Raw genomic sequence first — 56336 nt, forward strand, 5'->3', positions numbered from 1 at the left:
CTGGAATTATTGCGTGTAGAGCATTCCAAACAAACCTCACGTGTAGAAGAGCTAGAGTCTGCAAACAGTGGGCTGCGTGAGCAGGTAGATGAACTTGAAGAACATGTTCGACAAAAAGATAGAGAAATTGAACTAGAAAGACAGGCAAAAGAAGAGCAGGCACGTCTCGCTGAGGAAACACTCCTTAGAATTCGAGAACTGGATAACACGTTAAGGGCAGTTGCTCAACAGAAAGGGTTACTTTTCCTCGAAGCTCTTATTAAAGATGATCGTACCAGTGTAGCTACATTAACTGCTATTTCTAGTGTTGATAATTCAGCTGCTTTAGATTTGGAGGCTATTGGTTGGGATGATGCTGACCATAGAGAACATGCAACTTCTGTTCGTGCTATTACGGACAATGTGGCTTGGCAAGCACGCATTCAAACAGCTGCCGATGAACGTCTGACAGCGCTAAGTCAACAAGCAAGTAATGCATTAAAAGCCACAATCCGGGATAGCAGAGAGTTGGCTGTTTTGCGTGAGATTGCTGATGCTGAAGAGAATGATGATTTGCGGGTAGGTGGTGGATTTGATGTGCATGTAGGATTCTTGCGAGATGTTGCTGCTTATGCAGGAATTAGAGACGAGGCAAGAGCTCGTTTAGGCACTTTGGAACTGGAAGCAAAGGCAGCCCTGATAGCCGAAGTTAATGGTAGTCACGATGTCGAGTTATTAACTCGAGTAGCTGGTGTTGTGGCAAATGATGGATTGGTTGATTTAAATGTTGGGTATGTGGCTGCTTTGACTAGTGCAGATGCTTTTCGGGACATTAAAGCCAGAGCTCAAGATCGCTTGGATGCTAACCAAGCCGCTATCGTTGCCCTAACCGATTTCATCAATGGATGCGACGATGCGCGATTTTTGGAAGCTGTTAGTGGAGAAGCTAGAACAAATGAGTTTTTAGAAGTAACTTTTAGAATGTTTCGTAAAGGGAATGCAGATCATTTACGAGCTCTGATTAAAGAGGATGCTCATACTCAATTTTCTGAGTTGGCAAGGGCACGTTTGCTTGTTTTAGATGCAGCAAGGCATCGTCGTCCAGACGAGCCTGATCCAAGGATCATAGCGCAGGAAAAAGCTATTCATGCTTTGCAACGAGAAATTGCTGCCAGTAAGGATAAGGAGCTGCTAACTGCGATTTCCACCGCTAATAGCAATGCATCATTAAATCATAACTGGCATCAAGTTGATGAGCTAAATCTACGGAATATCCAGGCTTTAGTGCAAGATGATGCCTACCTGCGGGTTCGTGAGGCGGCAAGCAGGCGGATCGTTGCTCTTCGTGATGAACGTAATGACAAGAGGGATGCTTATTCAGATCCTGGCCAATACGCCGCAGCGTTAGCGGCTGATAGAACTACCTTAATTGGCATCAATAGGCGTGTAGGTGCGATTGGTACTGTTGATGACAAGGTACGTAGTGAATTACGTCAATTAGGGGCTATGAATCCCATGCATTGGTTTAGTCCCGCTTTCCGGGGCGCCGCCAAGAAAAATGCAATAGCCATGGAAGCACATTTCACTGAATTGGCAACTACTTGTAAAGTGATTGTGGATTATCTGGTACCACTTCGTAATGAATTAGTTGAGCAAATAAACAGCATTCCGGTTAATATGGATGGATTCACTGGACCGCAGAAGAAGGAGCTTCAAGAGCGTAAGGCTCTCTTAACTACCTATTTGAGAAAAGTAGAAACAGAATTGGAGCTCTATAAACCGGTATATACGCAATTGTACGGTGATCCGAGAGCGGTCAATCCGGTGTTGAAGGACGGCATATTAGAAACCATTCGACGGGCAAAAACAGATGAGGGCGCTCTTGAGGTATTTCCTTTCAAGAGTGCTGCTACCGATCATCCCATGGATGAAAGGGCTGCGCATTTTAGAGCAGGCTATACATCGAGTGCCACAACAGTCAGTGCCAGATCGACGACCTTAGGCTTGGGTGCTCGCCAAGCTCGGTATACGGCTGGTGATGCCTTTAAAGCAGGGCATTTTAGAGAACATACTATTAATCCCGATGCGGCACGCACCGGTCGGTATTCTGGATCTTATATTGAAGAGAGAGCATCGAGTTATCGTACCAGTCTTGCCAATGCAAGCGAGTATCTATCTGATCTTAAGTTGACCATAACCAAATTTCCTGAGGCTCCTCATGGAGTACCGGAAGATGATCCTCAACTGGTTGAAGATAGAATACATTTTGCTTTCGCCTGTGCAGTGACACTATTAAGTGCCTTCAGTGAGCCGCCTACAGCGAGTAACCAAGTTATATTGCGGGGCTTTGAAGAAAAAGAAATGGGTTATATATGGACAGCCTTGATGACACTGGGTAGTGAGATCCCTTCCATGCAATTTAATCATAAAGCAATTAATGTGATAAGCCCAACGTTCAAGCCAGCCAATGAACTAGGTACATTCTATGGTTATAGCAGTAGCTCCTATCAGGAGACTCTTTTCAAGCCTCATAAGGCCTATGTGGATAATTTGCTTAAAGGCATTAAAGAAGCTTGTGCAGAAAGAGTCATTCATCAAAAAACCTTGGAAAAGGCAGACAAACTCGCGACGTCTATTAGTTCTGCTTATAAGAGTAACTTTAAGCAAACAATGGATGAGTTAAGAGAGAATCAAGACAAAGGCCCGGAAATATTTGGTAGATAGGAAAGGGGTGAGAAGGATTCTCACCGTTTTTCTATTTTTATCTTTTTCATCCTTTTAGCTCTAAAAGAAATTGACAAGCTTCAGCCCGTCGCTAAAAATGAAGAAAATCATTTACTAACCAGGGTTATGGAATATAAAGACTATTACGAGATAATGGGACTTGAACGTAGTGCCAGCCAAGAAGATATTAAACGCGTTTATCGAAAGCTTGCGCGCAAATATCATCCTGATGTCAGCAAAGAGGCTGATGCTGAAGCCAAGTTTAAAGAATTGGGTGAGGCTTATAGTGTTTTGAGCGATCCGGATAAACGCGCTAAATACGATCAGTATGGCCAATACTGGAAGGAGCAACAACAGGGACAAGCCTATAGGCCACAATCAGATCAGGGTGGGTATTATCACTTTAATGAAGGCAATACCGCTGACTTTGAGGATTTTATCAACAGCATTTTTCGTGAACGTCAGCAGCAGCAACAGGCTTCCTATTATGATCAGGGGCGTGATGTGCATGCCAAATTAACAATTAGTCTTGAAGATAGTTTTAATGGCGCTGAAAAAACGCTGCAATTACAAATGCCAGTGATGAATAATCAAGGATTCATGGATTATCAACTACGAGCGATTAAAGTAAAAATCCCTCCAGGTATTGGTAATAAACAGCAGATACGATTAAAAGGTCAAGGTGGCAAAGGAGCTGGCCAGCAAGCGGGTGATTTATACATTGAAATTCATATTGCCCCTCATCCCTGGTTTCACTTACAGAAAAAAGATATTCATTTACAAGTCCCTGTTACTCCCTGGGAAGCAGCACTCGGCGCTTCAATCAAAGTTCCGACACTGGCTGGGCCGGTCAATTTAAAAATTCCTAAATTAGCGCAAGCCGGAAAACAAATGCGTCTTAAGGGAAGAGGCTTGCCGGGTAATCCTCCAGGGGATCAATATGTCATTCTACAAATAGTTATTCCTGACGAAGAGAATGAACAGTTGACCAGCCTATATCAGCAAATGGCAGGGACTACAAAATTTAATCCACGAGAAAAATTGGGAGTTAGTAATGACTGAGTCTAGAAAAGCACCCACTGAAACTTGTGAAGAATGGTTTTATTTGTCTTTGCATGAGATTACTTCTTCTTTGGGGGTACCCAGAGAAATAATTATGGAAATTATCGATGAAGGCATTATTAGTATCCATAAAAATGAGAACGATGAATGGCAATTTGATAATGAAGCCTTACGTTGCATTCGCACTGTATTACAATTAAACAGAGATTTAGGTATTAATGTCGCTGGTGCTGGGCTTGCACTTGAATTACTCAAGGAAATTGATCATTTACGCACGCTTCTTGCTAATAAAGAAGGGCTATTTGGAAAAAATTAAAACAACTCATGTGATCTTGGAGCATGAATAAAAATAAAAAAGGGGAAATGATGAGAAAATATTATCAAGGTATGTTAATTGCTCTGGGTTTTTCACTCTTAACCGGTTGTCAAATGTTCAGTGGAGGAAATTTTTTCCAGCCACGTTTTTCTGATGAATCATTGACTGCATCGGTCAATACAGCCTTCATCAACACGCCTGAACTTGCTCCAGTTCGTATTCATGTGGAAGCACATAATGGTATTGTATTACTAAGTGGTTATGTGAAGACGATTCGCCAAAGTGATACAGCAGGAGATGTAGCGGGTAAAGTCAATGGCGTTAAAGGTGTGGAAAATAATTTGATTGTGCGGAAATAAAGGTTAATGAGTTGGTGGCTGCTCTCAGTGGAAAGGCAAACTGTCTTTCCACTGAAGAAGGCGGCTGTCCAGCAAAACGAGTTAGGAACCTTAACTGCCAAAGGTAAAAGTATAGATAGCAAGCCCGGGTTCAGTCGCTGTTATTTGTAAAAGACCGTCGGCAAAATGAGGTAAAACGACCAGCTCATAAATAGAATGTTTGTTGACGTTAATGCTGCTGTTTATAACATCTTTACCTTTCTCTGTCGTGATCATTCGACCATCTAGAAGCAGTTTCACCTGAATGGGTTTTGAGGACGTATTCCCCATTACTACAAAAACTTTACGGGCATTAAATTGAATTTTTATAGCTGCATTGGCTTGCATGGAGATAATTTTATCAGGCATCACCTGCCACAGTCCTTGTAAGCCCCAGCTATTGGAGGGGAATTGTTCTGGGAAGCTATACTGCGCGGGTTTATCATGAATTAATGGGTAGGGGCTGGCATTCCTGTCTGCGCGTGCATAACCCAAATACGTTTCTGGTGTCTCAGCGAGTGATGGATGATCGGTGCTGGCCTCAGTAGGCATGGCAAGCCCGCCGATCCCCAATAGAAATCGGATGTTGTTTTCAGTGATCTCATAGTCCCCTTCACCCAAATGGTTATAGACAACATCCCCTTCTTTATTAATTAAATAATGAGCAGGCCAATAATGATTATTAAAATTGCGCCAGGTTACAAATTGATTGTCGAGGGCGACCGGGTATTGAATGCCGTTACGTTTCACTGCATTTTTAACATTGTCCAGATTTTTTTCAAAATCAAATTCGGGACTATGTACACCGATAATAACCAAGCCTTTATCGTGATAGTTGTCATACCAGTTTTTAAGATAAGGGAGGGTACGGACACAATTAATACAAGAGTATGTCCAAAAATCAACGAGAATGACTTTGCCTTTTAGATTGGTCAATTGCAAAGGAGCTGAGTTTATCCAGGCTTCTATACTGCTTATTTCAGGTGCTTTATAAGGAAGCCATAAACCATTTTGCAATGTTGTAGCGGTTTGAATACCTGTCTTGGCTGTTGTTGTGGAAGTGACCTCTCCTCGTTCTTGATAAATCATATAGGCAACACTTGCGATAATGATTAGTCCTAGAATCTTGCGAAAAAGAGATGTTCTTGTTTTGAAAAAAGTGAATTTATCCATGATGGTTATGCCATACAGCGCAATGATTAGCATCGGTATGGCGGCCCCCAGGCTAAAAGCCAGGAGACTCAGAAAGCTGATGATAGTTGTTTGCTGGATCACTGTTTGGACGATAATTGCTGCAAGGATAGGGCCTGCACAGGGTGTCCAGATAATTGCGACCAAAGCGCCAAAGAAAAAACCACTTATCAGTCCGCCTTGTGGATTGGCTGCGGCAGAGAAGGCTGAGCTTACTCCAACCAAGCGCTGCGTCAGATGGCTAAATTTTTCTGTGAGATAAGTTGAGAGCATAATAATGCCTAATAACAGTAGTATGCCGTAAGAAAAATGACGGATGATATTGAGATCGATGCCAGAGTATTCAACCAATTGACGTGAAAAAAATGCGAAGAGGGTAAACGTTATAACAAAACCTATAATAATACCCATCGGACGTTTCTTGCTGCCCGCGAAAGAACCGGCAAGAATAATAGGCAAAATAGGCAGAATACAAGGTGAAATAATTAAGGCGAAGCCTTCAAAAAAGGCTAGGATAATGTCCAGAAAATCAAGTTGCATAGAAAAGCCTTAGCGCGGCATGATGCGGGCTCAAATTGTTTATTACGGGGTACTCTCTTAATTGAGTTTTATTTCTGCCAATAAACCTGATTGTATCCAACCTTTTAATAATGAGGCAGCTCGCATGCCTACCTCTTGTTCCTCTACCCATTCACAGAGCCCTGCACATAATTCACCGAAACTCAGTCCTTGGATTAGGGCATCAAGAGCCCAGGCTTCGTCCTCGGCTAAGGAATAAAACCGAATGGTATACTCATTACGCCAAACAACCCAGGGCAATGGGTTACTATTCATTACCAGCTCTTTCTCAGTGAAGGGCTGTTCATTGGCCAGAGCTTGCCAGAGCGAGACAACATTCCAGAAAAAATTGAGTCGGTGTAACGATGGATGAGTAAGAAACTGCATAGTAGGCCAAGATTCTGGCGGTAGGGTAGCTATGTCTTCAATACGGATTAGCCTGGTATCCGCGGCATCAAAGGCTAGTGCCATATGCCATTCAAATTGGGCAAGTTCGGCTAGATAAGGATAATTAGTATTGTTGTCACCTGCTAAATACTCAGCAAATTTGTCACCAAACCAACGAATTGAACGATAACAGGAGGGGTGACTATGGATATAGTTCTCGCCTATTTTCTGGAAGGCATCGTCACCCAGGTGGTGTTTGAGAATAGGGTAATTAGTAGCCAATGCTTCAAGAAGGCGGAGACGATAAGCCTCTCCATAAATAGCCAGACGCTTGGCTGCAGGTACTTTATTGCTGGTTACAATGGCTGCTTGAATATCGCTTGGGTTCTTGAGTAAGTAGTTTTGTAAGCTATCTTGTAAGTGATGTAAATCAGTCATATTGCTAACTCTTTGATGGAAAGGTTGTTTGCAATGTTTCTAGCTTGATTTAATTCAACTAATAAATCCGACAGGGGAGGAATATTGTCATCCCGCTCTATCATCGTTGAAACCGGTCCCAAACGTTCAATAGTCTTGGCATATAAATCCCACACAGCTTTGACTATTGGGGCATCATGAGTATCAATGATGTAATCACCATGGTCGGAATGGCCGGCAAGATGAATCTGGGCTACGCGTTGGCGTGGTATGCCATTAATGTATTCAAGGGCATTAAAATGGTGATTGACTGAACTGACATAGATGTTATTGACATCACATAAAATATAGCAATCGGCGCGATTGGAAATTTCTGTAATGAATTCCCATTCCGTGAGCTCTGACTGGAGAAAGGTGAGGTAGCTGGAAACATTCTCAATAAGAATTTGCCGACCTAAATAATCTTGTATTTCAATAATGCGAGAAGCAAGGTGATTAATGGCTTCCTCAGTATAGGGCAGGGGTAATAAATCGTGCATGTTTAGCCCATGAATGCCTGTCCAGCATAAATGATCGGAAATCCAAACCGGTTCAATACGTTCAGCCAGTAATTTTACTTCTTTGAGATAAGTTTTATCGAGCGGATCGGTGCTGCCGAGAGATAATGACACGCCATGCATCACAAGAGGGTAATCCTGGCGAATTTTATCCAAATAATAGAGTGGCTTACCGCCGGGTATTAAATAATTCTCAGTAATGATCTCAAGCCAATCCAGAGACGGTTTTTGTTGTAGTATTTCTTCATAATGCTCAGGACGTAACCCTAAACCAAACCCGAGGTAGGGCATTTTTTGCGGCTCTTTGAGAATAGAATTCATAACGACTTATTGATAAAAACCAGGCATGCGAAAGCATGCCTGGTAATAATTAATTATTGCTGAGTTGTAGAGTTGCCAGCATCTGTTGTGCCGCCAGCTTTTTGGCACGCATCTTGGGTCATCATAGTAACACCTTGACCTTTACAGGCGTTTTGACCTTTACAAGAATTGTTAGCAGTTTTGCAAGCGCTTTGGCCTTTACAAGCATTAACGCCTTTGCACTGAACCATAGGAGCATCAGAAGCAGATGATGCAAAGACAGGCGCTACAGAGAATATAGCTGCTGCGCCGAATGCTAATGCGGTACCAGTTACTTTTTTCATAAAAATTCCTTTTTAATCAATGGATAATATATTATTATAAGCGATTAAGCTGTGCCTTAATAATCCCACTTTCAGCACTCAATAGTGTAGATAGTAAAAATTAATACTGTCAAGTAAATCGGGCGATTTTAAATAGATAATTGTTGATGTACAGCCAATAAAATTTAGCTTTTAACCTTGGCTAAGTCGGACCAACGGGTTGTGTAGGCTGGTGATCTTAATTCCGATTTCATAGCCCAGGTTTTCGAGTAACCTTCCGCAGCCAGTTTAATAGAATGGCGACCGTATTTGTGATTAATCGCCTCAAGTACTGTCATAATTTGCTCTGTTTTTTCAAATTTCTTTTGCGGCTGGTGAAAAATATCCAGTTGCAGATGCTCTTTACTGATGAGTTCCTCTAAGCAAATGCCCACTTTTTTATATTGGAAACCCGCTTTGTATATTTGACGCAACCCTTCTTTACCATAATGGGTAATTAAGCGTAAATCATCCGTTGGCATCTCCAGTTTTATAGTTATAGATTGATGGTATTGGGCTAAATCAGCACGAAAACGGTTTGTTTTTACAAAGATGGATAGCGATTGCACCAGCAAATGCTGTCGGCGTAATTTCTCACAGGCAATGGCGCAATGGCTACTAATTGCTTGAGCAAGAGGCTCGAAGTCAGTCTGCATGCTGCCAAAGGAACGTGAAGAAAGAATAGAGTGCCTGGGTTCAGCTTCTTCCAGGCTTAAACAAGAAATTCCCTGCAATTCCATTGCTGTTCGCATAAGGATGACATTATATTGTTTTCTGAGCAAATGGACATTTGTACTCGCCAGGTCATAGGCAGTATGAATCCCTCGTTGTATTAGCTTTTTCTGCCATTGCCGCCCAATGCCCCAAACCTCCCCAACATTAATTTTCTTAAGCCAATCTTGTTGTCTGCTGACATTAAAAACTGCAATTTTGAGTTCTGTCTTACAAATATGATTGGCTATTTTTGCTAGCGTTTTTGTACTCCCGATACCTATAGAAGTAGGAATTCCGGTGTATTGCAAAATGCGTTTTTGAAGGGTGGTGCAGAAGTTATCATGCAGAGAAGATGGCATGGTGCTTAAATCTAAAAAGGCTTCATCAATAGAGTAAATTTCCATATCTTGCCAAAACTCTTCAATGACAGACATGACTCGTTGTGACAGATCTCTATAGAGCGTGTAATTTGAGGAAAAAACATGAACTTTATGCTGTTTACAAAATCCTTTGACTTTAAAGTAAGGTTCTCCCATTTTGATTCCTAACGCTTTGGCTTCGTTCGAACGTGAGATAATTGCCCCATCGTTATTGGAGAGAATAACGATAGGTTTGTTATGCAAGTCGGGCCTGAAGAGACGCTCGCAGGAGGCATAAAAATTATTACAGTCAATCAGAGCATACATATTAACCTGCTTGGTGTATAACGTGAGTCACTACACCCCAGATGACAAGCTCTTGCTCGTTAGTGATATCAATCGCTGGATAGCCCTCATTTTCAGGTAGCAACTGGACTCGATTAGTCAGACATGAAAGCCGTTTAACGGTTAACTCCCCGTCAATAGCGGCAATCACAATTTTTCCATGAGTTGCTTCCAAACTTTTATCAACGATCAACAAATCACCGGATTGAATACCAGCATTTTGCATCGAATCTCCTGACGCAATGACAAAAAAAGTTGCCGCTGGATGTTTAATCAAATGACTGTTTAAATCGAGAAAAGAGTCAATGTGGTCATCTGCCGGAGAGGGGAAGCCTGCTCGCACAGTGCTTGAATAAAGAGGCAGGGCGCAGCTTGCATTACCCGCTTCAAGAAATTGTCTAACGCCATTGATCCGTGAAAGAGGAATACGTACCGCTTTTGTGGGTTCACCCCAAATATTGGAACCTTTGGGTCGCCCGGCTCCCGCCCGCTTACCGCCCTGTGCCATCGTCATTTTTCTCATATTGATTAGTGTACATTAATCAAATGATAGATTTAAAACCGCGTTCTGTAAATGAGCAAAGAGGCAATTGTCTGGCAATCTCCCTAAAATTTTTTCCTATTTAATCTGCACCCCGTTTAAACTGACCCTGGTTTCTCCCCACCTCGCTCACGATAACCATTATTTTTCAATTTTTGAAAGATGAACAGCGCCGTATTAGGCTAATACGGCGCTGTGTTTAGTCTTTATAGGCTGCTAGCGCTGCCTTGACCTGTGGGCGTTGTGCAATCATTTGATACCATTGCATTAAATGAGGGAATTGTTTGGCATCAATGGTTGCTTGATAGAAGGTCTCATAGCAATAAAGCCAGGGCCAGATAGCCATATCAGCGATAGTATATTCAGTACCACTAATATAAGCATGTTGTACTAATTCCTTATCCATGACGGCCATTAAACGTAAAACCTCATCAGCATAACGCTTTTTAGCATAGGGCACCTGTTCTGGTGCATAACGGTGAAAATGGCCATATTGACCAAACATAGGCCCTATATGTCCTACCTGGAAATAACACCATTTGAGTACATTAAATCGATGTTTAAGATCTTTAGGCAAAAATTGTTGATGTTTATCTGCCAGATATTCAAGAATGGCGACGCTCTCAAATAAATAAAAATCGTTTTCTTGATCGTAGATAACCGGGATTTTATTATTCGGGGAGATTTTCAAAAATTCAGGTTTGAACTGTTCACCTTCGCTGATATTGATTCGCTTGATGTCATAGGGGACCTTTAACTCTTCAAGCATAATGGTTGGTTTTATTCCATTAGGGGTGCCCGCTGAGTACAGTATGTACATAGTTCCATCCTTAGTTAGTTAAATTATTGAGTGTAAATTTTTTGTCTCTCTTAAGTATAAATCCAGGCTAAATAATTAGCTTATCCTGGATAGACTTTGTCATTAGGCTTTTTCTAAACTCGCTGAGGAGAGTGAATTGCGAGAAGACGCGAAGCAGAGAACCGGAGTGTACAACGCCAGTACATGAGGATAAAGCACCGCATCGACAAAGCAAGTCACTTTCCCAGTAGCGTTTGGTTAAATGGCATGAGGTTGAATCCAACCCATACTAAACGCCAGAAAGAGAAATAAGAATAACAGTAATGATAAAGCAATACGCCAGGTTAACGCTTTGACAGTTCGTTTTGTTTTACCCTCATCACGCACTAAAAAAACGAGCCCACTGCCTAAAGCGACTAAAATAATCAGCATGACAATAAGGATGATAGCTTTGGTGAACATTTGTTATACTCCGCAATGGCTTGGTCTTTATTAAGGGCTGTTTACATTTCTACTATCTTGACGCTTATGGCTTGGTTTTCTGCGCTTCGCTTACATACTACTGTGTATGCTCCGCTGCGATGCTCGAAAATCAAGCCAGAAACACTCAAGCGAGCGACATGTATGCAACTCCCCAAACCTTCCAAATTTTAATTGAGTTCTTAAGAAGAAATAAACGATGGTCAGTTTAACCTGTTTTAATCGCCGTTTCACGCCTGATTGGCGAATGACGGTTTTAGCTTTGCTAGCAATATTGCTTTTTGCCCGTCTTGGCTTTTGGCAATTGGCGCGGGCAGAAGAGAAAAAGCAAATGCTCGCTGCAGAGGCAGCGCTTGCCAGCCAAAGTCCCACGCTCTGGCAACCAGGCATGATAGAGCCGCGGCAATATCAACCAGTAAGCATAAAAGGTCATTATCTACCGGATATCTTATTGCTGGATAATCAGCATTATCAGCACCACTTCGGTTATAATGTGCTTACTCTGTTTAAACTTGATTCTGGTAACCTTATTTTAATCGATCGGGGCTGGATTCAAGGGGATGTAACGCGACGAACCTTGCCGCAGGTCAAGACTCCTACAAGTCCTGCGCATTTGACAGGCCGTGTCTATTATCCTGTAGGGAAAAATTGGGTATTAGGGCCTTCTGTAGAAAAAAAAGGCAAAATAGCCATTATTGAACAATTGAACACAAAATTAATAGGTCGATTTTTGCATAAATCAGTCTATCCGTTTATCATTCGCCTCGATAAATCAGAAGCTGATGGCTATGTGCGAGAATGGGCGGTGGTAGCAATGCCTCCTGAACGACATTATGCCTATGCTCTGCAATGGTTTGTCATTGCCTTTGTTGTTTTAATTTTATTTGTTGCCTTAAATTTGAAGAAAACCTATGAAGATGAATAAGCGTAATTATATGGTTTTGGTACTGCTGGCGTTGATATTTATGACGCCAGGGATAACGGCTTATTTATATTATAGGCATCCACAATGGCTAGGGGCCACAACGACAAATAAGGGTGAGTTATTGCAACCAGCGGTTCTTGTACCCGCAATGAGTAGTAATAACAAATGGCGTCTCTTATTGTGGAGTCCTGGTGATTGTGGGGTAACTTGTCTTAATCAACTCGATAAACTCGCACGTATTCGTCTGGCTTTGGGGCGGCGTTTATACGGAGTAGAACAGTGGTTGATTCTTGCAGACAATACCAAAGCATTACCAGAGTCTTTAAGGAATTCTTTTAAGGAACAAGACATTCACTTCTTACGTCTGTCTCAAGAGCAACGACAATCCTTGGCAATTTTGAAACCTGAGGCACGTGTGTTTATAGCAAATCCTGATAATTATTTGGTGTTATCCTATGCATTGACTGCTAGTTCTCAGGATATATTCCATGATCTTAAACAGTTATTAAGTACAGCAGAAAAGAGTGGTTAAACGCATGCAATTGACAGCAGTACGTTATGCAACAACAATCGCAGTGATTCTAGCTTTGTTCGTTGTTATGTTGGGGGCTTATACACGCTTGACCGATGCCGGTTTAGGTTGCCCGGATTGGCCAGGTTGTTATGGTCATATGGTGCTTCCCAAGGCACAAAAAGCATTAGAGTCAGCGCAGAATCAATATCCTTACAGTCCTATTGAAACACGTAAAGCCTGGACCGAAATGGCCCATCGTTATGCCGCAGGTACTTTAGGGTTACTTATTCTCTTTATTGCGGTGAATGTTCTTTGGCGCCGTCTGCAGGGTGGACGCTTACCTTGGCAGCTACCCGTAACCTTAGTATTTTTAGTTTTATTTCAGGCAGCCTTAGGCATGTGGACGGTTACATTAAAATTGCTCCCGGTTGTTGTGATGGGACATTTATTAGGCGGGATACTCATTTTTTCCTGTTTAAGCCGGTTTCGTTTGCAATTGAGTTCAGTGACTCCTGCCAGTTTACCGCAATGGAGATTCTGGGTAGGCTTGGCGGTGATAATCGTATTTTGTCAAATTGCTTTGGGTGGTTGGGTGAGTTCTAATTATGCCGGGATTTCTTGTATTGGTTTTCCTCAGTGTAATGGACAGTGGTGGCCTGTATTACATTTTTCGCAGGGATTTAATTTGTTTGCCCCTGTAGGAGCAAATTATCAAGGTGGTGTTTTAGACAGTGAGATTAGAACAACTATCCAATATATTCATCGTTTGGGCGCTGTCCTGACCGCGGTGTATGTTTTGAGCCTGTCGTTATTATTGTTATTTAAAACCAATAGCAGATCTCTACGTCGTATTACTCTACTGGCTATTTTGCTGGTGATTACGCAGTTTGCTCTTGGTGTAATGAATGTTATCTACTTACTTCCATTGTGGGTTGCTGTTGCCCATAATGGAGTGGCAGCAATGTTGATGGCGACGGTATTGATGATGCTTTATCTTATTAGACCTCTTCCCACCACCGTAGAGTTTGGAAAGAAATCTATTCAAAGGAGACTTGGTGATGAGCATTAAAACAGAACCTCGTCTCAATGTTGATTGGCGAGATTATTTAGAGCTATGCAAACCCAAGGTGGTTGCACTCATGTTACTTACTGTCGTTGTTGGAATGTATTTAGCGACTCCCGGTTGGGTAGCATTATCAATTTTATTGGCTTCCCTGGTTGGTATAGGGTTGTGTGCAGGGAGTGCGGCAGCGATTAATCATCTTGTGGATAAACGCATCGATGCCATCATGGTCCGTACTCGAAAAAGGCCAGTTGCGCAAGGTAAGGTTTCGGTGAAGCAAGCCTTGTATTTTGCGGTGATACTAGGTGTTCTTGGCTTGGGAATCCTCATTGTTTTTGTTAATACCTTGACTGCTGTCCTCACCTTTGTAACTTTAATAGGTTATGCGGGGATATACACTGGCTATTTGAAGCGCGCGACGCCACAAAATATTGTGATTGGCGGGTTAGCTGGTGCTGCACCTCCTTTGTTGGGCTGGACTGCTGTCACAAACCATTTAGATCCACAAGCCCTGCTTTTGGTACTCATTATTTTTACATGGACTCCCCCCCATTTTTGGGCTTTGGCCATTTATCGTTTTGAAGAGTATAAGCATGCGGAAATTCCTATGTTACCAGTGACGCATGGTATTCCATTTACCAAATTGCATGTACTTTTGTATACTATTCTCCTGTTGGTGGTCAGTGTTTTGCCTTTTGTCATAGGTATGAGCGGTTACTTATATCTTATCGGTGCTATTTTGTTAGGCCTGCGTTTTTTATATTGGGCAATTACGCTGTATCGTGATGGACAACCAGTTGTTGCTATGCGTACCTTTCGGTTTTCTATTGTTTATCTAATGATGTTATTTGTATTTTTATTGATTGATCATTATGTCTGAGGAGATGAAATGCCTGCCAAAAATCATATTGCTTTGACAGTGGCTGTTTTGTTTGCCTTCGTCGCACTAATTACTGGGTTATTTGTTTCACAACATATTCATGCGAGAAAGAAAATTGATGTTGAACAATTTAATGGCACTTTACTGCAGAAACCGCGGGAAATTAACCAATTTGACTTAACAGGGATTGATAACAAATCGTTTAATAATGCTAGTTTGCAGGGACAGTGGACTATGATTTTTTTTGGTTTTACTAACTGTGGGTATGTATGCCCTACTACCATGGCAGAATTAGCTAAAATGTATCGTTTGCTTGAAGAACAAAAAGTAGAGCCTTTACCCAAGATTGTAATGGTTTCTGTTGATCCTGACAGAGATGATCTGGATAAACTTAGACATTATGTCAAAGCGTTTCATCCCCATTTTTATGGCGCTAGAGGCGATAATGAGATGGTGAAAAAGATGACTCGCGAAATGGGTATCGCTTATGCGAAAGTCGTAAATCCCAATGCTAAGAATGCTCATGATTATGATATAGAACATAGTGGAGCTGTGATGGTGTTTAATCCACAAGGTGGTTTAAGTGCTTTTTTCACAACACCGCACAAGGCTGATTTTTTGGTTCAAGATTATCAATTATTAGTTTCTTAGAACACTTGCGAAGGCGCGCTAATAGTCTGTAGTTGCATTCATATATTCCTGCCAGGGTTAGTCTGGATAGTTTTATCCAGGCTATGCTCCTGCTACTGGCTTTGTTATTAAAATTGATTTCCTACGAGGACTGTCCGTCGTCTCAAAAATAAAAATAGAAACGGCTCTTGTCATGCTTTGTAGTGAGAGTAGAGCAAGGAGAAACGGAGCGTAGCACCCTATCGACCAAGCAAAAACTCCACTGCTGTAGAGTTGCGGAAGAAGTTTAATGCAAGGCTTCAATTATGAGCTAGGCTTTGCTTATACCAATATAAAATTAAAAATAACCAAGGAAATATTTATTCATGAAAATCGCGATATTGGCCACAAACCCCCAGTTATATTCACACCAGCGTTTAAAAGAGGCTGGGGAGGAAGCCAATCATGAGATTAGTATCATTAACCCACTTAATTGCTATATGAACGTAGCTGCTTCCAATCCAAACGTTCATTACCGCGGTGGTGTCCCTTTACCAAAATTTGATGCAGTCATCCCCCGTATTGGGGCTTCAATTACTTTTTATGGAACAGCCTTGTTAAGGCACATGGAAACCATGGGGATGTACACGCTTAATGAATCAATAGCCATTTCACGTTCGCGCGATAAATTTCGTTCCTTGCAACTTTTGGCACGTAAAGGGATTCCTATGCCCTTGACCAGTTTTGCACAATCACCTGATGACACAGAGGACTTGATTCGTATGGTTGGTGGGGCGCCATTAGTTATTAAGTTATTAGAGGGAACTCAAGGAAAAGGGGTAATTCTGGCAGAAAGCCATCAATCAGCAGTGAGCATTATCAATGCCTTTAAGGAAATGTCAGCCAATATTTTGGTGCAAGAGTTTATTGAAGAATCACGCGGTACGGATATTCGTTGTTTCGTCATAGGAGATAAAGTAGTGGCTGCTATCAAACGTCAGGCCAAAGACGGTGATTTTCGCGCCAATGTGCACCAGGGTGGCAAAGCAGTGAAAGTCAAATTAGACCCACAAGAACGGGCTATCGCGATTGCTGCTGCAAAAGCAATGGGCTTAAAAGTGGCAGGGGTTGATTTAATTCGCTCTAAGCATGGTCCTTTGGTATTGGAAATTAATTCATCGCCCGGGCTTGAAGGAATAGAAAAAGCGACACATGTGAATATTGCTGCTAAAATTATTCAATATGTTGAAAAAAATGCCAAGCCAAAAGGCATTAACCGACGGTTCCAGGGATGACTACGAGACAGCCAATTGTCATTGCAAATGAATCTATCAAAGCGGGGCAATCCCGTTGTGTCAAACTCTCTTTGTCCATGTTATATAGTTCGACACCCATTGAGGTTCCGGTTTATGTTTTTCATGGTAAGAAAGAGGGCCCTGTTCTTTTTGTGACAGCAGCAATTCATGGTGATGAGATTAATGGGGTTGAAATCATTCGCAGGCTTCACCACTCCCCACTACTGAAGCGCATCCGAGGTACCCTGCTAACAATTCCTGTGGTTAATGTTTATGGTTTTATCCTTCACTCGCGTTATTTGCCGGATCGGCGGGATTTGAATCGTCAATTTCCTGGGCGCGAGCAAGGCTCAATGGCTTCCAAACTTGCCAATTTGCTTATGACAGAAATCGTCGAGCACTCAACACATGGTATTGATTTGCATACTGGTGCAATTCATCGCAGTAATTATCCCCAAACAAGATATAGCCATCAGTGCGCGCAATCTGCTGCTTTAGCCAACGCGTTCGCTGCACCAGTGATGGTACCTTCCAACATGCGCGATGGTTCCCTACGCCATGCTACAGATAATTTAGATATTCCGATGATTATTTATGAAGCGGGTGAAGCATTACGTTTTGATGAGTTGTCTATCAAGCTAGGAGTGCGGGGGATCTTAAAAGTGATGACCTACCTGGAGATGTTGTCCCCTTCTCAAAGAAGGCCACTTGCCAGAACACCACCTGAAGTAGCTGTTGCAAAATCAACGTTTTGGGTTAGAGCAGCGGAAAGTGGCATGGTTATAGAAAGCAAATTACTTGGTACAAAAATCCATAAAGATGAATTACTTTGTTTGATTGTAGATCCTTTGGGCAACAATAAAGTAAAAATTTGTTCTCCCTGTGATGGTTTGGTGATTGGTAAAACCAATATTCCTTTAGTGAATGAAGGGGATGCCTTGTTTCATTTGGCCTTATTTGAAGATTGGGATAGTTTACAGCTTTTTGCTGACAATCAAGAAAACTGGGATGAGTTGTAATCTTGAACAATGTGAAGAGGCGCTATAAAGAGCAAAGAAGATCTTAGGCTCGTGTTTTTTTCTGACGCTGCTCGCTCTTTCCTATCAACCACTCAGGATTAACTTCCAATTCTTGGGCAATGAGGTTAAGCAGGGTGGGATCGGGAATGGTAATACCATTCAAAAAGGCTTCTGCCTTAAATTTTGGTATTTTAATAAGTTTGGCAAAAACCTCAATTCGCTCATCAGTCCGAGGTGGTACTCCAATACCGTCGAGTTCTTTGTTAAGACGCTCGGCAAAATGTCTATGCATGCTCACCTCAGTTAGAAATTCTTCGTCTCTATGTTCTATAGCATAAAAAAAATGTTTTGCAATTTTGTGGGAGTATTCTTGTTTAACCACTCATTTTAGCTGTTATTCTTTAGCCCTGTTTCCAAACGCTACCGGGGTGGGAAATTGCCTCGTCGATACGGTGCTCGAATCCTCATGCACTGACGTGTACTCCAATTCTACGCGCCGTGTCTCCTTGCCCAGCGATCTTTTGTTAAATAAGGGCGTTTTAGTTTTAGTTATTGCTATTTTCAGGGCTGGTAACCAGATTAACAAGCGCGTTAATCCATAGTTCACTATCGTTTACACAGGGAATAAGCGTTAATTTTGTACCACCAAGTTGTTGCCATTGCTCTTGTGCGCGTATGCCGATTTCCTCCAGCGTTTCAAGACAGTCAGCGACAAAAGAAGGGCAAGAGACTGCGAGACGTTTAATTCCTTGCGTAGCCAGTTTAGGTAATACTTCATCAAGATAGGGTTTTATCCAAGGTGTTTTGCCTAATCTGGATTGAAAGGCGATACCATATTTGTCCGCCGATAAACTCAACGCCTTCACCAGGGAACGAGTTGTTGCATAGCATTGTGCTTTGTAACAAGCTTGATTATTTTCATCAATGGGTGGGCAACTTTGCTCACAAATTTTGTTACAACCCGTATTGAGTAGATGGCGTTCTGGTACCCCATGATAACTGAATAAGACATAATCGTGATCGGCAACATACGGTTTTATCAGCGTTGCCTGCGCGTTAATGAAGCCTGGATGGACATGAAAATCACGAATAATGGTGAGTGTTGGGAAAACAGGTTGAGAGGCTAATAAATGCAATACTTTCTCAATGGATGAGCCAGTAGCAGCAGAGGAATACTGTGGGTATAAGGGCAGTATGGTCAAACGCGCACAATGGCGTACTTCTTCTAAAGCGCTTATTAAAGAGGGGTTGCCATAACGCATCCCAAGGCTCACTTGCCAACGACTTCCAAGTGCCGTTTGTAACTTGGTTTGTAAATGCCGACTGTGAATTAGCAGGGGCGAGCCTTCCTCGCTCCAAATCGCTTGATAAGCGTGTGCTGATTGTTTGGGGCGAAAAGGTAAAATGATGCAATAAAGCAAGAGATACCTTAACGGTGCAGGTAAGTCGATAACCCGCTTATCAGCTAAGAATTCTCGCAGATATTTTCGGACGGCAATAATATCAGGTGCCTCTGGCGTGCCCAGATTGATCAACAATAAACCATTTTTCATTTTAAATAACGCACTGAGAAAACTCACATAATACAGCAACGGCACCGTCGCAGCAGCAAAAAGCTGCCGCGCATCTAATAGACACTTAAGCCGATACGTTTTCGCTGTTCAGTGCTATTACGTTAGAAGCATGCAAGCCGCGCTCGCCTTTCTCAAGGTCATAGCTTACCTGTTGCCCGGGAACCAGTGTTTTATAGCCGGTACCATGAATAGCAGAGAAGTGAACAAAAATGTCTTCACCGCCGCCTTCTGGCATAATAAAACCCCATCCTTTGGCATTATTAAACCATTTTACTTCACCTGTAGCCATAACTCCTCCTTTTGTTAAAGCCGGTCAATTGCTTCAAAAAAACAATTGAGCAATTGTATTTTGCTATAAATGGTAATAACTTTAAATAACCCATTTTTGTGCTGGGCATTTCAACATAACGTAAAATGGGGAGTAGTGACAATAGGTTTACTAAAAAATTGTGTAATTAACGCCATATACGGTTAACTAATTATCAATTATCTGTTTTGTTTGCTTTAGAATTGAGCAGTGCCAGGTATGCACATAGCGCTATTCAAAGAATTGAATCTCCCTTAGGTGGGTAATGAAATTTTGGGCGTCATCGCTGAGTTTATGCCCTTTGCGATAAATGATGAAATAATCAATATGTAAGGTTGGATGCTCATAGATAGTGATTAGGTTCCTATCAATGACATTTTTGGGTATAAAACACCAACCTAAACTTAATTTGGCAAGTTTTAACAGTGCAAAAATAGGTTCCGCTTCATGCTGTGCAAGTAATATAAGATTTTTTCTATATAAAAAATTCTCTAGAGTCTGGCGTGGAGGGGCATATTTAGGCATGACAATCCCTGGGTACTCCAGAATAGTGGCTAGAGCCGGATTTTTTTTCTTAGCCAAAGGGTGGTTACTAGCCACCTTGATAACATACGGAAGCGTAAAAAGAGGAATTAATTCAAATTCATGGGCGATTTTATCGCTAATGCAATTTAAACAAAGCTCGATTTCACGATTACGCAAGGCGCGAAAACTCATTAGTGGTGATAAATAGCTGACTGAAAACTCTATATCCTGATGTCCATGACTAAAAGAAGCCAGAAAATCGGGTAACATCCAGCTACCAATCAAAAAATCGACTCCAACTCGCAATGGTTTTTTTTGTTTATCTATAAAATGATTAATGGACGATATACCTGATTGGATAGTCTGCAATGTCTCGATAGCGTAAGGTAAGAAAATCTTTCCTGTCTCAGTTAGAATTAGGCGGTTATGTTCTCTGATGAATAAAGAGGTCTTAATTTCTGATTCAAGCGCCGCAATACGCTTACTCATTGCCGATTGGGTGATATACAGGTAATCGGCTGCTAAAGTGAAAGAACGGAAATCAGCAGCAGCAATAAATGCACGAATTTGATTTAGATCCATATTGTGTTGCATATATATAGTGCTTAGTAATTTAAGTATAATCGATTGAAAATAAAGTGCTTCATGTTTTCTTTGATACCGCAGGAATTATAAATGGCAGCAAAATATTAAAAATTTATTGATTGCCAGTTAATAACTAGTTAGTTCATTGGATCTTCAGGGAGGGATACCTCAATGCGAGTAAAAGCCGCTGTAGCGTTTCAGGCAGGCAAGCCATTAACAGTTGAGATGGTCGATTTAGAAGGGCCTAAACAAGGTGAAGTTCTTGTTGAAATAAAAGCGACTGGTGTATGCCACACGGATGCATTTACCCTGTCGGGGCAGGATCCGGAAGGAATTTTTCCAGTGATTCTTGGTCATGAAGGTGCTGGTATTGTGGTTGATGTGGGAGCCGGTGTCAGTTCAGTCAAACCCGGGGATCATGTCATCCCTCTTTATACCCCTGAATGTCGGCAATGTGCTTATTGTCTTTCTCAAAAAACAAATCTTTGTCAAGCCATTCGTACTACGCAGGGACAGGGTTTAATGCCCGATGGCAGTTCTCGTTTCAGGCTTGATGGTAAGCCGCTCTTCCATTATATGGGCACCTCAACTTTTGCCAATTATACGGTGTTGCCCGAAATTGCGGTGGCAAAAATTCGTAACGATGCCCCTTTTGAAAAAGTATGTTATATCGGTTGTGGTGTAACCACGGGTATTGGTGCAGTGATTTATACAGCAAAAGTCCAACCTGGCTCCACCGTGGTTGTATTTGGTTTAGGTGGAATAGGGCTCAATGTAATTCAGGCAGCCCGCATGGTGGGCGCTAACCAAATTATTGGTGTAGATATTAATCCCCAGCGCCAGAGTTTAGCAAAAAAAATGGGTATGACTGATTTTGTTAATCCTAACGAGATCGCTGGGGATCTTGTTGCTCATCTGGTTGAATTAACGAATGGTGGGGCGGATTACAGTTTTGAATGCGTTGGTAATGTAACTTTGATGCGTCAAGCTTTGGAGTGTTGTCATAAAGGCTGGGGGATTTCCACGATTATTGGTGTCGCAGGTGCAGGTCAGGAAATTTCCACGCGACCTTTTCAATTGGTAACAGGTCGAGTATGGCAAGGGTCTGCTTTTGGTGGTGCACGCGGGAGGACGGATGTCCCTAAAATTGTTGATTGGTATATGGAAGGCAAAATCAACATTGATGATTTGATTACCCATGTTCTACCTCTCGAGCAAGTTAATGATGCTTTTGAATTGATGCATGCAGGTGAATCAATACGTTCGGTTCTAACATTCTAAGAGCTTGTTATACTTCTGTGTACACTGCGCTGCAATGATCGTCAATAACAGCCATTGTTCTATTTTTAGGGAATTAATTAACGAGCTCCAGGACTTATATCAAGAAGGATCATGACAATGGCAATTGCAATGATTGAAGAACACCAATGCTTTAATGGGGTACAAGGTGTTTATAGCCATCAATCCTCATTAACAAATTGCTTAATGCGTTTTGCTGTATTTTTGCCTGCAATGACTATAACGAAAAAACTTCCTGCTCTTTACTGGCTTTCAGGGTTAACCTGCAATGAACAAAATTTTATAACCAAAGCAGGAGCTCAGCGGCTAGCTGCTGAATTGGGATTAATATTAATCGTACCGGATACTAGCCCTCGTGGTATTGAGATACCCGGTGATCGGGAAAGTTATGATTTTGGCATCGGCGCGGGTTTTTATGTCGATGCGACTGAATATCCCTGGGCTAAACATTATCAAATGTCCTGTTATATCAGTGATGAATTACCTAAACTAATTAATCAACATTTCCCTGTGAATCCTGAACGTACCGGTATTTTTGGCCATTCCATGGGTGGGCATGGTGCTTTAGTGTTGGCACTTAAAAACCCTCAGCAATATCGGAGTGTCTCTGCTTTTGCTCCAATTTGTGCTCCCATGCAGTGCCCATGGGGTAGAAAAGCGTTTGCGGGATATCTGGGACAGAATGAAGAAGCATGGAAAAATTATGATGCTACTGAGTTGGTGGAAAAAATGGGGTGGCCGCACTCTTCCATTTTGATTGATCAAGGGTTGCAAGATCCTTTTCTACAGGAGCAATTAAAGCCAGAGCTTTTGCAGGCTGCTTGTTTGCGAGCTGGTGTGCCGTTAAATTTGCGTATGCAAAAAGGTTATGATCACAGTTATTATTTTATTGCCAGTTTTATAGACGATCATTTACGCTTTCACGCATCGTTGTTATATAGCTAGGGGAGACTGCTTACCTTTCTACTATCTTGGCGCTTATGGCTTGATTTTTGAGCACCACAGGCCGGTGCAGGTTTAGGCGCTTCGCCAACAGCATATTGGTCAGCGGGCGCATATCGAGCCACGGGCTGACCTACGTGGCTCAAGATAGCGAAATGTACGCAGCCCCTCATTTACTAAGGTGACCAATCAATGGGTTTTGTAACGGATGAACGTATTCAAGCAAGTAGTATTTGGTTAGACGATTTATCTTTATCAACAGTCTACTTAAAAAATGAGGCTGATTTTCCATGGTTTATTCTGGTTCCTAGAGAAGAGAATATTCAAGAGATTTACCAATTATCGCCTACAAATCGCCAGCTATTAATTGAGGAAATCGCTAAGATATCCAATCTGGTGAATATTCATTTTAAGCCCGACAAATTGAATGTTGGGGCTTTAGGTAATATTGTTTCCCAGCTCCATATCCATGTTGTTGCCCGCTTTAATGGTGATAAAGCGTGGCCTCATGGTATCTGGCAATCTGGAATGACTGCCACACCTTATCCTAAAGAAGTTTTGCAGGAATTGGTTCCCTCTTTAAGAGCAAGAATAGCCAGGGGCTGCTGATATTTCCATTATCAAGAGCCAAGCATCGATCTTCGCGAAATGTGCAGCCTTCTGGTTAACTTTATAAATATTCGGGCAATGGTTTTTTATTGGGGAAAATTTCAGCCAGTGAAATAGAAAAACCATCTTCTCTGACAATACGTGCGTGTTGGCGTTGTAATTGCCTTGGCTCATCTACACCGCAGGAATGGCAGATGATAGCAACTTCATGCGCCATATTGTTTGCATAATGATAAACTCGCTCTGCCTTATCGGTGACCACTAATCCACGTTGTAGCCTGAGGTCATGGGTAGCTACCCCAGTTGGACAGGTGTTTTTATGACATTGCATGGACTGGATACAACCTAGAGCAAACATGAAGCCGCGCGCAGAGTTCACAAAATCTGCTCCGGCACAAAGTGCCCAGGCGACACCTGAGGGGGTAATCAGTTTACCGCTGGCAATTACTTTGATGCGTTCACGTAAATTGTACATCACCAGAATGTCGACTAAATTAGGCAGCGCCTCTTGGATAGGGATACCCATATAATCCATTAAACCTTGTGGCGAAGCTCCAGTACCTCCATCAGAACTGTCCAAAGTAATAAAATCCGGGGCAAATTGACTGCCGCGCTTATGAATAGCCAGGCATAAGTCATGTAGCCATTCGTAACCGCCTAATACAAATTTGCAACCAACTGGTTTACCTGTTATTTGGCGGATATGCTCAATCGAGTCCAAAAGCTCTTCGACATTACTGATATCAACATGTCGATTAGGACTGATAGAATCAACATGAGGTAAAATACCTCTTATTTTAGCTACTTCGTCAGTCACCTTCACAGCGGGCAGGATTCCCCCTTTGCCTGGTTTGGCGCCTTGACTGAGTTTTATTTCAAACATTTTGATGCTTTTTTCTGCAGCCAGCTCGCGCAAACGTTTATCGGATAGATGGCCCTCAGCATCACGAACGCCGTATTTTGCTGTTCCTATCTGCATGACAATATCGCAGCCATACTCAAGATGATACGGTGACAGTCCTCCTTCCCCGGTATTTAACCAGCAGCCTGCCTTTTTAGCTCCTTTTGCTAAAGCTTGAATGGCCGGTTTGGAAATGGCACCGTAACTCATGGCAGAAATATTAAAAATATGATTTGAAGTATAGGGCTGTGCGCAATAAGGCCCTATAGTGACTGGTCTGATAGTTGCCTGGTTAGTGGCGAGGGGAGGGAAAGGCGCACTAACAAAATAGACCGTTCCTGTATTATGCAGAGGACGGGTTGAGCCGAATCCTATAGTCGTATCAACATTTTTAGCTGCTCGATATACCCAAGAGCGTTCAGCACGGTTAAAGGGTAATTCCTCTCGATCGCTAGCAAAAAAATATTGCCGAAAAAAATCTCCTAAATATTCAAAAAAATAGCGAAAATGGCCTACGATGGGAAAATTACGTAAAACAGCATGTTGTTTTTGATGTCTATCCCAGAGATAAACTGAAATAAGCAAGGTAATTAAACTAACAACAAGAACAATAATAATTAACTCATCTAATTCCAAGGCACGTAGAAAAAATATATCTTTTTTCTTAATCTCAATTGATTCCACGATAAAATCCTTATTTCTCTAGAATGTCATTTGCGACTCACCTACTGGATCAGCAGGCTTCATTGCAATAAATCGATAGCTTTACTATAGCAGGTTAACCGTACAATTGATCATAAAAACCCCTTTGGCGTATTGCAAGAGTAGCCGCATTTGCTGAATGACTTATTTTTATGCTGCTTTGACTGAAAACGCATTTAGAAAATGAAACTAATCAACCGTTATGCTTAAGGAATAAACTGTATTCCAATTGGCAACAGAATTTTTTACTTTTTAAAGCACATAAAAAGGGTCAATAAAGGAAGTGACTCTAAATACCTTAAAGTTGTCCTATACTTTATTAATAAGGAATTAAAACGATGTGGTAGTTCCATGAAAATCCGAGAAATCATGAGGGATAATTCGGTTTATTGCCTTCCTGATAATACTATTTTTGATGTTGCAAAACTCATGGAAAAATTGCGTATAGCGGTTATGCCTATTGTTGTTAATGAGGGATTATTGGGAGTTATTACGCTGCGAGACATTGTAGAAAATCTGCAAAAGAATGCTGTCAATGGGAACATGGCGGCAAGTAAACTGATGAAGAGAAACGTTTATTGTTGTTACGAGGAAGACGATTTAGGGTTCGTTGCAGAAAAGATAGGGAATTTGCAGATCGCTAATTTAATCGTATTAAATAATGAGCAAAACAAAGCACCTACCGGCGTGATTTCTTTAGCCAACCTGGCGAGGCATACCTTGTTTTTAGAAAAAATTTATAGTGAACGGCAACCTAAGACCTTTACCCAAACCAATATAAAAAAATTTATCGATCATCATGTAAGCAATAAAAATTATTGAGATAGTCATTTTCTATCCCTAAGTTGAAAAGGAAGTCTGGTCATATGGATAGTTTAAATCAGTTGATTATGGTTATTATTACCGGATTAATATTTTGGGCTGTCAATCAATCTATCTTCCTGGATCCTTTTATTAATTTAGTGATTAATTTTTTTCTACTAATAGCGTTAGTTATCTATCTTATGCAGTTTTTAGGGTTAGTAAAAGAAGTGCTACCGACCGTTAAAATTTTTAAATAATCTGCCTTCAGGAAAAAAACCAATAGGATTATTGCGAAAACAGTGATAAAAGGAAACCGATTGTAGGCTTTTTTCCAGGAAAGGATAATTAGACGGTGTATTGAAACGCTACAAAAGTTAATCAGCCAGTCCGGTTAGTATAAACTTGGTGGGTCCTAGAAGTTACCGCCATCACTGATAGCGACAGTAATATCCTCTGCTTGCAATAAATAATGCATCCTAAAGTGGGTTCCCATTAGTTCAACTAAGGTTATTCTCAGTAACGCTCTGCAAGGCAGTGGGCGAGGGAATCCTCATTCAAAAAATAATTTTCTTAAGGATGGCTTAAGGTCAGTATGTTAATATTATGCGCATTATGTTGCGGGGATCCCATAAAATGCCATTATTAGTTGAGACTCTACGTGTATTTGATGCTTACATTCGGGCAGATAAAAAAAGCCCTGATGCTCTTAAAGAACACATGAAATCTTATGATAAAGAATTAGAGCAATTAAGGGTAAATTTTTATTCCACGACGATTAATCAAGATAACCTGAAGGTTTATAAAAAAATCCAAGATATCTTGGAAAGCCTTAATATCCCGCAAATGCACTGGTCGCAATATTTAAACTCAAATCTCACTGTTTACGATTTTTTTATTAAATTAAAAACAGACGGTAGCCACTATCAAGTCGATTATATACTCAGTTTGATAGAGGAAAAGACTTCCCTGGCAACGGCAAAATTTGTTCTTGGGTGCTTAGTCTCTGGCCTTTTTTCAGCGGGGTCCGCTTATCTGCCTGCAATGGCTGGTATTTTAGGCATGATTAGCACCAGTGGATTTGCTATTTCGGGTCTGTATGAAAGTAGCAATGATCCAAAAAAAGCACATCACATTCGCCTTCGTGACAATACTTTCCTCCTGGTGAATACCTTTTATAATTTATCTGCCTATGCTATTTGGGCTGCAAGAGAAATGTCCCCCACGGTCGGCTCTCTCTTTGTTGCTGCTTCAATAGTGAATGTGCTCAAAGATGTATTTTGCATGGCGCAGTATTGGATAGAACATGAAACACTACCACCAATCTACGATAGTAATAATTTAAATATTCATCAAACGTATGCACGGCGTGAATACCAATATTTACAAAATAAAAATGCGGCATTCATTGATGTTTCTGTTTCTCTTGCTTTAGCGGGTGTTATGGCAGCCTGGTGTTTTTTGCCTGGTGGACTTTTTCTTACGGTTACTGCGGTAGTAACCAACATTGCTCTTGCTGCAATTAAATATTATTTGCATAAGAATAATGAAGCGACTATCAGAGTTCAATTGCAGGAAGAACTCGATCATATAAAAACGCTTTACCCCAGCCTCAATGTGAAAGCGCCGTCAAGTAGTGAGGGTGCGGCAACTGAAAGAGCAAATCCAGAAGAAAATGGGGGGAAGATGCTGCTTAGGGATGAAAAAGGAGCGGAAAAACCGAAAACTTATAACCACTACAGATTTTATCCGACTGTGGAGACAATGGGGACTTCAGACATCCCTGCCTTTCAATCAGAAATTCCTGTCTTTTAATGTCGGGCTTCTGGCTCGACAGGTTTCTCCTCCCGGCAATAACGCATAGTCAAATCCCCTAACAGGATTCTCTAATTCTGATAATAACCCTTTTCTTTAATTCAAGATGTTGTGATAAGGATCGCTTGAACGGTAAGATAAGAAGCAGGGTCAGCTAAAGGGACGGTGAGTATGGCAAAAACAGCGTTATTGGTCATTGATTTGGTTAATGATATTGTGCATCCCCAAGGAAAAATTGCTGCAAGTGCTGCTTTCATACGAGAACATGAAGTCCTTGAGCAGGTCAATCAAGTGATAAAAGTGGCGCGGCAAGCTCGATTTCCTATAGTCCATATTAAAATAGGCTTTAGTGCATCTTATATTGAATGTCCCATACAATCGCCGCTTTTTTCTAAGGTGAAACACGCTGGGGCTCTGCAATTGGGAACCTGGGGTACGGAATTTCATGAAAAAGTAGATGTACAGCCAGATGATTTTATCTTAATTAAAAAGCGAGTTTCTGCTTTTTATGCAACGCCTCTTGAAGCGGTTTTACATGCTCAGAAAATTGACTCCCTGATTCTTACTGGTGTTTCAACCGATATGGCTATCCAGAACACTGCGCGTGAAGCGCATGATCGTGATTATCAAGTGACTATCGTGGAGGATGCCTGTGGTGCTGCGCAGCAAAAGGTACATGAAAACGCCATTAACCAGTTAGCCAGAATTTCTACTACGACAACGGCAGCTTTGTTGGATAAAAACCTTAAGTGATGAGGGATTGATTGAGTTTACCTCATAGGGACTGTCTATATTTCTCTTATCTTGATGCTTCGATTTGATTTCTGATTTAATAAAGCACTAACTGGACTCCATATAGCATTCTTTTTACAGTAAAATAGAAGTTTTCCAGCTGAGAAGCAACTAGTTATGAGAGACCTCCAGTGAAGACGTACGAGTGGATTTTATTTGATGCGGATGAAACCTTATTTAATTTCGATTCTTTTGATGGGTTACAACGCCTGCTTTCCCGGTTTGAAGTCAATTTTACTCAACAAGATTACCAGGCTTATCAAGTCTTCAATAAATCGTTGTGGGTAGATTATCAGAACGGAACAATTACTGCGCAAGAATTACAACATCAGCGTTTTGCAATTTGGGCTGACCAACTCCAAGTTTCTACTCAGGTTTTGCATAGTACTTTTATGGCTATTATGGCGGATATTTGCACACCAATCGAAGGCGCACAAAGTTTATTAACTTCTTTGAAAGGGCGAGTTAAGCTAGGGATTATTACCAACGGATTTACGGAATTACAACAAATTCGTCTCGAGCGAACTGGATTTCAAACTTACTTCGACCTATTGGTAATCTCAGAGCAGGTAGGTTTTGCCAAGCCTCATCGGGGTATTTTTGAACATGCTCTTTCGTTAATGGGAAATCCAGCGCGCGGACAAGTATTAATGGTGGGAGATAATCCAGATTCTGATATTCTGGGAGGCTTGAACGCAGGGTTAGATACTTGTTGGTTTAATGCACATAATCACCCTATCTCGCCGGGTCTTACCCCTAAATACCAAGTGTCCTCCTTGGCGGAACTCGAAACTTTGCTGTTGGGGGAAAAAAGGTTATTTCAGCGCCTGATAAGGTAGTGGCCACTGACATGATCTAATGCGCTTTAAAATATAACATTCGTGGATAGATTTGTTTCCTTAGCCTAGTCGCAATCAGCTTGCAACGAACATTGTTGTTACTTATAACACAAATCCTGTTTAAGTCGTCATTAGCGAGAATTTGGTACTGTTCTGAAAATGAGTATAAACTAATTAATAATAATATTTTTTGAATTTTAACTAATCAGGCTCCTTCTCCTCTTCAAGGAAAGCATGATGTATCGTTTTCATTTCAAACAAGATTACTTGTTGGTTTCTTTCTTTGTTGGATTAATTATCCTTGTTGTTGCCCTGCTTGGTTGTCTGTTTTTGTTGAAGCATCTCTCTTTTCTTCAGGAGCAAAGCAATAACAGGCATTACGAGTCTTATCGTATCGCTCAAGAACTCCGAATATCATCCGATGATTTGACAAAGATGGTTCGCCTTTACGTGATAACAGGAGACAAAAAATACCTTGATCATTTTAACGAAATCATTGCTATTCGTAGCGGCACAAGTCCACGTCCGAAAGAATACGATAGTGTCTATTGGGATCTGGTATTGGATGATGATAAACGACCAAGACCCTATGAAAAGGCGAAATCATTAGTGCAGATGATGATAGATCAGGGTTTTTCTCTTCAGGAATTTGAGCTGCTAAGACAAGCCCAAGAAAAGAGTGATGCACTGACTGCCATTGAATTTAGGGCTATTAATGCTGTTGAAGGAAAATTTGATACCGGAAGTGATCAATATAGTAGTCAGGGAGAACCCAATAAAAAGCTTGCTATCGATTTGGTTTTTGGCAAGAAATACATGGAGGAAAAAGCAAAGATTATGGCTCCCATCCAGTTGTTTTTCGAAAAAATTAAGGCAAGAACAACTGAAAGAAATAAGGAGATTTCTCAAGAAATTAATCAGGTCATTTCTATTGCTATCATTCTTTCGGTGCTATCCACTATTATTATGTTGATTTCCATTATTAAAGCCTTACACCGAATTGCAAAAACAGCCAAAGAAAATGAACTCCTTCTTTTTAACATCCTTCCATCATCCATCGCAGAGCGGCTTAAACGTGGTGAAAAAATTATTGCTGATGAATACCCTCAGGCAAGTGTTCTTTTCTGTGATATCGTAGGTTTCACTGCCATGATGGCGAGAATAGGCACTAACAAAATGTTTGACATTTTAGGATGTCTTTTTGATGACTTTGATGATTTGGCACAAAAATATGGTGTTGAAAAGATAAAAACAATTGGTGATTCTTATATGGCAGCAGCAGGAATTCCTGAGCCTGCAGCGGATCATGCCTTTCGTATAGCGGACTTTGCGCTGGCCATGAAAGAAAAAGTAAAAACATTTTCCCAAATTCATGCAATAGACTTACAAACCCGTATAGGAATGACCTATGGAACAGTGATAGCCGGGGTGATTGGACACAAAAAATTTATTTATGATGTTTGGGGGAATGTGGTTAATATCGCAAGCCGGATGGAAGCTACCAATATTCCCGGAGAAATTCAGATTACGGAAAAAATGGCACTACTACTGGAAGAACAGTTTGTCATTGAAAAAAGAGATGAAATTGAAGTAAAAGGCAAGGGCAAGATGTGCACTTATTTTCTTAAATCGCGTCGATAATTTGTAAAAATCTTCTTTAAGGCATTATGCTCAGAGCATAATGCCTTTTATTATCATGAGTCCCTATATTTTTTTCATTAATTTAATAACAACGAACAAAGCAAGCACAGCAAGGTTTTCATTAAAAAAGCAAGAAGAAAAATGAAAAAAATTATTGATTGATCATAAAATATTCTAGGTCTCTTTCCCATATAAATGATTTATTTAGTATATACTTAAATTAACTAAAAGGGATTATTGGAGGCGTGCTATGCCAATCAATACTTCATTGGCCAATCATCTGCTGATAGCTATGCCCTCACTGAAAGATCCCAATTTTGAACGTTCTGTAATTTACATTTGCGAACACCATATTCAAGGTACGGTAGGATTGATTATTAACCGTCCGATGCAATATCCCCTGGGTATGGTTTTTGAGCAAATGCAAATTGAACCGATTCGAATAGAGCAAAACCAAAAGCCTTTGTTATTTGGAGGGCCAATTCAACCGGAACGTGGTTTTGTCATTCATCGACCGTTAGGTGGTTGGCGCTCCAGTTTGGTGCTGCGTGATGACGTGACCGTTACCACCTCAAATGATATTATTCGGGCAATAGCAGCTGACATAGGTCCTAAAGATGCACTCGTTACTTTAGGGTATGCTGGTTGGGGTGAAAATCAGTTGGAACAAGAAGTGATGGATAATGCCTGGTTAGTGTGCCCTTATTCCGCAGAGTTACTCTATGAAGTGCCCTTTTCAGAGCGCTGGGAGTATGCCGGAATGACCATTGGTGTGAAAATGAGCCAATTAACTTCCAGCGTAGGGCATGCCTGATTAATTTTATATGTATTAGTACGGAGTTTCCTCAATGCCTGATGGCGTTTACTTAGGATTTGATTTTGGTTATAAGCGAATTGGAGTCGCTGTAGGGCAGCAAATTACCTGTAGTGCACGGCCTTTAACGACGTTAGATGCAAAACTGGGGATCCCTAATTGGGATGCAGTGCAAAAAATAATCGCGGAATGGCGTCCGCAGGCGTTGATTGTAGGGCTGCCAACTTGTATCGATGATAGTGAACAGTACACTACAGCTGCTGCTCGCAGTTTTGCGCGTCAACTGCGCAAGCGTTTTTTACTCCCAGTCCATTTGGTTGATGAGCGGTTGTCTACCGTTGAAGCGCGTGCTCAGTTGTTTGCCGAAGGGGGATATCGTAAAATAAAGCAATCCCAAGTCGATAGTGTCGCCGCCTGTGTTATTCTTGAGCAGTGGCTACAACACTCTCAGTAGACAGTGAGTACCATGCAGCATTTTTTAGAAATTAGTCAGCTCTCCCGCTCCCAAATTGATTCGCTTTTAGAAAGAGCCTTCTATTTTAAACATAACAAGCAATACCCCTCCTGTGCCCGAACCAGCGTAGCTAATCTTTTTTATGAAAATAGTACTCGCACCCGGGTTAGTTTTGAATTGGCAGCAAAGCAATTATCTATGCCGGTCATTAACTTGGATTTACAAAATTCATCCGAAGCCAAGGGTGAAATTATTGAAGATACCATCAAAACGTTGGCGGCAATGGGGATTAAGCTGTTTGTGATTAGGCATACTCAGGATAGATTACAACGGCAGTTGGCAGACGCCTTGGGAAACCAGGTTCATATTGTCAATGCCGGTGACGGGAAGCACGCGCATCCTAGCCAGGCGATGCTTGATCTAATGACCATCGTGGAAAGAAAACCAAATCTCCGTCAACTAAAAATCGCTATTGTGGGTAATATTTTTCATTCCCGTGTAGCAAATTCTTTGCAATGTGTTTGTAAAAGTATGGGAGTAGGGGAATTAACTTTGGTAGCTCCTGATATTTGGCAGCCCCAAACGGTGCATTTTGGTCGTGTTACGTCTTCTCTACGAGACGGTATACAAGAAGCGGATGTGATCGTCTGTTTGCGAGTACAGCGTGAGCGTTTATTGGAAAATGAACATCTTGATTTATCACGATACCGTGCCGAATATGCACTGACTCAAGATAGCCTAAAATACGCTAAACCTGATGCGATAGTGATGCACCCCGGTCCCATGAATCGCGGTGTCGAAATTGATAGTGCGGTTGCTGATGGACCACAGTCTTGTATTTTAAATCAGGTTGAAAATGGTGTTTTTATGCGTATGGCAATCCTTGAAGCGTTAGCCAACAATTAGACTGTATTTGTTCAGGTTGCTGAGGTTCCCAGGATAGAAATCGCTAACCAGGAAAGATACTCATTTTACAAAGGTTGTTTTTGAGTGATTAGGAATTTCAAGTGGATAAAATTAGCCCATCAATCTCATTATGTCTTGGGGCTGAATGCGGGATATCTGATTTTTATACAAAATCATGAGACTTTGGAACTGATAAACCACTATCTCTATAGCAAGACATAGTGGTTAAGATAATATCGTAATTTAAATGACAGTTATATTCTGTGCTTGAAGACCTTTTGCCCCTTGCGTTACAACGAATTGTACGCGCTGTCCCTCTGCCAGGGTTTTAAAACCAGAACTCACAATTTCTTTAAAGTGGGCAAATACATCCGGCCCTGAATCTTGCTCGATAAAACCGAATCCTTTAGTTTCGTTGAACCATTTAACAACCCCATTGACTGTTTTAGACATGACTACATCCTTACGTTTTTATTTAAGATACCTATACAGGCGAAATTAGCGGGAAGAGGTCAAAATTAAAAACTACAGTACGAAGGATTAAATAAATAATAAAACGACGATTTGGAGAGTATAAAAATAGACATTTTCAAGCTAAGTCTATAATACTACTTTTTTGAAGTATAGGCAAATTTTAGTTTTTGCTTATACCATCAAACCCTATTAGCAAACCTAATTTAATAATAAACCGTTCATGTAAAAATCCCTGAGGCTCAACAAAATAATCTATAGTTAATAGAGTACTCAAGGGAATGACAGCATGAATAATCAAAAATCGCTTGTTGTGATTACTGGCGCAAGCGCCGGTATTGGTAAAGCGTTAGCAATTCGTTTTACCGATGAAGGTTATCCCTGTTTATTAATCAGTCGCCACATTGAACCGCTTGCTGAATTAAAAGGGCGTGAAGTTCTCTATGCACCACTGGATATTACTGATTATGAACGATTCGAAATAGCAGTCCGCGATGCAGAAAAAAAATACGGTAAAACCGAATGTATGATTAACAATGCCGGCTTTGTCAATGTGGGTGAATTCAGAGATATCCCGATTGAGAAAACTCATTATGAAGTTGAAGTGCTGGTTCACGGGGTGATCAATGGTATAAAAATTGTTTTGTCTGATATGTCAGCCAGAAAGTCAGGTACCATTATTAATATCAGCTCAATTGCAGATCGGAAACCCTATCCGACAGCTGTTAGTTATCATGCCAGTAAACACGCAATACGCAGTATTGCTGAGAGTTTGCAAATGGCCGAGGCTAAAAATAACGTTCGTATTATCAATGTGGCGCCAGGCCTTGTGAAGACAAATATCCATGCCAATATGGGGGTCAGTTTTGCTGACTATTGTGAATTATTGGGTAACCCTACTTTCCTTCTGCCGGAAGAATTAGCGGAGATTATTATGTTTTGCTGGAAACTGCCGCAGAGGATTTGTATCAGGGATTTGGTAGTAATGCCAACAGATTGCCCCTTCTAAGCCGGAGCTGCTCCATTTCTACTATCCTGGTCGTTCTGCTTTGATGTTCTGCGCTTCGCTGCTCACATACTTAAACGTATGCTGCGCTGCGATGCTCAAACATCAAAGCATACCGACTCAGGCTAGCGACATGGAAGCAGCTCCTCTTCTTCCTCAGGCTTCCATTTCCATCATCCTGGCTTGTTTCTTGCGCTGCGATGCTCGAACATCAAAGCATTACTTAGGTCCTTGTAGTGTTTGTTTAAATGATAGCGCTTGTTGTAGAGCAGGCAGGGTTACTTTTTCAGCTTCATTCATATCAGCGATGGTTCTCGCTACTTTCAGCAAGCGATGATAGGCTCGAGCAGATAGTTTGAGACGACTCATGGCTTGACTTAAAAAGGCGACCTCTTCTTGTTCCAGGGAACAGACTGCTTCACAGTCTTTTGTACTTAATTGAGCATTAATACAGCGTTGACGTTGATGTTGTATCTTTCTAACCGCTTCGACTCGCTGTCTGATTTTTATACTTTGGCCGCTTCCTGTTGTGTGAGGTTTAATTAATTCTTCTTGCGGTAAAGCCTGAATAGTAATCTGCATATCAATTCTATCCAGTAGAGGGGCGGAAAGTTTGGCAAGATAGCGACTAATGCGTTCAGGGGTACACAGACAATCTGCCTGAGGATTTCCCCATTGCCCACAGGGACAGGGATTCATTGCAGCAAGAAGTTGAAATTTGGCTGGAAACTCCATTTGCATCGCTGCTCTTGAAATGGAAATAGTTCCTGACTCCAAGGGTTCACGTAAGGTTTCTAAAACATGTCGATGGAATTCGGGTAATTCATCAAGGAACAAAACACCGTGATGAGCAAGTGATATTTCACCGGGTTTCGGTGGATTGCCGCCGCCAACCAATGCAACTGGTGAAGCAGTATGATGTGGGGCTCGAAAAGTAGGGTAGCGCCAGGCGTTAAAATTAGGGAGGCGTCCTCGTAATGAATGGATAGCAGCACACTCCAACGCTTCTGCTTCAGATAGAGGTGGGAGCAATGTATTAAATCGTTTGGCCAACATGGTTTTACCGCTTCCCGGAGGACCGCAGAGCAAAATGCTATGACCGCCGCAGGCAGCAATTTCCATCGCTTGTTTGGCGTGATATTGTCCTTTTACATCTGACCAATCCAGCTGATTATTGTCGATAGATATTTCCGGACGTATGGGCAGCGGCTGTAGTGGTGTACCTTGGCAGAGATAACTACAGACTTCCCGCAAATTATTAGCGCTATAAACACCCTCAGAGCCTACTAAAGAAGCGTCCTCTGCATCCGCAGTAGCAATAATTAATTGTTGCTTATCGCGCTGCGCTGCCAGCACAGCTGGGATGATAGCGGATATTCCACGTAAATTACCGCTCAAGGCCAATTCAGCAATAAACTCATGAGAGTCCAGTTTTTGGCAAGGTATTTGGCCTGAGGCAGCCAAGATGCCTAGAGCGATAGGTAAATCGAAGCCGCTCCCTGATTTAGGCAAATCTGCTGGGGCTAAATTGACAGTGATTTTGCGACAGGGGAAATCAAATTGACTATTAATAATGGCGCTGCGTACTCGATCTTTGCTTTCCTTTACAGCTGTTTCCGCAAGACCCACAATGGTAAAGCCGGGTAACCCATTGGATAAATGCACTTCCACAGATACAGGTTGCGCAAGAATGCCTATAGCACTGCGCGTTTTGCTAAAAGCAAGGTTCATTTGTTTTCCTATTGGTTGGACGGTTGAATAACTAGCTAGCTATTTTATTTTTCCTTGTGCTTTGCTTGTTGTGCCAGTAAGGTATCAACCTGCATTTGCAAGGCATCTACTTTTTCGCGAGTTCTAGCTAGTACTTTGGTTTGTACATCAAATTCTTCACGAGTGATTAAATCCAAACGAGAAAAAGCAGCCTGCAAAACTTCTTTGAATTTCTGTTGAATCTCTTTTTCGAAATTTTGTAGACTGGTAGGTAGGGTAGCGAAGAGTTTTTGGGCTAAATCATCAAAGTGTTTTGGATCAAACATGCAAATCTCCCTGCTGTTGTAGTTACTGTTGGCGATAGTCTAGCAAAACTCAAGTCTATCAGCTATGTACTTAATTAGGTTGTAACGAAGGAATTATTATGAAAATGCTTACCGCGATTATCAAGCCATTCAAACTTGATGATGTGCATGAGGCACTCATGGAGATTGGCGTACCAGGAATTACGATCTCCGAAACACGTGGGTTTGGTCGTCAGAAAGGGCATACTGAACTTTATAGAGGAGCAGAATACGTTGTTGATTTTCTCCCTAAGATAAAAATTGAACTCGCTTTACCTGATAATATGATTGAGGTGGCAATTGATGCCATTTGCAAGGCCGCCTATACAGGAAAGATTGGCGACGGCAAAATTTTTGTTTATAACCTGGAGCAGGTAGTGCGTATTAGAACAGGTGAAGTGGGGGGAGATGCTATTTAGAGACTATCTTTCAAAGCAGGGGAATGATTACAAAATTTACTTGCTTATTTTTTACTTTTTAAAGATACAAGCCTTGATGGCGCGTCAGCGTAATCAAGGTTTTTATTCTCCAAATCCAAACTGGATAATCGATAGCTGCGCACATAATATACCAATAATCCACTACCCTACCTTTGAGAGGGTTGTAGTGGAAAGGGTGAACCCTTGATTACGCTGACGTGCCAAGGTTACTGATCATACAGGCGCGTGATGTGCTTAGCGTAATTTCTCCGTAATAAATCGCCACTCATCCTGACTCACAGGCGTGACCGATAAACGATTGCCTTTACGGAGGAGCGGCATATTTTTTAGTTCGGCGTGTTGCTTCAAGTAATCAAGAGAAAGGATGTGAGGAAACTTCTCTTTAAAACGGATATCAACCATAAACCATCTTGGATTCTCGGGCGTGCTTTTGGCATCGGGGTGTTCACTGTTTGGGTCAAAAGCCGTGTGATCAGGATAAGCTTCGCTGACGACTTCAGCAATACCAACAATACCGGGTGGATTGGTATTGGAGTGATAAAAAAATACTTGATCGCCAATTTTCATGTCGTCACGCATAAAATTACGTGCCTGGTAATTCCGTACACCATCCCAAGCGGTAATTTGATTAGCGGCTGTACGTAGATCATCAATGCTGAAACAAGACGGTTCTGATTTCATTAACCAATAGTTGGTCATGGTTTGCTCCAGTAAATGGTTCGTTGGGTTACTACTGCTGTAAGCGGAATATCCCAAGTATGCGGTTCTATGTAAGGCTGGCGTTGAAACTCATATGCAACACCGATAAGTAAAGGATGATTTTCTTTAGCCAAGGTGCGATCATAATAACCAGCTCCCATTCCCAGGCGTGTACAATGGTCATCGAAGGCCACCAAGGGCAAGAAAATGATATCGAGTTGCCTGGGAGCTATTGCTTCGCCTTTATCGACATCGGGCTCCCCAATTCCATATTTATTTTCTTTAAACGGAGTGGTTGGGGTTGCTGGCAAAAATGAAAGGGTTTTGTCGTCGTTTAAGGCAGGAAAATAGCAATATTTACCATGCAGGGGAGCGGAGTTCCATAAAGCATCCAGGCTAATTTCACCTCCCATCGCATGGTAAAGAGCAATGCGCTTTGCATAGCGATATTGGGTAAGTTCGCGAATGCGCTTGCATACCTGCGCGGAGGCTGTTTCCTGGTAATCAGCAGAGAGCTGTTCCCGTATTTGGCGGCTAGTGCTGCGAATAATCTGTTTATATCGATCGGCCATATTATTATTTTTCGTTTTTCCTTGCCTGATTATTGCGAGATAAGCTTATAAGTTCAAGCATAGAAATTCATGAATATTTTTTTAAAAAAAGGCTAGACAAAAAATTTAAAAAAGGATATATAGCTCTGCATTTACTGGTGCTTTGCGATTGTAAAGCGTATGACACAGTTAAACGTGAGAGAATGGCATGAGTGACCTGTTTGATGATAGCGAAGATGATTTGATTGAAGGAGAGGTATTCGTTAATTCTGAAGAAGAGATAGATGTCGATGACATGCGGGAAGGCTCAACTTTAGATGCTCGAAGACGGCTTGAAAACATGCTTGAAGAAAAACGGCTCCGCGATGAACTTGATGATTTTGTTGATTATTAAACTATAATGGCTATGCTCATCGAGGTTCAGGGCAGTGGAAATAGTGTGCCCTTTTATAGTGATGAGCGTATATTTTTAGGTGAAGGGCTTTTTGAGACTTTACGGGTACTTGATAACAAACCTTGCTATTCCCAGCTTCATTGGCAGCGATTACAGCGTGCTGCACTTTTTTTACAACTTCCTTTTGAGCTTTCTCCGTCTGTTTGGTATGAAAACCTAACGCAGTGTATTGCATTGAACCAGGTGCAAGACGGGGGTATTAAAGTAATTTTAGGTGCAGGAAATGCGCCGAGGGGCTTAGTTGCAACAAGCAAAAAATCCCGGCTGGTTTTTACGGCTTTTAATTATCTGGCTGAGAATACAGCAGTAAAGCTTGGTAGCGCATCTTGGCTGCGTGATAGTAGAAATCCAGTTTATCAGTTTAAATCAATCAATTATTTGGAGGCTATTATTGCTCGCCGCCAAGCGCAAATTAACGGAATAGATGATGTCCTGTTTTTTAATACAGAGCAATGCGCTACTGACACGACAACGGCTAATTTGTTTATCATCAAAAACAATCAGCTTTTTACACCAAGTTTGCAGAATGGTTTGTTACCAGGCATTATAAGACAGCGTTTGTTATCGCTCTGCCAGGAAAATAACATCGTGTGTTTTGAATGCAATTTAAACAAAACCAGCCTGAGCGAAGCAGATGCAGTTTTTATATGCAATGCTTTACAAGGAATACGTCCGGTATCAGTCATTGATAACACAGTGTTTAAGATTAATCATTCATTAATTGCTCAGTTACAAGCCATTCTAGCTGCCGATCAACGAAACTCACTTTGCTGATATTTTGCCTGTTGACGGCGTTGATAAGATTTAAACAGTTTGAAAGTAAGCAATAAGAAGCCTAGAATAATCAAGGTAATAATACTTGAGCTTTTATAAAAAGGCGTTGGGTGAGTTAACGCATCCATACCGGCGTGACCGCAGTAAGTGTAGATAATTTCCCCGGGAGTCAAAAAAATAAAAGTCGTGATGACATAATGTCTGAATTTGATTTGAGTTAGCCCTAAACCATAGTTGACTAGATTAAATGGAATAATAGGGATCAAACGGATTAGCCCTACGAATTGCCAGCCACTACGTTCAACACCTGAGATGAGTTTATTAATCTTCGGTCCCCTGCGAGAAGTAAACCAGTTGGTTGCCAAATGGCGGCTGATACAAAAAGCGCATGCTGCTCCGGCTGTAGCACCTATCAAATTAAATAAAACACCCAGAACAGGACCAAAGAGGGCTCCTCCTGCAAAAGTCAAAACCATGGTGGGTAATAATAGAATAGTAGCCAGGCAATAAAACAGTACGAATAGAACAGGAGCAAGCCAACCCAGATCTTTAATATAACTGAGTACTAATGGCGCGTTTTGTTGGAAAATCCAAGCGCAAGCAATAAACGCTGCGATCGCGAAGACGATACCGAGCGTTTTCATTGATAATAGTTTCTACACAACATACCTGTCACTTTATTACAGAGTAATTGTTTGAGCAAGAATAAACGATGAATTGTTATAGTCGGGAATTGATTTCAATTGGTTTCAGTTTTTATGAATAAAAACTGAAACCAATTGGTTGCTGATCAAGGATTAGTGGACAGAATGCATTTTTCAGAGAATAACTCTTCAAGGCTGTCTATTCCCATTTGGCTTAAATTAGAGTTAATCAGTTGTTTTAGCGGAGCATCTCCACTATAAGCCCCATTCTTTAAGAAGCCAGTGCCAGGATGCTTATTTTGACTTAATTCTACCAATGCAGTTCGAAGCTCAGTGGCAGCTTCCTTTCTTGCTCCTTTGGCATAATCTCTATAATTAAAAAACCAGATCTCGCGTTCTTTTTCTAATTCACTCAAATAGTTGCCAAGAGAGTCAATGAAGCGAGTCAAATTCTCATGAGAAATTTCTTTCGTATCTGACACGATAATGATTGAATCCAATACTCCTTCTGCTACTTCTTGGTCATCTTGATCCATAGAGAGGTCTTCAGGCAGTTCTTCTTTGGACTTTGCCATTGTCGTTGTAGTGGCTACTTGTTTGGAAGAGGTATCTACTGAAGGAGACATATAAGACTCCTGTAGGTCCCAGGCCTCCGTTAAAAATCTTGCTTCATGCTCAACTGGAATAGGAGGTAGTGAGTCTAATAATAGCCAGGAAGATCCCATTAAATCTCTTTCTTCTAACTGTTCCCAGTCATTGAAACTTAGATCAATACTGGGTACTTTAAACCCGCCAAATTGTATTATGGATGCCAATATGTTTTGTTGCTCTACTCTTTTTACCGCTAAAATGCCTTCTAATTCTTCCTGATACTCTGCCAATAACTCGTCTGCCTGTGCCAGTTCTTTTGATTTAAAAGGACCTTCTGCTGTTTTAACCGGTACTTCTCTATCGAATGCCGCTATTTGTTCGCGTAAGTTTTTTATTTCTCGCAGACAATCATGAACATAGCTTGCTAACGCGCCAGTTTTTTTCAAGGTATTTCTTTTTGCGAGAGCAGCCATAAATGCGCTTGTTGTTGCAATGGTATCTTTTATTTTTGCTACGTACTCTGCTGTTGCTTCTGGCGGTAATTCATCAGTGGATTTTCCGTATGAAAATATAGTTCTTTCACCTTTGTCGAATAGAAAGTCAACGGCTTCCTGTGCGATCATCATTCGTGGAGTAACCGGTTTAGACGTATAAGCTAAATCCAGGCGAATGGCATCGGCGATATATTCCAAATCACTAACGGGGCGTTCTCTACCCAGGTATTTTAAACGCGGGCTGTCTATATCTTGTTGAATAAATAGACCTTGGTGCAAGACATCGTCAAAGACTACCTTAGGATCAATATGTAGTTTCTCCCTGGCAAATCTCTCAATTTCACGTCGCACTTCATTACTAACGCGAGGATTGCTTGGATCAGCTAAATGGGCTAATTGCTTAATCAACAGGGTTCTATATAGAACAAATTCTTTTGTGTTAACAAAAGGTGTATCCAAATTAGTTGAGTCATCAATTTGGAGGGGTTTATTCAGTGAATAGAGAAAATCCAGCGAATGATTTAAATAGCTTTGGATATTGCCCGCATTAATTTTGGCTTCAACGCGCTCACTGGGGCTGTCAATCCGCAAACCAAGCATTGCACGATAATCGGCGTCACCAATGAATATGGACGCTTTATTTGGATCTTGGCTTAAAGCGTAGTTAAATCGTTGCGCGGTAACCAACATTTGATAATAGGGATGTAATTCATCGACAATTTGTTGTGGAGCAACAATAGGTGCAAGGCTTCGCACTTGCTCCAGATCTTGGACTAAACCACCAAGTCCGCCTGCTGTAACAGGACGGGTATAAAAATCTACTAATTCTTTGGGTAAAGTAGTTTGGCGAGTTCCTTGTGGAACGGCAGCTACAATTTCCAGGACTTGTTGTTTAATTTTTTCGACTAATTCAAAGCGTTTGATGAAGTCTTTATTCTCATGATTTTGTAAATAAGCTTGAGTATGGCCAATAAAATTTTTTAACTTCGCCGGGAGAGCACCACGCACTTCAGAACGCATTTCTGCCAGTAACAACTCTTGCATTTCTTTGGTTTGTAGTTCTCCATTCGTGATAATGCCTTTATGGTGTTCGGATAAATTGATTTCTACCTGTTTGCTGTGACGGTAGCGTATGGCATATTCCCTAATCCATGCGGTACTGGCTCCCATGGCAACTTGTCTGTGGCCGCTACTAAAGATATTAAAATAAGCAGCAAACCCTCCGGGAGCATTTTCAGCACTATAGATTTGTAATTGTTTCAGATCCTTATCAGTAGTGGGGACTACCTCTTTAATAAGGCGTTTTAATCGAGCACTCTCATTGATAATATCGTCTCTTGCGTGCTGAAGAGCATCACGATTTTCTTTGTCGCGTTTGAATCGTAAACTGTCGATATTATTGACGGCGAAATAAGTCGCTACGGCAGCAAGACAGGTAATGACCAGGCCAATAGCCAGGATGCCCGCGCTAATTGGTCCGCCAATGATGATTGCAGCCAATCCTAAGGCAATGCTACCCGCGATTAAACCACCTATACTGGCTGTAATCTGAGGATGCTTGGCAAGGAAACTGGGTTCAACCATTTGGGCTGTCAAGTAATGTAGGCATTGATTCATGAACTCAATTTGTAATTGTTGAGTGAATCTTTCTCTTTCTTCAGGTTTGGCAAAATAATTTTTTAGCCAGCTAATGATTTTGTATTCTTGTTTCTCATCTTGGATCTTTTGATCCTGAATGTCATAAATATCTACAAAGGCTTGATTAAATAACTTATTTAACTCATCTAAAAAATAGACTTCGATTGCAGCATTAAGGGCTTCTTCATTAAAGGGTTCACCATCAGGTAAATGCTTCCTTTTAAACTCCTCACGCATATTTTGTTTGGCGTCGTTTTCCAATCCTAACAAGAGGCATTCTCTATAATGAAATAGTTTGACCAATTCTTTGGATAGTTCTTCATATTTCTTATCAGTGAATCCCGCTTTTTTCATTTCAGCATCGAATTCTTTGCGTGCATCGTCATTAGCTGCTCTACCAGTGCTGGCTAACCATGCCTGATAAGCCAGATAACCGGCGCCAGCGCCAAGTGCCGCACTAAAAACACCACCCACGATATTTTTAGCTCCTGCTAAAGGATTGATGACATCGATAGGCGAACCCATTTTTTGCGCATAGTAGGCAACACCAGCTACGCCGATACCTAAAAGTCCAGCTAAAACCCCATGACCAACCTTTGCTGCTGTAGAGGGTTGTTCTACTGCAAAATCCAGATAGTGATTTTGATCTTCACGGTAATCGCCAATCTGCTCTACATATCGCCCAACCAATTTGGCCTGTTTTAGATTTCCAGCCATTTCAAGATGAGTGATCATATTTTTTTCTAAATATTTTCTGTGGTTTTCTTTAATAAGGAGAAAATATTCATCAGTGCTCAATTTTTTAGGCATGGTACCGGTTCACTTAAAACAAAATTAATTAAGTATAACAATAGAACATTAAGGATATATTACGATCTTAGAATTTATGTTTTGATCACGATGTCCTTAATTTGGTTGGATTATTGCAATGCAAAGGACGATTGAGTTATAAATTTTGTTGACCTACGAACTGATGCAATCCATGGCAAAACAACGTTGGCAGTTTGATCTCAGCCAGGCATGCGGTTGGCTAATAAAAAAAGCGATTAAAAAATGGTTTCGCTTAAAAATTCAGGGGCATTATGAATTAGGAGCTGACACGGTCATTGTTATTAATCGTACTTCTGCTATTGATGCGTTATTGCTTGCCTTCTGTTTTCCAGAGCGTTTGACCTTTATTTTACCCGTATCTTTGGCAAAGAAGGGGTGGTTTAAAGTTTTGCGGTTATTTTCAGAGGTACGGGTGAATGAATCTGGGGGATTAGGGATTGTAAAGTCTTTTTGCCAAGCAGTTCAGGAAGGTAAGCATTGTGTGTTATTTCCACCTGAGTACTCCACCTATCTTAACGACGAAGCGATGGTTGAGCTTGCCGGGTTAATGTTGAAAAAAGCGCAGGCAAGCGTATTACCCGTGCGTATCGATGGCACGCAATACAGTATTTTTTCCTTGGTCAAAGACAAGCATTTGACACAATGGCGCCCCAAGGTAACGCTCCATGTTATGGCTCCCCGCCTGTTAACGACACAGGATGCACCACAATCCAGGAAAAGAGTAGGTCGGGAACTTTTTCTTTTACTTAGTGAAATGTCTTTCACTAATTGGAATCAGGATAAATCGCTTTTTGCAGCGATGTTGCAAGGAGTAAAATTAGCAAAGAAATCCGGGCAATTTATGGAGGATAGCACGGGTAATTCGTTGTCTACACGCCGGTTTATCAGCAGTTGTTTTATTTTAGGACGGCAGTTTAAGAATCAAACACAGGCGGGTGAACGAGTTGGGCTAATGATGCCTACTAGTATTGCTGCGTTAGTCAGTTTTTTTGCCTTGCAAGCATACCGGCGTATACCCGCGATGTTAAATTTTAGTGGCGGTTTTTATAACCTATACGCTGCTTGCCAATTGGCTGGAATTAAAACGATCTACACTTCCCGCCAATTTATTATCACAGCAAAACTTGAGGGCTTACTGCAGGATTTGCTTGCTGCGGGTTTAGAACTAAGATTTTTGGAAGATAGTAAAGCGGCTATTGGTTTAGCAGACAAGATAACTGGCTTACTCAAGGGGTTTTTCCCGCTGCGGACTTATGTTGGTTTAGGCGATCGGGTAGCCGTTAGGCAAACAGCTGTAATCTTGTTTACTTCGGGTTCAGAGGGGGTGCCCAAAGGGGTTGCACTCAGTCATGCGAATATTTTGGCTAATTGCTATCAGCTCATTTCTCGGGTTGATTTTTCCGCTGCAGATGTTTTCTTTAATGCTCTTCCTATTTTCCATTGTTTTGGCCTTACTGTGGGTTGTTTGTTACCATTATTCACTGGAAATCGTTGCTTTTTCTATCCTTCCCCTTTGCACTATAAAATAATTCCCAGCTTGGTTTATGACAAGCAGGCAACTATTTTTTTAAGCACGGATACTTTTCTAACCGGTTATGCTCGGGTAGCGAAACCACGAGATTTTGGCTCAGTGCGCTATGTTTTTGCAGGGGCAGAAAAAGTTAAGCCTGAAACCATTCAAAATTGGAAACAAATTTTTGGAGTTTCTATCTATGAAGGGTATGGGGCAACAGAAGCCTCTCCTGTCATTGCACTAAATTGTTCTATCGCTTCTAAAATAGGCAGTGTGGGTTTACCTCTTCCCGGGATTCAATATCGTGTAGAAGCGATGGAGGGAATCTCTGAAGGAGGGCGATTGTTCATTCGAGGCCCTAATGTGATGGCAGGTTATCTCTCTCCTAATTGCCTAGGGGAAATTAACCATTTAAAAGATGGTTGGCATGATACTGGAGATATTGTCAGTATTGATGAGAATGGTTTTGTGAGTATTAAAGGGCGGGTAAAGCGGTTTGCCAAATTGGGTGGCGAAATGGTTTCATTAACAGCAGTGGAATCGATTGCTGCAGTTTTATGGCCAGGACAGACACATGCTGCACTCTATCAACAATGCCCTAAAAAAGGAGAACAAATCTTATTATTTTCCGAAGCGCCTCTCGCTGACAAATCGACGTTTGTTCACTATATCCATACACTGGGGCATTCGGAACTGTTGATTCCCCATAAAGTATTTCCTGCTACTAAAATACCTGTTTTGACGACTGGAAAGATAGATTATGTTACTTTAGAACGTGAATTAACGGTGGTTTTTTCTTCCTGAATCAGGTTTATACAGTTTCTATATAATTTAATAATGCCTTAATCTTGTACATGTTATGATCCAACTATCGATTGATTGTTGGAGCTATGATGTCTAATAGCACAAACCATATGTTGAAGAAAATGCAACCGAATTCAACAAAAAAAGTAATATCTGAACAGCCTGAGGCAGAGGTAGAGATAGATCAATCAGAATTAAAGCCTGCCATGGTAGTAACCCCTATGCCAAAATCACCAATCGATGAGTTGGTGGTCAAATGTTTGCCCCAAAAAGATAGTTTTGATCTCACACCCACCAAATAGTTCGGTGATTTCATTTTGTTGCGCTTGAAACGTCTTAATTTTGAGCGGGTTCACCGCTTGAATTCTCGCCCCTGAACGATATACTAATAAAATAAAACCTATCTGTTGGAGTCTCTATGGCTGCTGGGAGTTTTTCGGAAACGTCGCATTGGCGTGACTCAGCAAGAAGCCCTCGTTTTTTTATGGTTGATGCGAGAGCTGCTTTTCCTATTTTCCTTTTTCTTATGCACATCCGAGTGTGGACGGGAGTATTAGTCTTAGTATCTGCAGTGTTTTTTGGAATTATTGAACATTATGGTTTTACGGTTCCGGTATTTTTGCGATGGCTCAGAAGCTTCTTGGCAGGCTCTCTTAAATCTTCTCAACCTTGGTGGCGATGAATGGCAACAGATATTCGTAAAAGTATGGCTTTGATTGCTGCCAATATGAATGCGAAATTTTATTTAAATGATCGTTTTGTAAGCTTTGATGAGGTATTTTCAGAAACCGGTTTATTACCTGCTATTGCCCGGCGAGCGGATCAACTCTGTTCTCTTTGCCTTGGTTATGGACTGGGAGCCACTTTTGATGAGGCTGAGAATGCTTTATTAGGAATCCGTGTGGTATTTGATGAAGTTACTCCTAATGTCCTGCGCCTGCTTTGTATGACTGATGTATTGAATGAACTTATTCAAGGTGGTCCGAGTAGGGATTACACTCCTTTAGATGAATTAATGTACGATTGATCTATATTTATACTGACAAGTGTAAATTAAATGAAAGACTGGTTTCTCTTAAGTTTGTCTTAAGTCATTATCTGTTAACGTAACTCTAAGAGTAATTAGTTTTTGGAGTCTGTTATGGGCCTTGGCTTTTTTGATAATAAAAAACCGACTATCAATGCAGATGAAGTAAGGGCTAACATTGCTCTTATAAACAGGTTTATCGGTCTTTTAGATAAAGCGAGTGATAATCCATCAAATTCTCAAGCTCGAGACAAGCTGGTTGATCTCGGCAATAAACTTGGGGAAGCACTCGATCAACCTGACCTAACGGAATCTAAAAAATTAACATAATGAAGAAGTTATATTTTTTGATCAGATTTCTTCCATTTTATCACAGGAAATTTTAAATAGTACTCCGTGTATGACAAGGAATACTGTTATAATAGCTATATTCCTATATTAATTGTAAAAAACGTAGCCAATCGTTTATCCTTATCCTATATGAAAGATGAATTAACAGAACAACAAGCGCAAGCTATTTTAAAAGCGCTGGATGAAACTATTTCCACAGGTCCTTGGGAAGAGTCGAATTTCTTACGTGTAATTGGTAAAAATTTGCGTGAAATACGTGACAATTTTGCTAAGCAACTTGGTGGTGATGTAAGAGGACAAGACAAATCTAAAACTGAGTCGAATTTGGCAAATCGAATTGCGCTCCGTGCAGGCCAACAAGAGGTATTTATTGCTCTCTACTCGACTGAAGGACATAATATCCAAGCTTGGGAACGTATTCTTGCCAATCTCCCGCGCCAAATGATTTCACGTCCTATTTATGCTGATGAAAAGGATGTGCAATATTCAATTAAAGCCAAAGAGAATAAAGTAAACGAAGCCTATGTGGCTATCTATATCGATCAAAATGATCTTTTGACAGTACCCTCAGATAAAATACCTATGGATAAGCATGGCAGACCCTTACTGAGTCTTAAAGATCGCTCTATTCATTTGGATAATATTATTCGCTTTGTGCATCTTTCAGGGGTTTACCGTTATTCAAAAGGACGTTTAGTTAAAAATTCTCATGCAGACTAGCAATGAGAGTCGCGCCTTGTTTAAAGTGGGTATATACTTCATTTAAATTAATCAGTAAAAATTTGGCGAATGGCTCAACAAGCTCAACAACAAGGTGGTAGTGGCGATAATTCAATGGCACCAGTGTGGATCATGGTTCTATTGTTTCTTACCCTGTTTTTTATTTGGAGAACAGCTCACCAGCATATTGTTGCCTTTGTTTTCTACTTAAATATCTTACAAGCAAAACTGGTGACACTTTTTGTTAGTAATGAGCAACTTGCTTCTAATGTTTATTTAATGCAGACAATTGATCCTGCTACGGTTGACTGGGATCAGTTTTTAACGCTGACACGTAGCGTTGGTGATTACATCCGCTATCCTGTCGTTTTAATTCTTGTAGTTCTAGCCATTTTTCTTTATAAATCGGATATCACCCTTAAATTTCGTAGACCTCATAATATGAATACCCTGCGTGCGCAGGAACAGTATAATTGGCTGGCAATTATGCCCGTTGTGAACTTGGATCTGGCCGCTACTGATATCAATACCGGTCCCTGGGCAATGGCTTTAACCCCTATTGAGTTTGCACGCAAATATAAATTGCTAAAAAAAGACGACGCACTCTTAGATAATCCGGTACCTGGGCTAGAGATGACTGCGGGTATTCGCAAGGGAGATGCGAAGCGGGTATTTACTTTGCAACTGGGTCCCTATTGGGATGGCTTTGATCGCTGCCCTCCACAGGCTTATGCCTTGGCCGCTGTCTTTATGGCCCGTATGAACAGAGATAGAGACTCAGCCAATTTAATTTTGGAAACCCTGGATAAAACCTGCACTGCAGGCAAGCCTGATTTTACTGTAGCAAGACCTGTGTTAAAAAAATATCAGAACGCTGAAAACGTTCAAGAGATTTTGGCGAGGCATGCCTATCTTCTGACTGTTATGGCTTCCTTAATAGAGGCTTCACGAGAAGATGGCGTAGTTCCGAGTGCAGAATTTCTGTGGTTAAAAACCATAGATCGACGATTATGGTATATGCTTAATTGTGTAGGCAGACAAACGCCCTTTGCTGAGGTTGGAGGCCCCTTTGCTCACTGGCGGGCTGAAAAAGAGATGAAACGGCGTTCGTTGGTACCCATGATCGATGAGGCTATCAAAGCCCTTGAAGTCGCGGTGAAAGAAGTCAAATTAACGCCTAAAGAATTGCAGGAGTTAGAACCGTAATGCGTGGTATTGATTCGCGTCATGAAATAGATCCAACCATGTTGCTAAGGGACACCCGTACCCTTGGCCAAAGGCTTGCGGACTTTTTTGCTGATCCGACCAACATTTCTATTGTTTTGGTTTCAGTGGCTGCAGTTTCCTATTATCTCTCTGAGGTGGCTAGCTTAATGCTAGTTCTCGGTATTCTGTTTTTTCTTTATAGTTATACCCGTAAGCAAAAACTGCCTTTCAGATTGCCCAAAATTGCCAGAGTTAAAGATTACAATGATCTGAAGCCAGGCGTTGGTACCCCGAATATTGCAAGAGGAATTGCTTTTTTTGGTAATGATCGTAAAACCAATGAGGAGTTATGGTTTGCCAATGATGACTTAAGAACCCATGCCCTTATTTTTGGTTCTACCGGTAGTGGTAAAACAGAAGCCCTTGTATCGTTAGCGTTTAATGCGCTTGTACAAGCCAGCGGTTTTATTTATGTCGATGGAAAAGGGGATAACTCGCTTTACGCTAAAGTCTTTTCCATGGTGCGTAGTATGGGACGTGAAGATGATTTACTGCTCATCAATTTCATGACCGGGGCTCGCGACGTCATTGGTCCGCAGGAAAGACGCCTGTCCAACACGCTTAATCCTTTTTGCCAGGGGTCTTCGAGCATGTTAACTCAGCTCGTTGTAAGTTTAATGGGTTCTTCTGGCCAGTCATCTGATGGTGATATGTGGAAGGGACGTGCCATCAGCTTCGTTGAAGCGCTTATGAAACTACTCGTTTATATGCGTGACGACGGGGCTATTTTGCTTGATGCCAATAGCATTCGTAATTATTTTGATTTGGTAAAATTGGAATCAATCGTCATTGATAAAATATTTCCCCGGGATGAACAGGAAAGTATCAGTATAGAATCTGTACCAAAATTAGTAACGGATCCCCTGCGTAACTATGTTTTCAACTTACCTGGTTATAACAAAGAGAAAAAAGGCAAACAGGTTTCTCAGGTTTTAGAACAGCATGGTTTCATTACCATGCAGCTGGTACGCGTATTTTCATCGCTTGCAGATACCTATGGACATATTATACGGACTAACCTGGCGGAAGTTGATTTTAAAGACGTTGTACTTAATCGACGGATTCTGGTGGTATTATTACCCGCTTTGGAAAAATCGCCCGATGAGCTATCGAACCTGGGTAAGGTAATTGTTTCTTCTTTGAAGGCGATGATGGCTGCCGGTTTGGGAGATCAGGTAGAAGGTGATTATCGTGATGTTATTTTGCGAAAGCCTACCAATTCTCCGACTCCTTATATGTGTATTCTCGATGAGTATGGTTATTATGCGGTGCAGGGTTTTGCTGTGGTACCTGCCCAGGCGCGTTCTCTTGGATTCTCAGCTATTTTTGCTGGACAGGATTTACCCGCATTCCAGAAGGCATCGAAAGAAGAAGCTGCCTCCATCGGTGCAAACACCAACATCAAAATTTGTATGAAACTGGAAGACCCCACTGAGACTTGGGATTTCTTCACCAAAACGGCGGGTGAAGCTTACGTTACTAAAGTAGATTCATTCCAAACCAAGGACTCGAGTATCGCTAATAGCTATATGGATACGAAGAGTTCTTCATTTGAAAAACGAGCACGCATCGACTTATTGGATTTGAAAGATCAGACCGAGGGTGAGTCCCATATCTTTTTCAAATCAAAAATTGTACGCGCTCGTATGTTTTATGCTAATCCAAAGCCAGTTAAGCGTTTAAAACTAAATCAATTCTTGAAAGTAGAGCCGCCACCGGATGACTACCTGATGAAATTACAGAAGCAACTTTCTGGATTTCAAACGATATTGGAAAGTGGTGATTTAAGCATTAATAAAGAAATTGAAAATGAGGAAATCACCTTAATTACGAAGGCATTGCGTGAATCCCAAATTAGTGAGCCCATTGAACGTGGTGTCGCTGCGTTACTTGCTTTCCATGGCCAAAATGAACCTGCTCCTGTTGAGGAATTAATTGAAGAAGAGGAAGAAGGTACTTTAACGATATTTAGAAAACTGACTCAACCTGCAAATACTGTTCCTCTCCTTGTTAAAGAGATAGAGCAATTTTCACAACCTCTGCTGGCCATTAATGAAACGCGTAACTATTTGGCTGTCATTGAGCGTGCGAGCGGAGCAAAAGATAAATACGCGGGTACAGTAGCAAATGAATTAATCAAAGACTTCCAAATGGCAACCAGTTATCCTCCTCATGAGCGTGATATCGTTAGTGTCGAAGATTTAGCCGAAATGGTGGTGGCTCTTTCTGACAAAATTGTTGGTGAACGTGAGAAAGCCAAGGCTAAAGCCCAGGAAGATTGATTGCTAATCCAATGACTGTTGATATTTCTTCCATCGTAGACCAATACCCCTTGGTTTCTGTACATCCTTCGATTTGTCATGTCCCTAAACTGGTTCATTTCTTGCCCATAATTGCACCTAAACAGCGGAATTTTTAATAACTGCTTGTAACGCAATGATTAGTATGTTTTTATTTCATTATGCTGGGGAAACTATTTTATCAATAGAGGATTTGCGTTGAGACGATTTCGTAGTGGCTTAGCAGGGTTTTTAAGAGGGCATGCCATTTTGCTTGCATCCTTATTGCTCTTTGGTTGTAAAAGCCAACCTAAATATACACCTGAAGAGGATCCCGCACTAAGGCTACCTTTTAAGGTTGCGCATACATCAGATAAGGCTATGATCCGGCTGCAAAAGACACTTGCCAATAACGGTGTAAAGGTTGCCACTATAGGTGAAGATTATTTGGTCAGTATTCCTTCCTCTGCGTTGTTCCCAGATCAATCACCTCGGTTAAACTGGGCTTCCTATGGTTTGTTGAATAAAGTAGCTTGTTATCTAAAAGAATTTCGTAAGGTTGGTGTGAATGTAACCGCGTATAGTAGCAAATATGTCTCAGCAAAACGTGAGCATGCTTTGACCCTTGCAAGAGCAAGAGCCGTAGCTGATTATTTATGGTCGCAAGGTATCGATAGCCGTTTTATCTTTACAGAAGGGTTGGGGAGTGATAAACCTATAATGACCTCTACTCAGGGTGGTGATAAATCACCAAATTCGCGTATTGAAATTACTTTCAGAGATACGATTGTTTAAATGAGGGTGCAATGAGTCGAGAGACTTGGAATACAATAAAAAATTCTAAGACATTTTATATTCAAACCTATCGTAGGGCGAGTAAATACCTTATTGTATCGGGATGTATAAATTTACTCTTGTGCTTGATTATATATTACCTTCACCTTCATCAACCGGAACGTGATTTTTATGCTACCAGTGGGATTACTCCTCCTATAAAGTTGAATCCCCTGAATGAGCCAAATTACACAGGCAACGCATTACTTGCGCCTGATCCAACGAATGATGATGAAGTGAAAGTTATACCGCAATAACCGAGGAAATTATGGCTGAAGATGCTTTGACAATTGTTGCTATGAGGAATGATTTTTACCGTGATGGCCAACGTAAAACGATGATCACGCTTATCATTTCAATATTAGTCAATTTCGTTCTGGCTTCACTGTTAGTTTACATGATTACTCATCCACCGGCGCCTAAGTATTTTGCTACAAGCATCAATGGCAGAATTACGCCTTTGTATCCTCTTAATGAGCCTAACCAGTCTGATTCTGCAGTACTGCAATGGGCAAACCAAGCAGCTATTGCTGCCTTTACCTATAACTTTGTGAATTACCGTGATGAGCTGCAAGCTTCGTCAGGATTCTTTACTGCTGATGGTTGGTCACAGTTTTTAACTGCTTTGCAGCAATCAAATAATTTGGATGCGGTGAAGGCCAAGAAACTTATTGTCTCTGCAGTAGCGACTCGAGCTCCCATTATCCTACAAAAAGGGATTTTAAATGGCCGGTACTCTTGGCGTGTACAAATGCCGATTTTGGTAACCTATCAGAGTGCTAGTGAATTTTCACAGCAAAATAACGTAGTGACCATGTTAATCACGAGGGTATCAACACTTAACTCTCCTCGTGGGATTGGCATATCGCAGTTTGTTGTTGGGCCAGCTAGCGGTGGTATAAGTTCATGAATAAGAAGAAAAAAGCCGTTCTTCGGCTTGGTACGCTTACTGTTTTGTTAGGTAGTGTGATTCCGTTTGCTGCCTATTCGGCTGATCAATCCGATTCAGCACAGCAGGCATTGCAACAACTTCGACTTTTGCAACAGCGTTTATCGCAAAATCAAGGCCAACCAGGCCAACCACAACAACAAGGCAGGCCAGGTACTCCGCCGCCGCAAAATACAGTTCCACCACCGACGGCACCCGCTCCAGCAGTTCCAGATGGCCAGGTTGTGAGTGATGCTGATAATGAGCTTATTGATGTTAAGGCATTTGAAGGCGTTACAAGGCAAATGTTTCCACTCACACCGGAACAGCTCTTGCGCCTTAAACAACTTTATCAAACCAATGAGTATGCTAAAGCAGCGACAGCAGGTGTTCCGCCAAAACCAACCGCAACGTCGCAATTCGTTAATTTGTCGCCAGGTTCGACGCCGCCGGTTATTCGTTTGTCACAAGGATTTGTTTCTTCGCTCGTTTTTCTTGATTCAACCGGTGCTCCATGGCCTATCAGTGCCTATGATTTGGGTGATCCCTCCTCTTTTAATATTCAATGGGATAAAACAAGTAATACATTGATGATTCAGGCTTTAAAGTTGTACAACTACGGTAATCTTGCGGTCAGGCTTCGCGGCTTGAATACCCCTGTTATGTTGACCCTGATTCCTGGTCAGAAGGCAGTGGATTATCGTGTTGATCTCCGTATCCAGGGCTATGGCCCAAATGCGAAGAGTACGCCGATGGAGAATGGCATCCCACCAAGTGCTAACGATCTTTTATTGCACGTTCTGGATGGTGTTCCTCCGCCTGGCAGTCGACGTTTAACTGTAAGTGGTGGTGATGCAAGAGCTTGGATAATCAACGACAAAATGTATGTCCGAACCAACCTTACTATTCTCTCTCCAGGTTGGATAGGAAGTATGACCAGTGCTGATGGTATGCATGCTTATGAAATGCAAAAATCGCCTGTATTACTGGTTTCCTGGCATGGAAAGGTCATGCAGCTCAAGGTAGAAGGGTTATAATCAAATGGCAGGCAAAAAAGAGAATCTTAAGGCATTATTTACCAATACCCGTTCACGGGTAATTATTCTGTTCACAGGTATTTTACTGATAACAGCGATTGTAATTGGCATAACAAAGTTTAAATTCTCAAGTGATTTAGGACCAGATGCCAGTGCCAATGTGAGTATGGTTCCAGGCGGAATTCAATCGATTCCTGGCGCACTTGATCCAACGGTACAGTACGCAAAATTGCAGGAAGCACAAAATGTTGAGCAGGCTCAATCAGCACTAAAAACTGGCGGAAGTTCTATACCCACTATTATTCGTACTCAGGCTTTGGGGGCAGGTGTCGAGCCGGTAGGTGCGCAAGCGGGGCAAGGGGGGGTGGGATTTACGACTTTAGCAATGGAAGATCAGGGAGGAGCGCAGAGAAGTTTATGGTTGCAAGCGTTAAAGAGCAGCAACTGTAGTAAAGCGACAGTGACTAAGGTTGTTAATGAAGGAGCAGTCCTTAGTGATTTGAAATCTGCTTGTACTTGTATTCAATTAAAAGATAGTGGCTATCAACTGTCTGACTTAGAGCGGATTTGCACTTGTAAAGAATTAAGAGCCGCCGGTTTTAACGCTCGCCAATTGAAAGAGGCAGGTTTTAGTGCAGGAAGGCTTAGACAGTGTGGGTTTGATGCCTGCGAATTGCGAAATGCAGGATTTACAGCTCAACAGATGAAAGATGGTGGTTTTTCTGACGGTGAATTGAAAGGAGCTGGTTTCTCACCAGAGGAAATTACAAAAGCGAGTGGTTTGCCTAATGGAATAACCGAAGCTGATGTCCGCAAAGCAGGATGTCAAGTCGATGCATTAAAGCGCCTGCGAGCTGCTGGGGTGACAGCCGCAGCAATTCGACGTATCAGCGGTTGTAGCGCTGCCCAATTAAAGGCGGCAGGTTATAGTGCTGCTGAGCTAAGGAATGCGGGTTTCAGCGCAGCTGATCTAAAGAATGCAGGGTTTACCGCGGCGCAGTTAAAACAGGCTGGTTTTAGTGCAAGAGATCTTCTTAATGCTGGGTTTACACCGGAAGACCTGGCTAATGCTGGATTTACACCCGGGGAAATTGCAGCGGGTGAGTCAGAATTACCACCAGGAATTACACCCGCCGATGTTAAAAGTGCGGGCTGTGATGTTGCAACATTAAAGATGGAGCGTCTGGCGGGTGTGAGCGCCAAGTTGATTAGGCAATATGCCGGCTGTAGTGCGCAGGCGTTAAAAGAGGCCGGATTTACAGATAACGATTTGGCCAATGCCGGTTTTACACCCGCGCAAATCAGCGCCGCAGGCCCAGTGGATGATAACACTATTCGTGCGGCTGGCTGTGATCCACAAAAACTAAAGGCTCTTTTTGCCAGAGGTGTCTCAGCTACCAGAATACGTACTTTAAATGGCTGTAGCGCACAAGCTTTAAAAGCGGCTGGTTATGATGCAAAACAATTAGCTGCGGCTGGTTTTACGCCGCAAGATTTATTAGCAGCTGGGTTCACCCCTGCGCAAATTCGGGCAGCAACAGATGTGTCCGATGACGCTATACGAGCTGCAGGTTGCGATCCCGTCAAATTAAAATACTTATTTAGTCAGGGGGTATCAGCCAAACGGATACGCGAATTAAATGGTTGTAGT

General features: G+C 41.5%; 60 protein-coding genes (1 of these 60 cut by a window edge). 40 read left to right on the forward strand and 20 right to left on the reverse strand.

The annotated features are described in order from the left end of the window. The 4 genes from ACN4Z1_RS02710 to ACN4Z1_RS02725 all read left to right on the forward strand — a co-directional run. A partial coding sequence (locus tag ACN4Z1_RS02710; RefSeq protein WP_419413434.1) for a hypothetical protein occupies positions 1 to 2703 on the forward strand: 2703 nt, incomplete at its 5' end. A 126-nt stretch (positions 2704 to 2829) separates the two neighbouring features. Further along, positions 2830 to 3765, forward strand: a complete 936-nt coding sequence (locus ACN4Z1_RS02715; RefSeq protein WP_228363392.1) for a DnaJ C-terminal domain-containing protein — start codon at positions 2830 to 2832, stop codon at positions 3763 to 3765. Then, the gene (locus ACN4Z1_RS02720; RefSeq protein WP_115221950.1) at positions 3758 to 4081 is read left to right on the forward strand and encodes a chaperone modulator CbpM; all 324 of its coding nucleotides are present in this window, start codon (positions 3758 to 3760) and stop codon (positions 4079 to 4081) included. The genes ACN4Z1_RS02715 and ACN4Z1_RS02720 overlap by 8 nt, the downstream gene beginning before the upstream one ends. A 23-nt stretch (positions 4082 to 4104) precedes the next feature. After that, a complete protein-coding gene (locus ACN4Z1_RS02725) occupies positions 4105 to 4440 on the forward strand; it encodes a BON domain-containing protein (RefSeq protein ID WP_228363391.1) in 336 nt (111 codons plus the stop codon). Between the two features lie 90 nt (positions 4441 to 4530). Here the strand turns inward: ACN4Z1_RS02725 and ACN4Z1_RS02730 are convergent, their stop codons facing one another. From ACN4Z1_RS02730 to ACN4Z1_RS02765, 8 genes are all read right to left on the reverse strand, one after another. After that, complete coding sequence (locus tag ACN4Z1_RS02730; protein ID WP_228363390.1) at positions 4531 to 6189, reverse strand: cytochrome c biogenesis protein DipZ; 1659 nt, start codon at positions 6187 to 6189, stop codon at positions 4531 to 4533. Positions 6190 to 6246: 57 nt separating this feature from the next. After that, positions 6247 to 7032 (reverse strand): DNA-binding domain-containing protein, encoded by a 786-nt coding sequence (locus tag ACN4Z1_RS02735; RefSeq protein ID WP_228363389.1) that lies wholly within the window; start codon positions 7030 to 7032, stop codon positions 6247 to 6249. After that, positions 7029 to 7889, reverse strand: a complete 861-nt coding sequence (locus ACN4Z1_RS02740; RefSeq protein WP_228363388.1) for a DUF692 domain-containing protein — start codon at positions 7887 to 7889, stop codon at positions 7029 to 7031. Before ACN4Z1_RS02740 ends, ACN4Z1_RS02735 begins: the two co-directional genes overlap by 4 nt. A gap of 53 nt (positions 7890 to 7942) precedes the next feature. Beyond that, positions 7943 to 8212, reverse strand: a complete 270-nt coding sequence (locus ACN4Z1_RS02745; RefSeq protein ID WP_058447047.1) for a hypothetical protein — start codon at positions 8210 to 8212, stop codon at positions 7943 to 7945. Positions 8213 to 8376: 164 nt separating this feature from the next. Beyond that, complete coding sequence (locus ACN4Z1_RS02750) at positions 8377 to 9630, reverse strand: Y-family DNA polymerase (RefSeq protein WP_228363387.1); 1254 nt, start codon at positions 9628 to 9630, stop codon at positions 8377 to 8379. A gap of 1 nt (position 9631) precedes the next feature. Further along, positions 9632 to 10156: a LexA family protein gene (locus ACN4Z1_RS02755; protein ID WP_228364078.1), complete on the reverse strand. Its 525-nt coding sequence runs from the start codon at positions 10154 to 10156 to the stop codon at positions 9632 to 9634. Between the two features lie 232 nt (positions 10157 to 10388). Further along, positions 10389 to 11009, reverse strand: coding sequence for a glutathione S-transferase N-terminal domain-containing protein (locus tag ACN4Z1_RS02760; protein ID WP_228363386.1), 621 nt, complete (start codon positions 11007 to 11009; stop codon positions 10389 to 10391). 237 nt (positions 11010 to 11246) lie between these two features. Continuing rightward, positions 11247 to 11450, reverse strand: coding sequence for a twin transmembrane helix small protein (locus tag ACN4Z1_RS02765; protein ID WP_058447043.1), 204 nt, complete (start codon positions 11448 to 11450; stop codon positions 11247 to 11249). Between the two features lie 217 nt (positions 11451 to 11667). Here ACN4Z1_RS02765 and ACN4Z1_RS02770 point away from each other — a divergent pair, with 217 nt between their 5' ends. The 7 genes from ACN4Z1_RS02770 (at position 11668) to ACN4Z1_RS02800 (ending at position 17773) form a co-directional block, all read left to right on the forward strand. Further along, on the forward strand, positions 11668 to 12393 hold the full coding sequence (locus ACN4Z1_RS02770; RefSeq protein ID WP_228363385.1) for an SURF1 family protein: 726 nt from the start codon (positions 11668 to 11670) through the stop codon (positions 12391 to 12393). Continuing rightward, positions 12380 to 12925, forward strand: a complete 546-nt coding sequence (locus ACN4Z1_RS02775; RefSeq protein WP_228363384.1) for a hypothetical protein — start codon at positions 12380 to 12382, stop codon at positions 12923 to 12925. The genes ACN4Z1_RS02770 and ACN4Z1_RS02775 overlap by 14 nt, the downstream gene beginning before the upstream one ends. A gap of 4 nt (positions 12926 to 12929) precedes the next feature. After that, on the forward strand, positions 12930 to 13976 hold the full coding sequence (locus tag ACN4Z1_RS02780; protein WP_228363383.1) for a COX15/CtaA family protein: 1047 nt from the start codon (positions 12930 to 12932) through the stop codon (positions 13974 to 13976). After that, entirely contained in the window at positions 13966 to 14850 is an 885-nt protein-coding gene (gene cyoE, locus ACN4Z1_RS02785) for a heme o synthase (protein ID WP_115221938.1), read from the forward strand. The genes ACN4Z1_RS02780 and cyoE overlap by 11 nt, the downstream gene beginning before the upstream one ends. Positions 14851 to 14859: 9 nt before the next feature. Beyond that, positions 14860 to 15501 (forward strand): SCO family protein, encoded by a 642-nt coding sequence (locus ACN4Z1_RS02790; protein ID WP_115221937.1) that lies wholly within the window; start codon positions 14860 to 14862, stop codon positions 15499 to 15501. 344 nt (positions 15502 to 15845) lie between these two features. After that, on the forward strand, positions 15846 to 16754 hold the full coding sequence (rimK, locus tag ACN4Z1_RS02795) for a 30S ribosomal protein S6--L-glutamate ligase (protein WP_228363382.1): 909 nt from the start codon (positions 15846 to 15848) through the stop codon (positions 16752 to 16754). After that, the gene (locus ACN4Z1_RS02800) at positions 16751 to 17773 is read left to right on the forward strand and encodes a succinylglutamate desuccinylase/aspartoacylase family protein (RefSeq protein WP_228363381.1); all 1023 of its coding nucleotides are present in this window, start codon (positions 16751 to 16753) and stop codon (positions 17771 to 17773) included. Before rimK ends, ACN4Z1_RS02800 begins: the two co-directional genes overlap by 4 nt. Positions 17774 to 17816: 43 nt before the next feature. On the opposite strand, the gene ACN4Z1_RS02805 is transcribed toward ACN4Z1_RS02800, so the two are convergent. The 4 genes from ACN4Z1_RS02805 to ACN4Z1_RS02820 all read right to left on the reverse strand — a co-directional run bounded on the left by ACN4Z1_RS02805 (position 17817) and on the right by ACN4Z1_RS02820 (position 20761). Continuing rightward, positions 17817 to 18065: a hypothetical protein gene (locus ACN4Z1_RS02805; RefSeq protein ID WP_115221936.1), complete on the reverse strand. Its 249-nt coding sequence runs from the start codon at positions 18063 to 18065 to the stop codon at positions 17817 to 17819. Positions 18066 to 18318: 253 nt separating this feature from the next. Continuing rightward, positions 18319 to 19326, reverse strand: coding sequence for a ferrochelatase (hemH, locus tag ACN4Z1_RS02810; protein ID WP_228363380.1), 1008 nt, complete (start codon positions 19324 to 19326; stop codon positions 18319 to 18321). Between the two features lie 85 nt (positions 19327 to 19411). Beyond that, positions 19412 to 19636, reverse strand: a complete 225-nt coding sequence (locus tag ACN4Z1_RS02815) for a cold-shock protein (protein ID WP_058447036.1) — start codon at positions 19634 to 19636, stop codon at positions 19412 to 19414. Positions 19637 to 19885: 249 nt separating this feature from the next. After that, entirely contained in the window at positions 19886 to 20761 is an 876-nt protein-coding gene (locus tag ACN4Z1_RS02820; protein ID WP_228363379.1) for a LysR family transcriptional regulator, read from the reverse strand. A 174-nt stretch (positions 20762 to 20935) separates the two neighbouring features. Here ACN4Z1_RS02820 and ACN4Z1_RS02825 point away from each other — a divergent pair, with 174 nt between their 5' ends. From ACN4Z1_RS02825 to ACN4Z1_RS02835, 3 genes are all read left to right on the forward strand, one after another. Then, entirely contained in the window at positions 20936 to 22045 is a 1110-nt protein-coding gene (locus tag ACN4Z1_RS02825; protein ID WP_228363378.1) for an S-(hydroxymethyl)glutathione dehydrogenase/class III alcohol dehydrogenase, read from the forward strand. Positions 22046 to 22162: 117 nt separating this feature from the next. Further along, positions 22163 to 23008 (forward strand): S-formylglutathione hydrolase, encoded by an 846-nt coding sequence (gene fghA / locus ACN4Z1_RS02830; RefSeq protein ID WP_255673135.1) that lies wholly within the window; start codon positions 22163 to 22165, stop codon positions 23006 to 23008. A gap of 189 nt (positions 23009 to 23197) precedes the next feature. Beyond that, on the forward strand, positions 23198 to 23614 hold the full coding sequence (locus tag ACN4Z1_RS02835; protein WP_228363377.1) for an HIT family protein: 417 nt from the start codon (positions 23198 to 23200) through the stop codon (positions 23612 to 23614). A 61-nt stretch (positions 23615 to 23675) separates the two neighbouring features. Here the strand turns inward: ACN4Z1_RS02835 and ACN4Z1_RS02840 are convergent, their stop codons facing one another. After that, positions 23676 to 25199: an FMN-binding glutamate synthase family protein gene (locus tag ACN4Z1_RS02840; protein WP_228363376.1), complete on the reverse strand. Its 1524-nt coding sequence runs from the start codon at positions 25197 to 25199 to the stop codon at positions 23676 to 23678. 369 nt (positions 25200 to 25568) lie between these two features. On the opposite strand from ACN4Z1_RS02840, the gene ACN4Z1_RS02845 reads away from it, so the two are divergent. The 9 genes from ACN4Z1_RS02845 to ACN4Z1_RS02885 all read left to right on the forward strand — a co-directional run bounded on the left by ACN4Z1_RS02845 (position 25569) and on the right by ACN4Z1_RS02885 (position 33279). Beyond that, positions 25569 to 26039, forward strand: coding sequence for a CBS domain-containing protein (locus tag ACN4Z1_RS02845; protein ID WP_228363375.1), 471 nt, complete (start codon positions 25569 to 25571; stop codon positions 26037 to 26039). Positions 26040 to 26083: 44 nt separating this feature from the next. Then, positions 26084 to 26278: a Thivi_2564 family membrane protein gene (locus ACN4Z1_RS02850; RefSeq protein WP_370634544.1), complete on the forward strand. Its 195-nt coding sequence runs from the start codon at positions 26084 to 26086 to the stop codon at positions 26276 to 26278. A gap of 376 nt (positions 26279 to 26654) precedes the next feature. Next, positions 26655 to 27833: a hypothetical protein gene (locus ACN4Z1_RS02855; RefSeq protein ID WP_228363374.1), complete on the forward strand. Its 1179-nt coding sequence runs from the start codon at positions 26655 to 26657 to the stop codon at positions 27831 to 27833. Positions 27834 to 28004: 171 nt separating this feature from the next. Then, positions 28005 to 28586: a cysteine hydrolase family protein gene (locus ACN4Z1_RS02860; protein ID WP_228363373.1), complete on the forward strand. Its 582-nt coding sequence runs from the start codon at positions 28005 to 28007 to the stop codon at positions 28584 to 28586. A gap of 170 nt (positions 28587 to 28756) precedes the next feature. Then, on the forward strand, positions 28757 to 29464 hold the full coding sequence (yjjG, locus tag ACN4Z1_RS02865) for a pyrimidine 5'-nucleotidase (RefSeq protein ID WP_228363372.1): 708 nt from the start codon (positions 28757 to 28759) through the stop codon (positions 29462 to 29464). 234 nt (positions 29465 to 29698) lie between these two features. Then, positions 29699 to 31105, forward strand: coding sequence for an adenylate/guanylate cyclase domain-containing protein (locus ACN4Z1_RS02870; RefSeq protein ID WP_228363371.1), 1407 nt, complete (start codon positions 29699 to 29701; stop codon positions 31103 to 31105). Positions 31106 to 31355: 250 nt separating this feature from the next. Next, on the forward strand, positions 31356 to 31919 hold the full coding sequence (locus ACN4Z1_RS02875; protein WP_115221924.1) for a YqgE/AlgH family protein: 564 nt from the start codon (positions 31356 to 31358) through the stop codon (positions 31917 to 31919). A gap of 34 nt (positions 31920 to 31953) precedes the next feature. Continuing rightward, positions 31954 to 32373, forward strand: coding sequence for a Holliday junction resolvase RuvX (gene ruvX / locus ACN4Z1_RS02880; RefSeq protein WP_115221923.1), 420 nt, complete (start codon positions 31954 to 31956; stop codon positions 32371 to 32373). A gap of 12 nt (positions 32374 to 32385) precedes the next feature. Next, positions 32386 to 33279 carry an aspartate carbamoyltransferase catalytic subunit gene (locus tag ACN4Z1_RS02885; RefSeq protein WP_228363370.1) on the forward strand — a complete coding sequence of 298 codons (894 nt, stop codon included), beginning with the start codon at positions 32386 to 32388 and terminating at the stop codon, positions 33277 to 33279. Positions 33280 to 33522: 243 nt separating this feature from the next. On the opposite strand, the gene ACN4Z1_RS02890 is transcribed toward ACN4Z1_RS02885, so the two are convergent. Further along, positions 33523 to 33732 carry a cold-shock protein gene (locus ACN4Z1_RS02890; RefSeq protein ID WP_115221921.1) on the reverse strand — a complete coding sequence of 70 codons (210 nt, stop codon included), beginning with the start codon at positions 33730 to 33732 and terminating at the stop codon, positions 33523 to 33525. A 307-nt stretch (positions 33733 to 34039) separates the two neighbouring features. Here ACN4Z1_RS02890 and ACN4Z1_RS02895 point away from each other — a divergent pair, with 307 nt between their 5' ends. Beyond that, positions 34040 to 34759, forward strand: coding sequence for an SDR family oxidoreductase (locus tag ACN4Z1_RS02895; RefSeq protein ID WP_115221920.1), 720 nt, complete (start codon positions 34040 to 34042; stop codon positions 34757 to 34759). A gap of 216 nt (positions 34760 to 34975) precedes the next feature. Here ACN4Z1_RS02895 and ACN4Z1_RS02900 read toward each other — a convergent pair whose 3' ends face one another. Both ACN4Z1_RS02900 and ubiK read right to left on the reverse strand, forming a co-directional pair. After that, on the reverse strand, positions 34976 to 36487 hold the full coding sequence (locus ACN4Z1_RS02900; RefSeq protein ID WP_228363369.1) for a YifB family Mg chelatase-like AAA ATPase: 1512 nt from the start codon (positions 36485 to 36487) through the stop codon (positions 34976 to 34978). A 44-nt stretch (positions 36488 to 36531) separates the two neighbouring features. Beyond that, positions 36532 to 36792 (reverse strand): ubiquinone biosynthesis accessory factor UbiK, encoded by a 261-nt coding sequence (ubiK, locus tag ACN4Z1_RS02905; protein ID WP_115221918.1) that lies wholly within the window; start codon positions 36790 to 36792, stop codon positions 36532 to 36534. A gap of 98 nt (positions 36793 to 36890) precedes the next feature. Between ubiK and ACN4Z1_RS02910 the strand changes: the two genes are divergently transcribed. Further along, complete coding sequence (locus ACN4Z1_RS02910; protein ID WP_058446998.1) at positions 36891 to 37229, forward strand: P-II family nitrogen regulator; 339 nt, start codon at positions 36891 to 36893, stop codon at positions 37227 to 37229. Positions 37230 to 37484: 255 nt separating this feature from the next. On the opposite strand, the gene ACN4Z1_RS02915 is transcribed toward ACN4Z1_RS02910, so the two are convergent. Next, entirely contained in the window at positions 37485 to 37949 is a 465-nt protein-coding gene (locus ACN4Z1_RS02915; RefSeq protein WP_228363368.1) for an EVE domain-containing protein, read from the reverse strand. Further along, on the reverse strand, positions 37946 to 38521 hold the full coding sequence (locus tag ACN4Z1_RS02920) for a 5-formyltetrahydrofolate cyclo-ligase (RefSeq protein WP_115221916.1): 576 nt from the start codon (positions 38519 to 38521) through the stop codon (positions 37946 to 37948). Before ACN4Z1_RS02920 ends, ACN4Z1_RS02915 begins: the two co-directional genes overlap by 4 nt. A gap of 187 nt (positions 38522 to 38708) precedes the next feature. Here ACN4Z1_RS02920 and ACN4Z1_RS02925 point away from each other — a divergent pair, with 187 nt between their 5' ends. Beyond that, positions 38709 to 38894: a PA3496 family putative envelope integrity protein gene (locus ACN4Z1_RS02925; RefSeq protein ID WP_228363367.1), complete on the forward strand. Its 186-nt coding sequence runs from the start codon at positions 38709 to 38711 to the stop codon at positions 38892 to 38894. Between the two features lie 45 nt (positions 38895 to 38939). After that, positions 38940 to 39728 carry an aminotransferase class IV gene (locus tag ACN4Z1_RS02930; protein ID WP_419388168.1) on the forward strand — a complete coding sequence of 263 codons (789 nt, stop codon included), beginning with the start codon at positions 38940 to 38942 and terminating at the stop codon, positions 39726 to 39728. Here ACN4Z1_RS02930 and ACN4Z1_RS02935 read toward each other — a convergent pair. Beyond that, positions 39707 to 40372 carry a TVP38/TMEM64 family protein gene (locus ACN4Z1_RS02935; protein WP_228363365.1) on the reverse strand — a complete coding sequence of 222 codons (666 nt, stop codon included), beginning with the start codon at positions 40370 to 40372 and terminating at the stop codon, positions 39707 to 39709. The two genes, ACN4Z1_RS02930 and ACN4Z1_RS02935, sit on opposite strands and share 22 nt — an antisense overlap. Before the next feature lie 146 nt (positions 40373 to 40518). Further along, complete coding sequence (locus tag ACN4Z1_RS02940) at positions 40519 to 43905, reverse strand: hypothetical protein (protein ID WP_228363364.1); 3387 nt, start codon at positions 43903 to 43905, stop codon at positions 40519 to 40521. A gap of 172 nt (positions 43906 to 44077) precedes the next feature. Here ACN4Z1_RS02940 and ACN4Z1_RS02945 point away from each other — a divergent pair, with 172 nt between their 5' ends. The 13 genes from ACN4Z1_RS02945 to dotG all read left to right on the forward strand — a co-directional run. Further along, on the forward strand, positions 44078 to 46243 hold the full coding sequence (locus ACN4Z1_RS02945) for an AMP-binding protein (RefSeq protein WP_228363363.1): 2166 nt from the start codon (positions 44078 to 44080) through the stop codon (positions 46241 to 46243). Between the two features lie 89 nt (positions 46244 to 46332). Beyond that, complete coding sequence (locus ACN4Z1_RS02950; RefSeq protein ID WP_419385813.1) at positions 46333 to 46545, forward strand: hypothetical protein; 213 nt, start codon at positions 46333 to 46335, stop codon at positions 46543 to 46545. 116 nt (positions 46546 to 46661) lie between these two features. Further along, positions 46662 to 46925 carry an IcmT/TraK family protein gene (icmT, locus tag ACN4Z1_RS02955; protein ID WP_115221909.1) on the forward strand — a complete coding sequence of 88 codons (264 nt, stop codon included), beginning with the start codon at positions 46662 to 46664 and terminating at the stop codon, positions 46923 to 46925. Further along, positions 46926 to 47270 carry a type IV secretion IcmS family protein gene (locus ACN4Z1_RS02960; protein WP_058446979.1) on the forward strand — a complete coding sequence of 115 codons (345 nt, stop codon included), beginning with the start codon at positions 46926 to 46928 and terminating at the stop codon, positions 47268 to 47270. Positions 47271 to 47384: 114 nt separating this feature from the next. Beyond that, on the forward strand, positions 47385 to 47600 hold the full coding sequence (locus ACN4Z1_RS02965) for a hypothetical protein (protein ID WP_115221908.1): 216 nt from the start codon (positions 47385 to 47387) through the stop codon (positions 47598 to 47600). A gap of 150 nt (positions 47601 to 47750) precedes the next feature. After that, positions 47751 to 48341: a Dot/Icm secretion system protein IcmQ gene (icmQ, locus tag ACN4Z1_RS02970; protein ID WP_228364076.1), complete on the forward strand. Its 591-nt coding sequence runs from the start codon at positions 47751 to 47753 to the stop codon at positions 48339 to 48341. Between the two features lie 69 nt (positions 48342 to 48410). Beyond that, positions 48411 to 49547, forward strand: a complete 1137-nt coding sequence (gene icmP, locus ACN4Z1_RS02975) for a type IVB secretion system coupling complex protein DotM/IcmP (protein WP_228363361.1) — start codon at positions 48411 to 48413, stop codon at positions 49545 to 49547. Continuing rightward, positions 49547 to 51889: a TraM recognition domain-containing protein gene (locus ACN4Z1_RS02980; RefSeq protein WP_228363360.1), complete on the forward strand. Its 2343-nt coding sequence runs from the start codon at positions 49547 to 49549 to the stop codon at positions 51887 to 51889. Before icmP ends, ACN4Z1_RS02980 begins: the two co-directional genes overlap by 1 nt. Before the next feature lie 216 nt (positions 51890 to 52105). Next, positions 52106 to 52681, forward strand: coding sequence for a type IVB secretion system protein IcmN/DotK (gene icmN / locus ACN4Z1_RS02985; RefSeq protein WP_228363359.1), 576 nt, complete (start codon positions 52106 to 52108; stop codon positions 52679 to 52681). A gap of 11 nt (positions 52682 to 52692) precedes the next feature. Further along, complete coding sequence (gene icmM, locus ACN4Z1_RS02990) at positions 52693 to 52977, forward strand: type IVB secretion system protein IcmM/DotJ (RefSeq protein ID WP_115221903.1); 285 nt, start codon at positions 52693 to 52695, stop codon at positions 52975 to 52977. Between the two features lie 11 nt (positions 52978 to 52988). Beyond that, a complete protein-coding gene (locus ACN4Z1_RS02995) occupies positions 52989 to 53630 on the forward strand; it encodes a type IVB secretion system apparatus protein IcmL/DotI (RefSeq protein ID WP_115221902.1) in 642 nt (213 codons plus the stop codon). Then, on the forward strand, positions 53627 to 54685 hold the full coding sequence (locus ACN4Z1_RS03000) for a DotH/IcmK family type IV secretion protein (protein WP_228363358.1): 1059 nt from the start codon (positions 53627 to 53629) through the stop codon (positions 54683 to 54685). The genes ACN4Z1_RS02995 and ACN4Z1_RS03000 overlap by 4 nt, the downstream gene beginning before the upstream one ends. Before the next feature lie 4 nt (positions 54686 to 54689). Continuing rightward, positions 54690 to 56336: the 5' portion of a type IVB secretion system protein DotG/IcmE gene (gene dotG / locus ACN4Z1_RS03005; protein WP_419388167.1), read on the forward strand. The gene runs 1626 nt beyond the window's last position; the window shows 1647 of its 3273 coding nt (coding positions 1-1647); it begins with the start codon at positions 54690 to 54692; its stop codon lies beyond the right edge, outside the window.

The organism is Legionella sp. ST3F1 (genome assembly GCF_048553315.1).
Taxonomy (GTDB): Bacteria; Pseudomonadota; Gammaproteobacteria; order Legionellales; family Legionellaceae; genus Tatlockia; species Tatlockia donaldsonii.

Excerpts from the sequence above, each read along its gene's own strand:
- ACN4Z1_RS02925 (WP_228363367.1), top strand. The coding sequence starts at position 38,709 with ATGAGTGACCTGTTTGATGATAGCGAAGATGATTTGATTGAAGGAGAG.
- ACN4Z1_RS02895 (WP_115221920.1), top strand. The coding sequence starts at position 34,040 with ATGAATAATCAAAAATCGCTTGTTGTGATTACTGGCGCAAGCGCCGGT.
- ACN4Z1_RS02735 (WP_228363389.1), bottom strand. The coding sequence starts at position 7,032 with ATGACTGATTTACATCACTTACAAGATAGCTTACAAAACTACTTACTC.
- ACN4Z1_RS02790 (WP_115221937.1), top strand. The coding sequence starts at position 14,860 with ATGCCTGCCAAAAATCATATTGCTTTGACAGTGGCTGTTTTGTTTGCC.
- ACN4Z1_RS02940 (WP_228363364.1), bottom strand. The coding sequence starts at position 43,905 with ATGCCTAAAAAATTGAGCACTGATGAATATTTTCTCCTTATTAAAGAA.
- ACN4Z1_RS02995 (WP_115221902.1), top strand. The coding sequence starts at position 52,989 with ATGGCTGAAGATGCTTTGACAATTGTTGCTATGAGGAATGATTTTTAC.
- ACN4Z1_RS02845 (WP_228363375.1), top strand. The coding sequence starts at position 25,569 with ATGAAAATCCGAGAAATCATGAGGGATAATTCGGTTTATTGCCTTCCT.
- ACN4Z1_RS02755 (WP_228364078.1), bottom strand. The coding sequence starts at position 10,156 with ATGGCACAGGGCGGTAAGCGGGCGGGAGCCGGGCGACCCAAAGGTTCC.
- ACN4Z1_RS02825 (WP_228363378.1), top strand. The coding sequence starts at position 20,936 with ATGCGAGTAAAAGCCGCTGTAGCGTTTCAGGCAGGCAAGCCATTAACA.
- ACN4Z1_RS02860 (WP_228363373.1), top strand. The coding sequence starts at position 28,005 with ATGGCAAAAACAGCGTTATTGGTCATTGATTTGGTTAATGATATTGTG.
- ACN4Z1_RS02775 (WP_228363384.1), top strand. The coding sequence starts at position 12,380 with ATGAAGATGAATAAGCGTAATTATATGGTTTTGGTACTGCTGGCGTTG.
- ACN4Z1_RS02715 (WP_228363392.1), top strand. The coding sequence starts at position 2,830 with ATGGAATATAAAGACTATTACGAGATAATGGGACTTGAACGTAGTGCC.
- ACN4Z1_RS02815 (WP_058447036.1), bottom strand. The coding sequence starts at position 19,636 with ATGGCTACAGGTGAAGTAAAATGGTTTAATAATGCCAAAGGATGGGGT.
- ACN4Z1_RS02855 (WP_228363374.1), top strand. The coding sequence starts at position 26,655 with ATGCCATTATTAGTTGAGACTCTACGTGTATTTGATGCTTACATTCGG.
- ACN4Z1_RS02890 (WP_115221921.1), bottom strand. The coding sequence starts at position 33,732 with ATGTCTAAAACAGTCAATGGGGTTGTTAAATGGTTCAACGAAACTAAA.
- fghA (WP_255673135.1), top strand. The coding sequence starts at position 22,163 with ATGGCAATTGCAATGATTGAAGAACACCAATGCTTTAATGGGGTACAA.
- ACN4Z1_RS02885 (WP_228363370.1), top strand. The coding sequence starts at position 32,386 with ATGCAGCATTTTTTAGAAATTAGTCAGCTCTCCCGCTCCCAAATTGAT.
- icmQ (WP_228364076.1), top strand. The coding sequence starts at position 47,751 with ATGAAAGATGAATTAACAGAACAACAAGCGCAAGCTATTTTAAAAGCG.
- ruvX (WP_115221923.1), top strand. The coding sequence starts at position 31,954 with ATGCCTGATGGCGTTTACTTAGGATTTGATTTTGGTTATAAGCGAATT.
- ACN4Z1_RS02805 (WP_115221936.1), bottom strand. The coding sequence starts at position 18,065 with ATGCATAGACATTTTGCCGAGCGTCTTAACAAAGAACTCGACGGTATT.
- ACN4Z1_RS02935 (WP_228363365.1), bottom strand. The coding sequence starts at position 40,372 with ATGAAAACGCTCGGTATCGTCTTCGCGATCGCAGCGTTTATTGCTTGC.
- ACN4Z1_RS02730 (WP_228363390.1), bottom strand. The coding sequence starts at position 6,189 with ATGCAACTTGATTTTCTGGACATTATCCTAGCCTTTTTTGAAGGCTTC.
- hemH (WP_228363380.1), bottom strand. The coding sequence starts at position 19,326 with ATGAAAAATGGTTTATTGTTGATCAATCTGGGCACGCCAGAGGCACCT.
- ACN4Z1_RS02780 (WP_228363383.1), top strand. The coding sequence starts at position 12,930 with ATGCAATTGACAGCAGTACGTTATGCAACAACAATCGCAGTGATTCTA.
- ACN4Z1_RS02835 (WP_228363377.1), top strand. The coding sequence starts at position 23,198 with ATGGGTTTTGTAACGGATGAACGTATTCAAGCAAGTAGTATTTGGTTA.
- ACN4Z1_RS02720 (WP_115221950.1), top strand. The coding sequence starts at position 3,758 with ATGACTGAGTCTAGAAAAGCACCCACTGAAACTTGTGAAGAATGGTTT.
- ACN4Z1_RS02915 (WP_228363368.1), bottom strand. The coding sequence starts at position 37,949 with ATGACCAACTATTGGTTAATGAAATCAGAACCGTCTTGTTTCAGCATT.
- ACN4Z1_RS02850 (WP_370634544.1), top strand. The coding sequence starts at position 26,084 with ATGGATAGTTTAAATCAGTTGATTATGGTTATTATTACCGGATTAATA.
- ACN4Z1_RS02800 (WP_228363381.1), top strand. The coding sequence starts at position 16,751 with ATGACTACGAGACAGCCAATTGTCATTGCAAATGAATCTATCAAAGCG.
- ACN4Z1_RS02765 (WP_058447043.1), bottom strand. The coding sequence starts at position 11,450 with ATGTTCACCAAAGCTATCATCCTTATTGTCATGCTGATTATTTTAGTC.
- ACN4Z1_RS03000 (WP_228363358.1), top strand. The coding sequence starts at position 53,627 with ATGAATAAGAAGAAAAAAGCCGTTCTTCGGCTTGGTACGCTTACTGTT.
- ACN4Z1_RS02920 (WP_115221916.1), bottom strand. The coding sequence starts at position 38,521 with ATGGCCGATCGATATAAACAGATTATTCGCAGCACTAGCCGCCAAATA.
- icmP (WP_228363361.1), top strand. The coding sequence starts at position 48,411 with ATGGCTCAACAAGCTCAACAACAAGGTGGTAGTGGCGATAATTCAATG.
- ACN4Z1_RS02725 (WP_228363391.1), top strand. The coding sequence starts at position 4,105 with ATGAATAAAAATAAAAAAGGGGAAATGATGAGAAAATATTATCAAGGT.
- ACN4Z1_RS02960 (WP_058446979.1), top strand. The coding sequence starts at position 46,926 with ATGGCAACAGATATTCGTAAAAGTATGGCTTTGATTGCTGCCAATATG.
- ACN4Z1_RS02760 (WP_228363386.1), bottom strand. The coding sequence starts at position 11,009 with ATGTACATACTGTACTCAGCGGGCACCCCTAATGGAATAAAACCAACC.
- ACN4Z1_RS02980 (WP_228363360.1), top strand. The coding sequence starts at position 49,547 with ATGCGTGGTATTGATTCGCGTCATGAAATAGATCCAACCATGTTGCTA.
- ACN4Z1_RS02900 (WP_228363369.1), bottom strand. The coding sequence starts at position 36,487 with ATGAACCTTGCTTTTAGCAAAACGCGCAGTGCTATAGGCATTCTTGCG.
- ACN4Z1_RS02950 (WP_419385813.1), top strand. The coding sequence starts at position 46,333 with ATGTCTAATAGCACAAACCATATGTTGAAGAAAATGCAACCGAATTCA.
- ACN4Z1_RS02750 (WP_228363387.1), bottom strand. The coding sequence starts at position 9,630 with ATGTATGCTCTGATTGACTGTAATAATTTTTATGCCTCCTGCGAGCGT.
- ACN4Z1_RS02745 (WP_058447047.1), bottom strand. The coding sequence starts at position 8,212 with ATGAAAAAAGTAACTGGTACCGCATTAGCATTCGGCGCAGCAGCTATA.
- rimK (WP_228363382.1), top strand. The coding sequence starts at position 15,846 with ATGAAAATCGCGATATTGGCCACAAACCCCCAGTTATATTCACACCAG.
- ACN4Z1_RS02910 (WP_058446998.1), top strand. The coding sequence starts at position 36,891 with ATGAAAATGCTTACCGCGATTATCAAGCCATTCAAACTTGATGATGTG.
- ACN4Z1_RS02875 (WP_115221924.1), top strand. The coding sequence starts at position 31,356 with ATGCCAATCAATACTTCATTGGCCAATCATCTGCTGATAGCTATGCCC.
- ACN4Z1_RS02870 (WP_228363371.1), top strand. The coding sequence starts at position 29,699 with ATGATGTATCGTTTTCATTTCAAACAAGATTACTTGTTGGTTTCTTTC.
- cyoE (WP_115221938.1), top strand. The coding sequence starts at position 13,966 with ATGAGCATTAAAACAGAACCTCGTCTCAATGTTGATTGGCGAGATTAT.
- ACN4Z1_RS02770 (WP_228363385.1), top strand. The coding sequence starts at position 11,668 with ATGGTCAGTTTAACCTGTTTTAATCGCCGTTTCACGCCTGATTGGCGA.
- ubiK (WP_115221918.1), bottom strand. The coding sequence starts at position 36,792 with ATGTTTGATCCAAAACACTTTGATGATTTAGCCCAAAAACTCTTCGCT.
- ACN4Z1_RS02740 (WP_228363388.1), bottom strand. The coding sequence starts at position 7,889 with ATGAATTCTATTCTCAAAGAGCCGCAAAAAATGCCCTACCTCGGGTTT.
- ACN4Z1_RS02820 (WP_228363379.1), bottom strand. The coding sequence starts at position 20,761 with ATGGATCTAAATCAAATTCGTGCATTTATTGCTGCTGCTGATTTCCGT.
- ACN4Z1_RS02945 (WP_228363363.1), top strand. The coding sequence starts at position 44,078 with ATGGCAAAACAACGTTGGCAGTTTGATCTCAGCCAGGCATGCGGTTGG.
- icmT (WP_115221909.1), top strand. The coding sequence starts at position 46,662 with ATGGCTGCTGGGAGTTTTTCGGAAACGTCGCATTGGCGTGACTCAGCA.
- icmM (WP_115221903.1), top strand. The coding sequence starts at position 52,693 with ATGAGTCGAGAGACTTGGAATACAATAAAAAATTCTAAGACATTTTAT.
- ACN4Z1_RS02965 (WP_115221908.1), top strand. The coding sequence starts at position 47,385 with ATGGGCCTTGGCTTTTTTGATAATAAAAAACCGACTATCAATGCAGAT.